Genomic DNA, 53521 nt, shown 5'->3' with positions numbered 1-53521 from the left:
AATCCGTTCGAACCATCCCAGGAGCGCCCCGCCCGGCCGCGGCGGGGCACCGATGGCGTACAATCGGCCATCGCCTTCGCCGCTCACCGGGACTGTCCGCCGTGTTCTTCCGCAACTGGCGCCGCCGCCGTCTGCTCGCCCGCCATCCGCTCGACCCGCAACTGTGGGCCGCGGTGTGTGCCGAGCTGCCGATCCTCGCCGGCCTCGACAACGCCGAGCGCCAACGCCTCGGCGAGCTGTGCCTGCTGTTCCTCCACGACAAGCACCTGAGTGCCCTGCCCGGCGTCGCGCTGGACGATGCCGCGCGCCTGCGCCTGGCCGCCCAGGCCTGCCTGCCGCTGCTGCACCTGCCCGATCTCGACTGGTACCAGGGCTTCCACCAGCTGCTGCTGTATCCCGACGACTTCGTCAGCCCGCAACGCCACCGCGACGAGGCGGGCATCGAGCACGTCTGGGACGACGAGCGCAGCGGCGAGGCCTGGCAGCAGGGCCCGGTAATCCTCGCCTGGCCGGGAGTGGCGGCCAGCGGCACGCTGGACGGCTACAACCTGGTGATCCACGAGCTGGCGCACAAGCTGGACATGCTCAACGGCGACGCCAACGGCCTGCCGCCGCTGCATGCCAACATGCGCCTGAGCGACTGGACCCAGGCCATGCAGACGGCCTTCGATGCCCTCAACGCCGAACTGGACCGCGACCCCGACGCCGCGACCGCCATCGATCCCTACGCCGCCGAAAGCCCCGGCGAGTTCTTCGCCGTCGCCAGCGAATACTTCTTCAGCGCCCCGGACCTGCTGCACGCCGCCTTTCCCGCGGTGTACGCGCAGCTGCAGGCGTTCTACCGCCAGGACCCGCTGACCCGCCTCGCCCCGCTGACCGCCGCCCTGCCGGCGGCCATGCACTGAGCGGCTGCGACAACGTGGCGCATCGGCACGAATGCGCCTATAATCCGCGCCAAATTTTGGCCCTGACCCTTTGGAGTCACCCATGAGCTACAGCAAGATCCCGGCTGGCAAAGACCTGCCGAACGATATCTACGTCGCCATCGAGATCCCGGCCAACCACGCGCCGATCAAGTACGAGATCGATCACGACAGCGACTGCCTGTTCGTCGACCGTTTCATGGCCACCCCGATGTTCTACCCGGCCAACTACGGCTTCATCCCGCACACCCTGGCCGACGACGGCGACCCCCTCGACGTGCTGGTCGTGACCCCCTACCCGGTGGCCCCCGGTTCGGTGATCCGCGCCCGTCCGGTCGGCGTGCTGAACATGAGCGACGAGGCCGGCGGCGACGCCAAGCTGGTGGCCGTACCGCACGACAAGCTGACCGTCCTGTACAAGGACGTGCAGGAATACACCGACCTGCCGGCCCTGCTGATCGAGCAGATCAAGCACTTCTTCGAGAACTACAAGGATCTCGAGAAGGGCAAGTGGGTCAAGGTCGAAGGCTGGGGCGGCGCCGAAGAAGCCCGCCAACTGATTCTCAAGGCGGTTGCGGCTTACCAGAAGTAAGCCGAACCCGCTACGGAAAGCCCGCCCACAAGGCGGGCTTTTTTATGCCCACAGGTTTCCGCCAGGATTTTCCTCAGCGAGCCTTTCCGCTAATGTGGCACGCCTCTTCGCAGGACCCGTCTGCCCATGCCCCTTCCCCAGCTGCCCGGCCTGTTCGCCCTGCTCGTCTTCCTGGCGCTGGCGTGCGGCATCCTCCTCGGCCTGCACCACCGCCAGCGCAGCAGGCGCCGACTGAGCAGCCTGGCCGCCGTGGCCGACGCCTTTGCCGCCGGCAACAACCTGGTGCGCGCCGAGATCGGCGGCGCTGACGCCATCGGCCAGCTGGCCCAGCACCTCAACCACATGATCGGCCAGCTCGAGGACGAGCGCCGCGCCCTGCGCGACAGCGAGCAGCAGCTGCGCAGCCTGATCAACGCCGCACCGGTGGGCATGCTGGTGATCGACCCGCAGGGACGCATCGACTCGGCCAACCCGGCCGCCGCGCAGATCTTCGACTGCCCGCCGCAACAGCTGTGCGCGCAGAGCGCCGACGACCTGCTGCTCGGCCAGGACGCCTGGGCCCGCCTGCTCGCCCAGCCCAACTGCAGCCTCGAGTTCGCCGCCCGCCGCGGCACCACCAGCTTCCCGCTGGAAGCCTCGTGCACGCCCTTCCTGCGCAGCGGCCAGGCGCTGCAGCTGCTGCTGGTGCGCGACATCAGCGACCGCAAGGCGGCCGAGAACCGCCTGCACTATCTCGCCCACTTCGATCCGCTGACCGGGATCGCCAACCGCACCCATCTGCTCGCCCGCCTCGAGCTCGGCCTGCAGTGCGGCGAGGCGCAGGCCCTGCTGTTCATCGACCTCGACCACTTCAAGCGGATCAACGACACCCTCGGCCACGAGATCGGCGACCAGCTGCTGCGCGGCGTGGCCGAGCGCCTGCGCAAGTACGTGCCGCCCGGCGCGCTGCTCGCCCGCCTCGGTGGCGACGAGTTCATCGTGCTGCTCTCCGCGGAGCTGGCCGGCCAGGCCGACGCCGTGGCCGAGCAGCTGCTGCTGGCCTTCCGCCAGCCGTTCCATGTGCGCCAGTACGAGCTGTTCACCACGCCGAGCATCGGCATCGCCCTGCATGCCGACGGCCAGACCAGCGCCTCCCAGCTGCTCAAGGCCGCCGACCTCGCCCTCTACCAGGCCAAGAGCCGCGGGCGCAACCGCCTCGCCCACTTCGATCACAGCCTGGCCGACGACGCCGAACAGCGCCGCCAGCTCGAGGCCGAGCTGCGCAGTGCCCTGGCCCGCGACGAATTCGAGTTGTACTACCAGCCGCAGATCGACCGTGACGGCGGGCAGCAGCGCACCTTCGAGGCCCTGCTGCGCTGGCACTCGCCGCGTCGCGGCCTGGTCGGCTCGGCGCAGTTCATGCCGGTGCTGGAGGAGACCGGGCTGATCCTCGATGCCACCCGCTGGGTGTTCCGCCAGGCCTGCCGCCAGCAGCGCCAGTGGCAGGCGGAGGGGCGCGACTGGGGCATCGCGGTCAACCTGTCGCCGCTGGATTTCCGCCAGAGCGACCTCGCCGGCACGCTGCTGGCGATCCTCGCCGAGGAACAGCCGCAGGCGCAGCGCCTGGAGCTGGAGATCACCGAAAGCACCCTGCTGGATGCCGACCAGCAGGTCCTCGACACCCTGCATGCGCTGAAGCAGGCCGGTCTGACCCTGTTCCTCGACGACTTCGGCACCGGCTACGCCTCGCTGGCCTACCTGCAGTTCTTCCCCTTCGACGGGGTGAAGATCGACCGCCAGTTCGTCGCCGGCCTGCCCGACTGCCGCGAGTCGGTGGCGCTGGTGCGCGGCATCCTGGTGATCGCCGAACAGCTGGGCATGCAGGTGGTCGCCGAGGGCGTGGAAAACCGGCGCCAGGCCGACTTCCTGCGCCGCAACGGCTGCCACCGCCTGCAGGGTTTCCTGTTCGGCCGCCCGCAGTCGGCCGCGGCCTGCGTCCAGAACAGCGAAGCATCCTCCAGCGCCAGCCTGGTGAACGCCTGAACACCCCTGCCAGGCATCGCGCACCGACGCGACCGGCAACAGCACCGCCGCCAGCTGCTAAGCTGGCGCACCAATTGAGTGCAGAGACCATTCCATGCCCTTCAGCGACCTGCTCCTGCTGCTGCTCGCCGGCTTCGCCGCCGGCGGCATGAACGCCCTGGCCGGCGGCGGCACCTTCTTCTCCTTCCCGGCGCTGCTGGCCACCGGCCTGCCGCCGGTCACCGCCAACGCCACCAACGCGGTGGCCCTGTGGCCGGCCAGCATCGCCGGCGCCTGGGCCGCACGCAGCTCGCTGCGCCCGCTCGGCCCCTACCTGCTGCCGCTGCTGGCGGCCGGTCTGGCCGGCGGCCTGGGCGGTGGCCTGCTGCTGCTGGCCGGTGGCGACGAGGTGTTCCGCGTGCTGATCCCCTGGCTGCTGCTGGCCGCCACCGCGCTGTTCGCCGCCAGCCCGTGGCTCAGCCGCCTGCTCGCCGCGCGCCGCCGCGAGGCGACGGCCGTACCGCCGCACGGCCCGCTGTCGCTCGGCGCCCACTCGCTGGTGTCGGTGTACGGCGGCTACTTCGGCGCCGGCATGGGCATCCTGCAGCTGGCCGCCTTCGCCATCGAGGGCCATGCCCTGGCGCGCGCCAATGCGCTGAAGAACCTGATTTCCGCGGTGATCTACAGCGTCGCCAGCCTCACCTTCATCATCGCCGGGCGGGTCAGCTGGAGCGAGCTGCTGATCCTGCTGGCCGGCGCCACCTTCGGCGGCTATGTCGGCGGCGCGCTCGGCCAGCGCCTGCCCGCGCGCTGGTTGCGCGTCCTGGTGATCGCCGTGGGCAGCGGCATGACCCTGTACTACTTCTGGGCGACCTACGGGCGCTGAGCCGCTTGCCCGGCGCGATCGCCTGAGCACGGCAGGCGCGGCGCCTGTCTCCCCTCTCCCGCCAGCGGGAGAGGGCGCATTCGGTGTCGGTCTGAACATGGCGCGATTGCCTTGGCTCGAGCCGCCCGCCGTTTGCCCGCCGGCCGCGGCTCTGCTAGTGTCGCGCCCGTTTTCCGCCGCCCGAGACTGCCGCCATGGCCCGCAAGAAAGCCACCCCCGATTTCGAACAGTCGCTGACCGAACTGCAGACGCTGGTCGAGCGCCTGGAAAGTGGTGAGCTGTCCCTCGAGGACTCGCTGGCCGCCTTCGAGCAAGGCATCCGCCTGACCCGCGAATGCCAGGGCGCGCTCAGCCAGGCCGAACAGAAGGTGCAGATCCTCCTCGGCCAGAGCGGCGAGACCGCGCCCTTCGACGCGGAGGGCGAGGCGCAATGAGTCTCCAGCAGTACCAGGCCCGCTGCCAGGCGCGTGTCGATGCCGCCCTCGACGCCCTGTTCGTCGCCCCGCAGCCAGAACTCGCCCGCCTCTACCAGGCGATGCGCTACAGCGTGATCAACGGCGGCAAGCGCGTGCGCCCGCTGCTCGCCTACGCCGCCTGCGAGGCCCTCGGCGGCGCGGCCGAGCAGGCCAACGGCGCCGCCTGCGCGGTGGAGCTGATCCACGCCTACTCGCTGGTCCACGACGACCTGCCGGCGATGGACGACGACGACCTGCGCCGCGGCCAGCCGACCACCCATATCGCCTTCGACGAGGCCTGCGCGATCCTCGCCGGCGACGCCCTGCAGGCGCTGGCCTTCGAGGTGCTGTGCGACGCCAGCCTGTCGCCGGTGGACGCCGACACCCGCCTGCGCATGCTCGCCAGCCTGGCCCACGCCGCCGGTCCGGCCGGCATGGCCGGTGGCCAGGCCATCGACCTCGGCTCGGTCGGCCACAGGCTCGACCAGGCCGCGCTGGAAACCATGCACCGCCACAAGACCGGCGCGCTGATCGAGGCCAGCGTGCGTCTCGGCGCCCTGGCCAGCGGCCACAGCGATGCCGCCAGCCTGCAGGCGCTGCAGGATTACGCCCGCGCCATCGGCCTGGCCTTCCAGGTGCAGGACGACATCCTCGACGTGGAAAGCGACACCGCCACCCTCGGCAAGACCCAGGGCAAGGACCAGGCCCACGACAAGCCGACCTACCCGGCCCTGCTCGGCCTCGATGCGGCCAAGACCTATGCCGGCGAGCTGCGCGACCAGGCGCTGGCCGCCCTCGCCCCCTTCGACTCGCGCGCCGACGCCCTGCGCGAGCTGGCCCGCTACATCGTCGCGCGCAGTCACTGAGCGGCAGCAGGCAGCCCCGTCTCCCGCTGGCGGGAGACGACTGCAGGGATGCAGGAGGTAGGGCGACGCAGCAGGCTCAAGCCGAGGATTGGGGTGAGGGTGGAAGCGTCACGGCTGCTCGCCCTCACCCCCGGCCCCTCTCCCGGAACCGGGAGAGGGGGGCAAGGCAGCACACCGCCCCTTGTCTCTCGACCTTCGCCCGGCTTGGGCAGGCCGCGCTGCTTCGGGTAAACTCCCGCATCTTTTGTCCGACTGCCGAACCCGTCCGATGCCCAAGACGCTGCACGAGTTTCCCCGCCAGCGGCCCGACACGCCCCTGCTCGACCGCATCGACAGCCCCGCCGCGCTGCGCACCCTCAGCGAAGGCGAGCTGGAGACCCTGGCCGACGAGCTGCGCCAGTACATGCTCTACACCGTGGCACGCACCGGTGGGCATTTCGGCGCCGGTCTCGGCGTGGTCGAACTGACCATCGCCCTGCACCACGTCTACGACACGCCCCGCGACCGTCTGGTGTGGGACGTCGGCCACCAGGCCTACCCGCACAAGATCCTCACCGGGCGCCGCGAGCGCATGGCCAGCCTGCGCCAGAAGGACGGCCTGGCCGCCTTCCCGCGCCGCGCGGAGAGCGAGTACGACACCTTCGGCGTCGGCCACTCGAGCACCTCGATCAGCGCCGCGCTGGGCATGGCGCTGGCCAACCGCCTGCAGGGCAACGAGCGGCGCACCGTGGCGGTGATCGGCGACGGCGCACTGACCGCCGGCATGGCCTTCGAGGCGCTCAACCACGCCTCGGAAACCAACGCCGACATGCTGGTGGTGCTCAACGACAACGACATGTCGATCTCCAAGAACGTCGGCGGCCTGTCCAACTACCTGGCCAAGATCCTCTCCAGCCGCACCTACGCCAGCATGCGCGAGGGCAGCAAGAAGATCCTCTCGCGCATCCCCGGCGCCTGGGAAATCGCCCGGCGCACCGAGGAACACGCCAAGGGCATGCTGGTGCCCGGCACCCTGTTCGAGGAGCTGGGCTGGAACTACATCGGCCCGATCGACGGCCACGACCTGCCGACCCTGGTCGCCACCCTGCGCAAGATGCGCGAGCTCAAGGGCCCGCAGTTCCTGCACATCGTCACCAAGAAGGGCAAGGGCTTCGCGCCGGCCGAGGCCGATCCGATCGGCTACCACGCCATCAGCAAGCTCGAGCCGGGCAGCGAACAGGCGCCCAAGAAGGCCGCAGGGCCGAAGTACTCGGCGGTATTCGGCCAGTGGCTGTGCGACATGGCCGCGCGCGATGAACGGCTGATCGGCATCACCCCGGCGATGAAGGAAGGCTCCGATCTGGTGGCCTTTGCCGAGCGCTTCCCGGAGCGCTACTTCGACGTCGCCATCGCCGAGCAGCACGCGGTGACCCTCGCCGCCGGCCTGGCCTGCGAGGGCGCCAAACCGGTGGTGGCGATCTATTCGACCTTCCTGCAGCGCGCCTACGACCAGCTGATCCACGACGTGGCGGTGCAGGACCTCGACGTCTTGTTCGCCATCGACCGCGCCGGCCTGGTCGGCGAGGACGGCCCGACCCACGCCGGCAGCTTCGACATCTCCTTCCTGCGCTGCATCCCCGGCATGCTGGTGATGACCCCGAGCGACGAGAACGAGCTGCGCCTGCTGCTCTCCACCGGCTACCACCACCGCGGCCCGGCGGCGGTGCGCTACCCGCGCGGCAGCGGCCCCAACGCAGCGATCGACCCGGCGCTGCAGACGGTGGAAATCGGCAAGGGTGTGGTGCGTCGCCAGGGCCAGCGGGTCGCCCTGCTGGTGTTCGGCGTGCAGCTGGCCGAAGCCCTGCAGGTCGCCGAGCGGCTCGACGCCACAGTGGTCGACATGCGCTTCGTCAAGCCGCTGGACGAGTCCCTGGTGCGCCAGCTGGCCAGCCACCACGAGCTGCTGGTGACCATCGAGGAGAACACCGTGATGGGCGGCGCCGGCTCGGCGGTCGGCGAATTCCTCGCCGCCGAGGCCATCGTCAAGCCGCTGCTGCACCTCGGCCTACCCGACTACTACGTCGAGCACGCCAAGCCGAGCGAGATGCTCGCCGAATGCGGCCTCGACGCCGCCGGCATCGAAGCCGCGGTGCGTCAGCGCCTGGCGCTGCTTGAGAAAGATTCAACTCAAGTCGTCTGAAAGCCGCTTGAGTTCCATGACGCCGCGCACTAAGGTGCGCGGCGTTTTACTTTTCGTCAGGGTGTGCCGGCATTGGCCGGCATTAAACGGGAAGCCGGTGCGTCTGCGGACAATCCCGGCGCTGCCCCCGCAACGGTAATCGACCGCGATCCCACGGATCGCCGCCCGCTCAACCGCCACTGTGCCTCGCGCATGGGAAGGCGAGCGCGGTGCGCGTCGACAGCCCGGAGACCGGCCCCGACGGATTCGACAGGTGTTGCGGAGGGCCGCACCGTCAGTCACGCCCCGCCGCGCGGGCGCGTCGCTGGTTCCTGCCCTCCTCGAAAGTCTGCCCATCACTTTTGAGGATTTCCTGATGAAGTTTTCCCGTCTGGCGCTGGCCGTCAGCGTTCTCCCTGCCAGCCTGCTGGCTGTCGAACAGCCCGGCAGCCTTGAAGAGCAACTCAAGGTACCGGCGCTGGTGATCACCTCCGGCCGTCAGGCCGAGCCTCGTGCACAAGCCACTACAGCCACTAGCGTATTCTCGCGCGCCGATATTGAGCGTCTGCAGCCGACCTCGGTGGTCGAACTGCTAAGGAGGGTGCCCGGCGTGCAAGTGACAGACAACGGCAGCGGCAGCCTGGCCAGCCTGTACATTCGCGGCACCAAGTCGGCACAGAGCCTGGTCCTGGTCGACGGCATGCGCATCGGCTCGGCCAGCTCCGGCGACAGCAACCTGCAGCACATCAACGTCGATCAGATCGAACGCATCGAGGTGCTGCGCGGCCCGCGCTCGGCGGTCTACGGCGCCGACGCCATCGGCGGCGTGGTGCAAATCTTCACCCGCCGCAGTGCCGGCGAAGGCCTCAAGCCCTTCGTACGCGCGAGCTACGGCAGCAACCACACCTGGCAGCGCAGCGCCGGCCTCTCCGGCGGCGACGGGCAGACCCGCTTCAGCCTGGCCGGCAGCCTCGACGAGACCGACGGCATCGATCGCACCGGCACCTCCTACGCCTCCGACCAGGACCACGACGCCTACCGCAACAAGGCCTTCAGCCTGAGCCTGAGCCACAGCTTCAACGACAGCATCGAGGCCGGCGTGAACGTGCTCGACCAGCGCGGCCGCACCGAATTCGACAACCCCTTCGGCCGCTTCGACATGACCACCTTCGAGTCGGTCGGCCAGGCTCCGTACAGCGACTTTACCGTCAGCAGCGTCTCCAGCTATCTGGACGCGCAGATCAACGACACATGGGGCAGCCGCCTGGAAGTAGGTCACAGCGAGAACCGCGAGGAAAGCCTGGACAAGCTCAGCGACGAGCGCGGCGTGTTCAACACCTACCGCGACTCGGTGAACTGGCTGAACACCCTGACCCTGAGCGACAGCCACAGCCTGCTGCTGGGTGCCGACTGGTACGAGGACCAGCTCAACAGCAACACCGCCTTCGAGGAGCAGCAGCGCTGGAACCAGGCCGCCTTCGTCCAGCACCGCTACGAGGGCGAGAGCTTCTCCACCGAACTGGGCCTGCGCCACGACAAGAACGAGCAGTTCGGCAGCGAGAACACCTGGAGCGGCGCCCTGACCCTGCCGCTGAACGCCGCCAACGACCTGATCTTGTCCTACAGCGAAGGCTTCCGCGCGCCGACCTTCAACGACCTCTACTACCCGGATTACAGCAACCCGAACCTCAAGCCCGAGCACTCGAAGAGCTACGAGCTGCAGTGGCGCAGCGAGCTGGCCGAGACCACCCGCCTGGAGGCCTCGCTGTATCGCACCGATATCGAGGACGCGATCGCCAGCGACCAGAACTTCATCCCGCAGAACATCGCCAAGGCGCGCATCCACGGCTTCGAGGCCGCACTGCAACAGGAGCTGTTCGGCTGGCAGGGCCAGCTGGGTGTCGCCTTCGTCGATCCGCGCGACCGCGACAGCGGCCACACCCTCAACCGCCGTGCGCGCCGCACCCTCAGCCTTGATCTGGACCGCACCTTCGGTGACTTCGCCGTGGGTGCCACTTGGCGGGCAGTCAGCAGCAGCTACGACGACCCGAACAACAAGTACGAACTGGCTGGCTACGGCCTGCTGGGCCTTCGCGGCAGCTGGCAGGCGACCCCCGAGCTGAAACTGGAGGCCAAGATCGACAACCTGATGGACAAGGATTACCAGCAAGCTCTGTACGAACACGAGGGCACACGCTATGCCTACCGACAGGCAGGCCGTACCGCGCTGCTAGGGTTCGTCTGGACGCCGAAAATTTAAGCGGCAGTCTGCCCTTGGAGAAGGCCCCTGTGGGGCCTTCTGTTTTTTCAGAGCAGTGGAAACCCACGACCAACACCAGCCCTAATTCGCCCGCCTGCTCGCAAAATCCTTATGTAGTTGCACGCAGTAGGCACTCAGCGCGCCCGCGCCAGCAATTCGCACAGCCTCGCCGTAGCGGCGAGCATCTGGAAACTAGGCCGCTCAATACCCTCGTCCGGCACCTCCCACACCTGGCCGCGGCGCACCGCGGTCAGCTGCGGCCAGGCCTGCCAGGCGCCGGCCTGGCCCGGTTCGCCGACCAGGATCACCGCCGGATCGCGGGCCAGCACCGACTCGACGCTGACCTGCGGCGCCGGCAGCGCGAGATCGCCGAACACGTTGCGCGCGCCGCACAGGCGCAAGGCGTCACTGATGATCTGCTGTCCGCCGAGGGTGTACATCGGCCGCTCCCAGACCTGATAGAACACCGTCAGCGGCTCGGCGCGCGCATGCCGTAGTGCCAGCTCGCGCACGCCCGCGCGCATCCGCGCGGCCAGCCGCTCGCCCTCCTCGGCATGGCCGACCGCGGCACCGATCACCGCCAGCTGGCCGGCCAGTTCGTTGAGGCTGTGCGGCTGCGCCTCGATCAGCGGAATGCCGAGACTCTGCAGCTGCACCTGCACCGCCGGGCCGACGCTGTCCGGCCAGAGCAGGATCAGGTCCGGTTGCAGGCTGAGCAGGCTTTCCATGCTGAGCTGGCCATGGCGGCCAAGGGAGGGCAGATGGGCCAGCGCCGGCGGCCGCGGGCCGCCGTCGAGCACGCCGACCAGACGCTCGGCGGCGCCCAGCTCGACCATGATCTCGCTGAGCGACGGCGCCAGCGCCACCACCCGCCGGGCGCCGTCCTGCCCGGCCTGCACCAGCGCGCTGGCGAGCAGCAGGACGGCGAACAGCAGGCGGCGCATCAGCGCAGCTGGCGCGGCAGTCGGTAGAGGATGGCGATCAGCACGCTGGCGAACACCAGCAGCAGCACCGGCACGCCGTGCAGGTCGGCCAGCCGGCCGAGCGCGGCGAACCAGGCCGGCAGCAGGGCGCCGAGCAGGCCGTAACGCTGCGCCAGCGCCAGTTCGGCCCAGGCGGCGCCTTCGTCCGCGCCGTTGAGGGCGCGGCCGCAGGCGATCAGCGCATGCTTGTAGCGGCGGAACAGCGGCAAGCCGACGAACATGCTCAGCAGCGCGGCGATGAACAGCGGCATGGCCAGGCTGTCCGCCAGCGGCGCGCGCTCGGGGCCGAAGGCGCCGAGCAGGGCCAGCGGCAGCAGCGCCACGGCCAGCAGTCCCCACCAGCGGCGGGCGAACAGCGGCCGCTGCACACTGGCCTGGCTCACTCCGTCTCGCCCTGATGCAGGCTGCCGAGCAGGTGGCCGAGCTTGCCGGCCTTGGTCGCCAGGTAGTGCTTGTTGTGCGGGTTGAGGCCGCTGTGCAGCGGCACGCGCTCGGCCAGGCGGATGCCGTAGGTCTCCAGCGCCTTGAGCTTGCGCGGGTTGTTGGTCATCAGCTTGAGGGCGCTGATGCCCAGGTGGTCGAGCATCGGCCGGCACATGGCGTAGTCGCGCTGGTCGGCGCCGAAGCCCAGGCGCTCGTTGGCCTCGACGGTGTCGGCGCCGGCGTCCTGCAGCTCGTAGGCGCGGATCTTGTTGAGCAGGCCGATGCCGCGGCCCTCCTGGCGCAGGTACAGCAGCACGCCGCGGCCCTCGGCGGCGATGGCCGCCAGCGCGGCCTCCAGCTGGGCGCCGCAGTCGCAGCGCAGGCTGAACAGGGCGTCGCCGGTCAGGCACTCGGAGTGCAGGCGGCCGAGCACCGGCTCGCCGTTGGCGACGTCGCCCAGAGTCAGGGCGACGTGCTCCTTGCCGGTGGCCTCATCGAGAAAGCCATGCATGGTGAACACGCCAAAGGGGGTTGGCAGCTTCGAGGCGGCGACAAAGACGACGGGCACCGGGACACTCCTGCGAGATGTAAGGCGTCGATTGTAACAGCAGCATCGCCGAGGAAGTCAGTCGGGATTGCCTTCCCCTGCCGTACCGACGCCCAGTTGCGCCAACGCGCCGGCCAGCAGCGGCGCCACGCTGACCGCGTTGCTCGGATGGACGATGCAGTCGCTGCTCCACACCTCGCGCACGCCGGCGGCGCGGATGATCTCCAGGGCATCGGCGGCGAACAGCGCATGGGTCACCGCCGCATCCACCGAGGCGGCGCCGGCGGCCAGCAGCAGCTCGGCGGCGCGCGCCAGGGTGCGCCCGGAGCTGGCCACGTCGTCGAGCAGCACCACCGCGCGGCCCTGCACCGCCAGCGCGGGCAGGGCGATATCGACCTGCCGGTCGCCGTGGCGCACCTTGCTGCACACGCCGAAGTCGAAGCCATGCCCGGCGGCGGCAGCCTCGATCCACTGCCGCGACTCAGCGTCCGGACCGATCAGCAGCGGGTTGGCGACCTTGCTGGCGATCAGCTCGGCGAGCAGCGGCGCGCCGGACAGGCTGACGGCGGCGCCGTGCGGAATCGCCTCGGCCAGCGTTTCGATGCGGTGCAGGTGCGGATCAACGGTGAGCACCGCATCGAAGCGCTCGGCGAGGAAGCGGCCGACCACCTGCTGGCTGACCACCTCGCCGGGATGGAAGGCGATGTCCTGGCGCATGTAGGCCAGGTACGGCGCCACCAGCAGCAGGCGACGGGCGCCGAGACGGCGCGCCTCGCCGGCCACCAGCAGCAGCTCGACCAGCTTCTCGTTGGGGCGGTCGAGGCTGCGGTACAGCACCAGGGTGTCGGCCAGCGCCTCGCCCGCCGCCAGCGGCAGGCGCAGGCGCAGCTCGTCGTCGGGGAAGCGGTGGCGCTCGATCTCCGCGCAGGGCAGGCCGGCCGTCGCGGCCAGACGCTCGGCGGCGGCGCGTTCGTCGGCGAAATACAGCAGCAGTGCGCTCATCGATGACCTTCCTCAGAACTCGACGTACAGGTGCGGCAGCTCGTCGGCGCTGCCCAGGGTGAAACCGCCGCTGCGCTGGCTGGCCTGGCGGGCGAACTCGAGATCGGCCGGATAGGCGGCGTACACGCGGTACAGCGGCGCCCCGGCCTCGACCCGCTCGCCGAGCTTGTACAGCAGGTCGACCCCGGCGCCCTGCACCTTGGGCGCGCCGGCCAGACGGGCGATGCGCGCCAGCAGCAGGTTGTCGATGGCCACCACCACGCCGGCCTGCGCGGCGTTCACCTCGAAGCTCAGCGGCGCCAGCGCCGGCGCGTTGTGGTCGAACGCCTTGTGGCCCTGGGCGGCGATGATCGCCTGCATCTTGGCCAGCGCGCGACCGGAGTCGAGGATGTCGCGGGCGATGGCGTAGCCGTCGCCGCCGCGCACGTCGGGGTCGAACTCGAGCATCCGCCCGGCCAGGCGCAGGGCCTTCTGGCGCAGGTCGTTGGGCGCCCGCGGATCGTTCTCCAGTACGCGCATCACGTCGCGCGCCTCCAGCACCGGACCGATGCCGCTGCCCACCGGCTGGCGACCGTCGGTGATCACCACGTCGATGGTCAGGCCCATGCGCCCGGCGACGAACTCGAACAGCTTGCGCAGGCGCTGCGCCTCGGGCATCGAACGCACCTTGGCGGTCGGCCCCACCGGAATGTCCAGCACCAGGTGGGTGGAACCGGCGGCGACCTTCTTGGAGAGGATCGAGGCGACCATCTGTCCCGGCGAGTCGATCGACAGCGGCCGTTCCACGGCGATCAGCACGTCGTCGGCCGGCGACAGCTCGCTGGTGCCGCCCCAGGCCAGGCAGGCGCGGTGCTCGCGGACGATCTCCTCGAGGCGCGCGAACGGCAGCTCGACGTTGGCCAGCACCTCCATGGTGTCGGCGGTGCCGGCCGGCGAGGTGATCGCTCGCGACGAGGTCTTCGGGCAGAGCATGCCGTGGGCGGCGACGATCGGCACCACCAGCATCGAGGTGCGGTTGCCGGGGATGCCGCCGATGCAGTGCTTGTCGACCACCGGGTGCTCGTGCCAGTCGAGGCGGCGGCCGACGCCGGTCATCGCATCGGTGAGGAAGTAAACCTCCTCGCGGTCCAGCTCGCCCTGGTTGGTGGCGACCACGAAGGCGGTCAGTTCGATCTTCGAATAGCGGTGCTCGGCGATGTCGCGGACGATGGCGCGAAAATCCTCGCGGTCGAGGCGTTCGCCGGCGATCTTGCGGTGCAGGGCGGGAATCGACGACGGCGGTTCGGCCTGGGAGATGGTCGCCGGATGGCCATTTTCCACGCCGAGCTGGGCGAAGGCGTCCTCGGACAGGCCCAGCTCGCCGCAGTCGACGATGGCGGGGTCGTCGACCACGTTGAGGCTGGCGAGGATGCGCCGGCCGTTGGCGCGCACCTCGACCTTGGACAGCGCCTGGAAGCCCTCGGCGCGGTACACGCCGCAGTCGCGGTTGAGGTAGGCGACGTTCTCGCGGTAGGTGTCGATGGCGACACGGTGCAGCTGCAGGGTCGCGGCACCGCAGCCGACGTCGGGGGCTGGCGAGGTCTTCTTCATGGGGCGCTTCCGGTTTGAGCAATCTGACGACTATGCCGCCGGGCAGGCGCCAGCGGCAAGCGGATCGACTCCCGCGGTCAGTGCTTGCCCTCCAGGCGCAGCACCCCCTGCTCCTCGCGCCAGCCGACGCGATTGAGGAAGCTCATGCCCAGCAGCACCTCGCCGGGCGAGCCGCCGGCGATGATCGCCGCCTCGACGCCGAGCAGTTCGAGGCTGCCGACCTTGACGCTATTGAGGGTCATCCTCCAGGCCGGCACCACGCCGCCGGCGGTGTTGACCTGCATCGGGATGCCGCGGGTCTTGTAGTCGAGGCCCAGACGGCTGGCCTGGGCCTCGTTCATCGCCACCGAGCTGGCGCCGGTATCGACCAGGAACTGCACGCCCTGGCGGTTGATCGAGCCGGCCACCCAGTAGTGGCCGCCCTGGCCGCGGGCGATGCTCAGCTGCTGGCGCTGCGGTTCGGCGTAGCCGGCGCCGCTGTACTCGCGCGACAGGCTGTATGGCTTGTCGACGCCATCGACGCGCAGCACCGCGCCGCGCGCATCGGCGCTGACCAGGGTGACCCCGGCCGGGCCGCTCTGGCCGACCTTGAGCAGCTGGCGCTGGCCGTCGACGGTGACCACCGCGGCACCGGGGAACAGGCCGACCACCTGCACCTGGGGCGCCGCGGCCAAGGGGGCGCTCAGCAGCACGCCGACACAGAAAGCGAGTAAGCAACGCATGACAAATCTCCTTTTTGTCCGCCCTCTCCCGCGCGGGAGCAGGGGCGTGGGAATTCGGGGTTCAGCCGAGCAGCCAGACCAACCCGTGCAGCAGGCCCCAGGCAGCGATGCCGGCGAGCAGGTCGTCGAGCATGATGCCGACGCCGCCGTGCACATGGCGGTCGACCCAGCTGATCGGCCAGGGCTTGAGGATGTCCAGCAGACGAAACAGCACGAAGCCGGCCAGCAGCCACTGCCAGCCCGGCGGCACCAGCCACAGGGTGATCCAGATGCCGATGATCTCGTCCCAGACGATGCCGCCGTGGTCGTGCACGCCCAGATCGCGGGCTACCTTGCCACACAGCCAGCAGCCGAACAGCGAACCGAGCAGCAGGATCAGGCCGTAGCCCCAGTGCGGCAGCAGCTGCAGCAGCGGCACGAACAGCAGGCCGACCAGGGTACCCCAGGTGCCCGGCGCCTTGCGCAGCGCACCGGAGCCGAAACCGAAGGCGATGAACTGCCAGGGATCGCGCCAGATCGAGTCAGGCGCGACGTCGGGACGCTCAGGCTTGGCCATCCGGGCCTCCGAAATGCTGGTAGCCGCCGGCGGCAGGGGTGATGTCGCGACCGTCGCGGTCGAGCACGCACACGCCACTGCCCGCCTCGACCCGACCGATGACATGGCACGGCAGACCGCCGGCCTGCAGCGTCGGCAGGGCGGCGGGCGGCAGGGTGAAGGCCAACACGTAGTCGTCGCCGCCGCTCAGCGCCAGCTGCAGGGCGCGCGCGCCGGCCGCCGCGCGCAGGGCGGATGCCAGTGGCACGCGCTCGGCGTCGATGACCACGCGCACCGCCGACTCCTCGGCGATGTGCCCGCAGTCGGCGAGCAGGCCGTCGGAGACGTCCAGCGCCGCGCTGGCCAGGCCGCGCAGGGCCTGACCGAGGGCCAGCTGCGGCTGCGGCGTCCAGTAGCGCGCCAGCAGTTCGGCATCGCCCGCACCGGCCGGATCACGCTCGCCAAGCACCAGCGGCAGGGCCGCCGCCGCCTCGCCGGTCGGCCCGCCGATGCACAGCAGATCGCCGGGGCGCGCACCCGAGCGCAACAGCGCCTGGCCGACCGGCAGGCGGCCGAACACGGTGACGTTGATGTTGAGGGGACCGCGGGTGGTGTCGCCGCCGATCAGCGCCAGCTGGCAGGCGCGCGCCATGACGTCGAGGCCGCGGGCAAAGTTCTCCAGCCAGGCCGGATCGGCACTCGGCAGGGTCAGCGCCAGGGTGAAGCCGACGGGCGTGGCGCCCATCGCCGCCAGATCGCTGGTCGCCGCGGCCAGCACGCGCTGGGCGAGCAGGAAGGGATCGTGGGCATGGGGAAAGTGCACCCCGGCGACCTGGGTGTCGGTGGACACCGCCAACTGTTCGCCGGGTGGCAGTTGCAGCAACGCGCAGTCGTCACCGATGCCGCGCGCCACGCCGGAAGCCGGCGCGGCGCAGGCCGCTGCGGCGAAGTAGCGGTGGATCAGCTCGAATTCGCCGAGGGCAGCCATCGGCAGGCGATCAGCTGCGCTTGCCGCGCACTTCGGCGCTGCGCAGCAGCGGCGCCAGCTTGTCGAGCACGCCGTTGACGAACTTGTGACCGTCGGTAGCGCCGTAGACCTTGGCCAGCTCGATGCCCTCGTTGATCACCACGCGGTAGGGCACGTCGACGCGGTTGAGCAGCTCGTAGGTGGACAGGCGCAGGATCGCCAGCTCCACCGGATCGAGCTCCTCCACCGGACGGTCGAGGCAGGGTGCGAAGGCCGCGTCCAGCTCCGACTTCAGGCGCGGCACGCCGTGGAGGATCTCGCGGAAGTAGGCGCCGTCGACATCGCTGAAGTCGTTGTCGACGCGGAACTGCGCTTCGATCTCGTTGATCGGCTGGCCGGCCAGCTGCCACGAATACAGGGCCTGCACCGCCAGGCTGCGCGCCTTCTGGCGCATGGCGATCTTGCCGCGCGAGGCCTTGGGGCCCGGGGTCTGGCTGTCGTGCTCGCTCACTTGGCCTCCAGCTGCGCCAGCAGGCTGACCATTTCCAGGGCGGACAGCGCGGCTTCGGCGCCCTTGTTGCCGGCCTTGGTGCCGGAGCGCTCGATGGCCTGCTCGATGGAGTCGACGGTCAGCACGCCGAAGGCGACCGGCACGCCGAACTGCAGCGACACCTGGGCCAGGCCCTTGGTGCATTCGCCGGCCACGTACTCGAAGTGCGGGGTGCCACCGCGGATCACCGCGCCGAGGGCGATGATGGCGTCGAACTCGCCGCGCTGGGCGACCTTCTGGGCGACCAGCGGGATCTCGAAGGCACCCGGCGCACGGATGATGGTCAGTTCGCTTTCGCTGACGCCGTGGCGCACCAGGGCGTCGATGGCGCCCTGCACCAGGCTTTCGACGACGAAGCTGTTGAAGCGGCCGACCACCAGGGCGTAACGGCCTTTGGGGGCGATGAAGGTACCTTCGATGGTCTTCAGGGTCATGACGGATTCCAGATAAAGAGCCGGGGCGCCAGTGCGCCCCGAGGTGTTATTCACAGATAGCGTTATTCGCAGGTGACGTATTCTACAACTTCCAGATCGAAGCCGGATATCGCGTTGAACCTGACCGGCGAGCTGAGCAGGCGCATCTTGCGCACGCCCAGGTCGCGGAGGATCTGCGAGCCGGCACCGACGGTGCTGTAGGTGGTCGGTTCGGCCGGCTTGCCGCCGCCGAGCTGCTCCTCGAGCAGGGCCAGCAGCTCGTTGCCGCTGATCGCATGGTTGAGCAGCAGGACCACGCCGCTGCCCTGCTCGGCGACCTTGATCATCGCCTCGCGCAGGCTCCAGCGGCCCGGGCGCTTGACGCTGAGCAGGTCGCGTAGCGGGTCCATGTTGTGCACGCGCACCAGGGTCGGCTCGTCGGCCTTGATCTCGCCCTTGATCAACGCCAGGTGCACCTGGCCCTCGACCTGGTCGCGGTAGGTGTACAGCTTGAACTGGCCCAGCTCGCTGTCCAGCTGGCGCTCGGAGATGCGCTCGACGGTGTGCTCGTGGACCAGCCGGTAGTGGATCAGGTCGGCGATGGTGCCGATCTTGATGCCGTGCTCGGCGGCGAACTCTTCCAGCTCCGGGCGGCGGGCCATGCTGCCGTCGTCGTTCATGATCTCGCAGATCACCCCGCTGGGCTGGAAGCCGGCCATGCGCGCCAGGTCGCAGGCCGCCTCGGTGTGGCCGGCGCGCGCCAGCACGCCGCCGGGCTGGGCCATCAGCGGGAAGATGTGGCCGGGGCTGACGATGTCCTCGGCCTTGGCTTCGCGGGCCGCGGCGGCCTGCACGGTGCGCGCGCGGTCGGCGGCGGAGATGCCGGTGGTCACCCCCTCGGCGGCCTCGATGGACACGGTGAACTTGGTGCCGAAGCCCGAGCCGTTGCGCTGCACCATCAGCGGCAGGCCGAGGCGCTCGCAGCGCGCGCGGTCCATCGGCATGCAGATCAGCCCGCGCGCATGCTTGGCCATGAAGTTGATGTCCTCGGCGCGCACGCACTCGGCGGCCATGATCAGGTCGCCTTCGTTCTCGCGATCCTCGTCATCCATGAGAATGACCATCTTGCCCTGGCTAATGTCCTCGACCAGCTCGGCGATATTGTTGAGCGCCACAGGCACCCCCTTTCAGAATTCGTGGGTAAAGCCCTTGCAGGGCGGTTCAGCCTTTCAGGTAACCGTGCTCGGCCAGGAAGCTTTCGCTGATGCCGGAAGCATGGGGCTCGGCGGCCTTGTCGCCGAGCAGCAGACGTTCCAGGTAGCGCGCCAGCAGGTCGACCTCGAGGTTGATCCGCCGGCCGCTGCGGTAGTCGGCCATGATGGTTTCCTGCAGGGTGTGCGGGACGATGGTCAGCTCGAAATCGGCGCCATCCACCGCGTTCACCGTCAGGCTGACGCCGTCGACGGTGATCGAGCCCTTGAGGGCGATGTACTTGGCCAGCTCGCGCGGTGCGCGCACGCGAAACTGGATGGCGCGGGCATTGTCGGCGCGCGAGACGATCTCGCCGACACCGTCGACGTGGCCGCTGACCAGATGGCCGCCGAGGCGGGTGGTCGGGGTCAGCGCCTTCTCCAGGTTGACCGGGCTGCCGACCTTGAGGTCGCCGAAGGCGGTGCGGGTCAGGGTCTCGCGGCTGACGTCGGCCCAGAAGCCGTCGCCGGGCAGTTCCACCGCGGTCAGGCAGGTGCCGTTGACGGCGATGCTGTCGCCGAGCTTGACGTCGCCCAGGTCGAGCTTGCCGGTGGCGACGTACACGCGCACGTCGCCACCCTTGGGGGTCATGGCGCGGATGCTGCCGATGGCTTCGATGATTCCGGTGAACATCAGGCCTCCCGCATCACGATGGGGGTCTTCACTTGCATGGTCGAACTCCTGTTTTGGCTAAAACAGGGCACGGACAGGAAGGGATCGCGCGGGCGCGGATGGGCCGCCCCGTGGCAGGAATCCCGCTCTCTATCATCCGGACTGTAACCGTCGGCTCCGGAATCGCACCGGATCTGCTGACCTTGCCGGCCCCATGCGGGAAGACAAGCGCTCGCGGGCTGGGCGCAGGCTGCGCCATCACCGCCGGTGAGGAATTGCACCCCGCCCTGAGAACGTCGCGGCCGCTGACGACCGCGCGGGACTTTGTACCATATTTTTGCCAGCGCGGCGCACCGCAGCCCGGCGCAGGGCGGATGGGTCAGGCCGGTACGGCGATGATCCGCCAGTCGTTGCCCACCGCGCGGATCTCGCGGATCGCCAGCTGCGGCGCCTCGCTCATCTGCTCGAGCGGCCAGTCGAGCAGCGGCCGGGCGCTGGAGCCGAGCAGCTGCGGGGCCATGAAGATCTGGTACTCGTCGACCAGGCCCTTGCGGGCGAAGGCGCCGGCCAGACGCGGACCGGCTTCCACCAGCACCTCGTTGGCGCCGCCGGCGGCCAGCCCGGCGAGCAGCAGGGGCAGATCGACATGGCCGTTGCCGCGCGGCAGGGCCTGCAGCTCGTGGCCGGCGGCCTGGTACTCGGCGGCGCGGCCGTCATCGTCGCAGCAGGCCACCAGCGCCGGGCCGGCCTGGAAGAAGGCCGCACTCAGCGGCACGCGCAGCTGGCCGTCGATCAGCACGCGCAGCGGCGGCCGGCCCGCGGCCAGAGCCGCCTGCTCGGCCGCCACGCCCAGCTCGTCGGGACGCACGGTGAGGCGCGCATTGTCGAACAGCACGGTATCGGCGCCGGTGATGATCACGCTGGAGCGCGCGCGCAGGCGCTGCACCGCCGCGCGCGCGGCCGGTCCGGTGATCCACTGGCTCTCGCCGCTGGCCATGGCGGTGCGCCCGTCCAGGCTCATCGCCAGCTTGACCCGCACATACGGCAGGCCCCGCTCCATGCGCTTGATGAAGCCGACATTCAGCTCGCGCGCCTCGCTTTCCAGCACGCCGCAGGCCACCGCGATGCCGGCCGCGCGCAGCAGGGCGAGGCCGCGCCCGGCCACCTGCGGATTGGGGTCCTGCATCGCCGCGACCACCCGGCCGACCCCGGCGCGGACCAGCGCCTCGGCGCACGGCGGGGTGCGCCCGTGATGGCTGCACGGTTCGAGGGTCACGTAGGCGGTGGCGCCGCGCGCGCGCGCGCCGGCCTGGCGCAGGGCATGCACCTCGGCGTGCGGCTCGCCGGCGCGCACGTGCCAGCCTTCGCCGACGATCTCGCCGTCGGCGACGATCACGCAGCCGACGCGCGGGTTGGGATGGGTGGAGAACAGGCCCTGGCGCGCCAGTTGCAGCGCACGGGCCATGTAGGCCGGATCAGCGGCCTGCAGGGAATCTTGCATGGGAAATCAGCCCTTGCCGGGTTCGCGGGACAGGCGCTCGATTTCCTCGCGGAACTGGTCGAGGTCCTGGAAGTGCCGGTACACCGAGGCGAAGCGGATGTAGGCCACCTCGTCGAGGCGGCGCAATTCGTCCATCACCATCTCGCCGACCACCCGCGACTTCACCTCGCGCTCGCCGGTGGCGCGCAGCTTGTGCTTGATGTGGGCGATGGCCTCCTCGAGACGCTCGACGCTGACCGGACGCTTTTCCAGCGCGCGCTGCATGCCGGCGCGCAGCTTGTCCTCGTCGAACGGCTGGCGCACGCCGTCGGACTTGATCAGCCGCGGCATCACCAGCTCGGCGGTCTCGAAGGTAGTGAAGCGCTCCTGGCAGGCCAGGCATTCGCGGCGCCGGCGCACCTGCTGGCCCTCGGCGACCAGACGCGAGTCGATGACCTTGGTGTCGTGGGCGCCGCAGAAGGGACAGTGCATGATGGCTCGGCCGGCAGAGGGAGAAAGTGGGCGGTCATGGTAACCCATGGCGCAGTCAAGACAAGCCGCCGGCAGCGGGTTATAAGGACGCCCGGACCAACGCACCGGAGCCGCCCATGCCCCATCCGCCCGCCGAACTGCTCGCCCCGCTGCACGCCCTGCTCGGCGATGCGCAGCTGAGCCCCGCCACGCTGCCGGGCAGCGATATCCGCCTGTGGCTGATCGACGCCGCCAACATGGACCGCGCCTTCAGCCCGGAGGAGACCCGGCGCATCCTCGAGGAGCCGCCGTACTGGTGCTTCTGCTGGGCCAGCGGCCTGGCGCTGGCCCGCTGGCTGGCCGAGCGCCCCGAGTGGGTGCGCGGCAAGCGGGTGCTCGACTTCGGTGCCGGCAGCGGCGTGGCGGCGATCGCCGCCGCCCGCGCCGGTGCGGTCGAGGTGGTGGCCTGCGATCTCGACCCGCAGGCCCTGGCCGCCTGCCGTGCCAACGCCGCACTGAACGGCGTCGCGCTGGGCTATTCGGCGGACTTCTTCGCCGAGGCGGATCGCTTCGACCTGATCCTGGTTGCCGACGTGCTCTACGACCGCGCCAACCTGCCGCTGCTCGACGCCTTCCTGTCCCGCGGCCGCGAGGCGCTGGTGGCCGACTCGCGGGTGCGCGACTTCCAGCATCCGCTGTACCGGCGCCTGGCCGTGCTGGAGGCCTGCACCTGGCCGGACCTGGCCGAGCCCGACGAATTCCGCACGGTCAGCCTGTACCACGCCCGACGGGGCTGAGCCTCCCAGCCCCTTGCGGGAGGCGCGACCTCGCGGCGATGCCTTTGCTCTTGTGGCGGAGCTGCGCCCCTTCATCTCCGTGCGGTCGGGCCTCCCAGCGCTCGCCCGCGGCACCACCTCGCAGGCGCATCCGGCCACTCCCGACAATACTGTCAGGCAGACATCCTGCCCGGGAACCTCGCCATGCCCAGCGACACCCTGCGCCTGTTCTTCGCCCTGCCCTGCCCGACCGAGCTGACCACGGCCATCTGCATCTGGCGCGACGGCCTGGCCATCGGCGGCAAGCCGGTGGCGGCGGACAACCTGCACCTGACCCTGGCCTTCCTCGGCCAGCAGCCGCGCGCCCGCCTGGAGGAGCTGCAGCTGCTCGCCGCCGGCATCGAGGCGCCGCCCTTCGAGCTGCACCTGGACCGTCTCGGCGGCGGCCGCCGCGGCCTGCTCTGGCTGGAGCCGAGCCGCGTGCCGGAGCCCCTGCCGGCGCTGGTCGGCGACCTGCAGCAGCGCCTGCTGGCCGCCGGCATCGGCCTCGACACTCGCCCGTTCCGCGCCCACCTGACCCTGGTCCGCCACGCCGGCGCCCGGCCGGCCGAGGCGGCGCCCGATTTCGCCTGGCCGGTCGACCGCTTCGCCCTCTACGCCTCGGAAACCACCGCCCGCGGCGTGCGCCACCGCGAGCTGGGCAGCTGGCCGCTGGTGCCGGGACTGCAGCCGCTGCGCCGACCGGGCACACCGCGCTGAGACCGCGTCCTGTCCAGCCAGAGCAGGACCGCACAGCACCACAGCCTCGGCCGGGGGCAAGCCGTACGCGCCCTTGCTTCCCGCCGCGCGCATCCCCACTTACCATGCAGGCCTTTTCATCCGCAGCGTCCATGCCGAGACTCCCGATGAGCGAAACCCCGTACATCTTCGACGTCAGCGACGCCAGCTTCGAGCAGCTGGTGATCGAAAACTCCTTCCACAAGCCGGTGCTGGTGGACTTCTGGGCCGAGTGGTGCGCGCCGTGCAAGGCGCTGATGCCGCTGCTGGCCAAGATCGCCGAGGGCTACCAAGGCGAACTGCTGCTGGCCAAGGTCAACTGTGACATCGAGCAGGGCGTAGTCGCCCGCTTCGGCATCCGCAGCCTGCCCACCGTGGTGCTGTTCAAGGACGGCCAGCCGGTCGACGGCTTTGCCGGCGCCCAGCCGGAGTCGGCGATCCGCGCCATGCTCGAACCCCACGTCGAGGAGCCGGCGCCGCCGCAGGCCGACCTGCTGGAGAGCGCCCGCGTCCAGTACGCCTCCGGGCAGATCGGCGCCGCGGAACAACTGCTCAAGCAGTTGCTCGGCGAGGACAACGGCAACGCCGCGGCGCTGATCCTCTATGCCCGCTGCCTGGCCGAGCGCGGCGCACTGGACGAGGCGCAGGCGGTGCTCGATGCGGTGCCAGGCGACGAACACAAGGCGGAGCTGGTCGGCGCGCGCGCGCAGCTGACCTTCCTGCGCCGGGTGGCCGACCTGCCGGAAGCCGCCGCGCTGAAAAGCCGCCTGGCCCTGGACGCCGGCGACGACGAAGCCGCCTACCAGCTGGCCATCCATCAGCTCGCCCGTCAGCAATACGAGACGGCCCTGAATGGCCTGCTGCGCCTGTTCCTGCGCAACCGCGGCTACGCCGACGACCTGCCGCGCAAGACCCTGGTACAGGTGTTCGACCTGCTCGGCAACCAGCATCCGCTGGTGATCACCTACCGGCGCCGGCTCTATCAGGCGTTGTACTGAGCCGCAAACGGAGCGCCTGCCTGCGACGGGGCGCCGAGCTGCACTGGCCAGAACGGTGGAGTTTTGTTACAACGTAACAAAATCTCCCCGCCGTAGCCGGAGTCCGCATGCGCGCACTGCTGTTTGTCCTGCCCTTCACCCTGCTGTCGCTGAGCGTACAGGCCGGCCAGCATGATCATGGCCACGCCGCGTCGCATGCCCATGCCCATGCCGAGTCGGCCAGCAGCCTCGGCAAGCACGCGCATGGCATCGGCGAGCTGGACGTGGCGCTCGACGGCAACCTCCTCGAGCTGGACTGGCGCAGCCCGGCGGCCAACCTGCTGGGCTTCGAGCATGCCCCGCGCAGCGCCGAGCAACGCGCCGTCGTCACGCTCGTGCAGGCGCAGCTGCGCGAGGCCACAACACTGTTCGGCATCCCCGCCGCCGCCGACTGCCGCCTCGCCGAACCCCAGCTGGACAGCCCGCTGTTCGCCGCCGCGCCGGGCGACGAGCACGAGCACGAGCACGAGCACGAGCACGAGCACGAGCAGCCTGCCGGCACGCACAACGAAGTGCATGCCCGCTACCGCTTCACCTGTCGTCAGCCGGCGGCACTCGAGGCGCTCGACCTCGGCGAGCTGTTCCGCCGCTTCCCCGCCACCGAAAAGCTGCAGGTGCAGCTGATCGGCCCGCAGGGCCAGCAGGGCCGCGAACTGAGTGCGGCGCATAGCCGCCTGCGCTTCTGAAACCCATGACCTCAGCGCTGATCGAACTCACCGACCTCGGCTTCGCCTGGCCCGGCCGTGCCGAGCTGCTGGACATCCCCAGCTTTCGCCTGGAACGCGGCGAACGCCTGTTTCTCAAGGGGCCCAGCGGCAGCGGCAAGACCACCCTGCTCGGCCTGCTCGGCGGTGTGCAGCTGCCCCAGCGCGGCAGCGTGCGCCTGCTCGGCAAGGAGCTGACCGCGCTGTCCGCCGGCGCCCGCGACCGCTTCCGCGTCGACCACAGTGGCTACATCTTCCAGCAGTTCAACCTGCTGCCGTTTCTCGGCGTGCGCGCCAACGTCGAGCTGCCCTGCCGCTTCTCGTCCCTGCGCGCCGAACGCGCGCGCCAGCGCCATGGCAGTGTGGCTGCGGCGGCCGCCAGCCTGCTCGAGCACCTCGGCCTCGGCGCCGAGCTGCATGCCCGGCGCGCCGACCAGCTGTCGATCGGCCAGCAGCAGCGCGTCGCCGCCGCCCGTGCGCTGATCGGCCAGCCGGAACTGGTGATCGCCGACGAACCGACCTCGGCGCTGGACGCCGATGCCCGCGAGGCCTTCCTCGCCCTGCTGTTTGCCGAGTGCCGGGCCGCCGGCGCCAGCCTGCTGTTCGTCAGCCACGACCAGAGCCTGGCGCCACTGTTCGACCGCCACCTGACGCTGGACCAGCTCAACCGCACCGCGCGCCGGGGAGACTGACCGCATGCACCTTCTGCGCCTGGCCTTAGCCAGCCTCGCCAACCGCCGCGCTACCGCCCTGCTCACCGTGCTGGCCATCGCCCTGTCCAGCTGCCTGCTGCTGGCCGTCGAGCGGGTGCGCAGCGAAACGCGCAGCAGCTTCGCCAGCACCATCAGTGGCACCGACCTGGTGGTCGGCGCGCGCTCCGGGGCGGTCAACCTGCTGCTCTACTCGGTGTTCCGCATCGGCAACGCCACCAACAACATCCGCTGGGACAGCTACCAGCAGATCGCGGCGATGCCGCGGGTGAAATGGGCCATCCCGCTGTCACTGGGCGACTCGCACCGTGGCTACCGGGTGCTCGGCACCAGCGCGGCCTACTTCGCACATTACCGCTACGGTGCCCAGCAGCCGCTGCGCCTGGCCGAAGGACGCGCGTTCGAGGACATGTTCGAGGTGGTGCTCGGCGCCGAGGTGGCCGATGCTCTCGGCTACCGGCTGGGCGAGGAGATCGTCCTCGCCCACGGCGTCAGCAAGATCAGCCTGACCCGGCACGACGACAAGCCATTCCGGGTGGCCGGCATCCTCGCCCGCACCAGCACCCCGGTGGACCGCACCCTGCACATCTCCCTGGCCGGCATGCAGGCGCTGCACGTCGACTGGCAGCACGGCATGCCGGCCCGCGGCGCGGCGCGCATCGATGCCGAGCAGGCGCGTCAGCTGGACCTGCAGCCGCAGGCGATCACCGCCGTGCTGCTCGGCCTGGACAGCCGTATCGCCACCTTCGCCGTGCAGCGGGCGATCAACGATCATCGCGGCGAGCCGCTGCTGGCGATCCTGCCCGGCGTCGCCCTGCAGGAGCTGTGGAGCCTGATGGGCACGGCCGAGCAGGCGCTGCTGCTGGTCTCCGCCTGCGTGGTGCTGGTCGGCCTGGTCGGCATGCTCACCGCGCTGCTCGCCAGCCTGGGCGAGCGGCGCCGCGAGATGGCCATCCTGCGCTCGGTGGGCGCCCGGCCCTGGCAGGTCGCCGGCCTGCTGCTCGCCGAGGCGCTGGCTCTGACCCTCGCCGGCCTGCTGTTCGGCCTCGTCCTGCTGTATCTGGCACTGGCTACCGGCCAGGGCTGGGTGCAGACCCACTACGGCCTTTACCTGCCACTGGCCTGGCCGAGCCGTCACGAATGGCTGCTGCTCGGTGCCACCCTCGGCGCCGCCCTGTTGCTCGGCCTGCTGCCGGCCTGGCGCGCCTACCGCCAGTCGCTGACCGACGGCCTGACCATCCGCCTGTGAATACCTTCCGGAGATCCCCGATGCTGCGCGCCCTGCTACTTGCCCTGGCCCTGCTGGCCACCCCGGTGCTGGCCGCCGAGCCGCGCATTCTTAGCTGGGAGGAAATGATTCCCGAGGGCGCGCCGCCACCACCGCCGCCGATCGCCTTCCACGACCTGTCCCGGCTGGCCGACGCCCTGGCGGCGGAAGGCGCTCCGGCCGCCACCCAGCAGTCGCCCGCCGCGCCGGTGGTCGAGGCACTGCATGGGCAGCGGGTGCGGATTCCCGGCTACGTGGTACCGCTGGACATGGACGAGGCCGGTCGGGTGCGCGAGTTTCTGCTGGTGCCGTACTACGGCGCCTGCATCCACGTCCCGCCGCCGCCCTCCAACCAGATCGTCCACGTGCACACCGCCACGCCGCTGCAGCTCGACGAGCTGTGGCAGCCGTTCTGGATCGCCGGCGAACTGCGCGTCGAGGCCAGCTCCAGCGAACTGGCCGAAGCCGGCTACCGGATGCAAGCCGAGCACATCCGTCCTTATGAATTGCCACACGGTTAAGAACCTCGCCGATATTCCTGCGCAGCACTGTTGAGCTGGATCAACGCACGAGCTCGCCGTCCCGCTAGCATAAGCACCAGTCGATACAGAACATTTGGATGGAGTTCTCCTATGATCCGCAAAACCCTCAGCGCTTCCCTGCTGGCCCTGGCCGTAGTTGCTCCCTTTGCCCAGGCTTTCGAAGCCGGCGACATCATCGTGCGTGCCGGTGCCATCACCGTTGATCCGCATGAAGACAGCAGCGCCCTGAAAGTTGACGGTGCAACTCTCGGCGGTCAGGCTACTCTGGACAGCGACACCCAGCTGGGCCTGAACTTCGCCTACATGCTGACCAATAACATCGGTATCGAACTGCTTGCAGCTACCCCGTTCAGCCATGAAGTGGGTGTGAAGGGCCTTGGCGGCCTGGACGGCAAGCTGGGTGACATCAAGCACCTGCCGCCGACTCTGAGCGTGGTCTACTACCCACTGGCCAGCCAGTCCGCCTTCCAGCCTTATGTCGGTCTCGGCCTCAACTACACCACCTTCTTCCAGGAAGATCTGGACAGTACCCGTACAGCTCAAGGCTTCAGCAATCTCGATCTGGACGACTCATTCGGCCTGGCGGCGCAGATCGGCGCCGACTATATGCTGACCGACAACATCATGCTCAACGCCCAAGTGCGTTGGATCGACATCGACACCGACGCCACCGTCGATGGCCCGACCGCACTGAGCGTCGGCAAAACCAAGGTCGACGTAGACGTCGACCCGATGGTCTACATGGTCGGCCTCGGCTACAAGTTCTGATCCCGTCACCCCAGCGGCGATAGAAACGACAAAAGGCACCTTCGGGTGCCTTTTGTCGTTTTTGTCGTTATCGAGGGTGCGCTTTGACTGCTTTCTTGAGCGGCCGCCCCCTGATGCCTGGCCTCAGCGCCCCAGCAGCCGCGCCAACCCATCGCGCAGCGGCGTCGGCTCGGGAAAGGCGAAGCGCGCCAGCAGGCGCCGGTTATCCGCCCGCGAGTGGCGGATATCGCCGGGGCGGGCAGCAGCATGGCTCACCGGCGGCAGGCCGCCGAGCAGCTCGCCGAGGGCGGTCAGCAGCTGATTGAGACTGGTGGCGCGATTGAGGCCGACATTCACCGCCCCCGCCTCCACCTGCGGCACCTCCAGCGCCTGCACCAGCAGCGCCACCAGATCAGCGACGTAGACGAAGTCGCGGGTCTGCTCGCCATCACCGAACACGCTGATCGGCAGGCCGGCCAGGGCGCGCTCGGTGAAGATGCTGATCACCCCCGAGTAGGGCGAGGACGGGTCCTGGCGCGGACCGAAGATGTTGAAGAAGCGAAAGATCGCCGGCGTGAGGCCGTGCTGGCGGCGATAGAAGTCGAGGTAGTACTCGCTGGCCAGCTTGTCGGCCGCGTAGGGGGTCAGCGGCGCCTTCGGCGTATCCTCGTCGATGGCCGTACCTTCGCCGTTCTGCCCGTACACCGCGGCGCTGGAGGCGAACACCACCCGCTGCACGCCCTGCTCGCGCATGGCTTCGCACAGGTTAAGGGTGCCGATGAAGTTGCTCTGGTGGGTCGCCACCGGATCGTCCACCGAGGCCTGCACCGAGGCCACCGCGGCCAGATGCGCCACCGCCGTGCAGCCGCGCAGCGCGGCCGCCAAGGTTGACACATCGGCGACATCCCCTTCGATCAACTCGAGAGCCGGGTTGCCCAGAGGCAGATTGGCGCGCTTGCCGGTGGACAGGTTGTCCAGCACACGCACCGCGTGGCCGCGCGCCAGCAGGGCGTCGACCAGGTGCGAGCCGATGAAGCCGGCGCCGCCGGTGACCAGAATCCGTGAGTCAGCCGCCATGACGGTAGTAACGCTCCAGCAAGGCCGGCAGGCCGGCGCGCCAGGCGCGCGGCTTGATGCCGAAGGTATTGAGGATCTTCCTGCACGCCAGCACCGCATGCTGCGGCTCTTCCGGGGCATCCGGACGCTCGGCATGAGCCTGCGGGGTGAAGTCCTGGGGCAGCTCCGGCCGGTAGCGACGCGCCTCGGCCAAGGTCGCCTGGCCCATGGCCAGACTGGTGGTCGCCTCGATGCCGCCGTAGTGGTAGGTGCCCCACAGCGGCGCGTTGCAGTCGAGCTGCTTGAGCACCGAGAGGATCACCCGCGCGGCGTCGTCCACCGGGGTCGGGTTGCCGCGCCGGTCGTCGGCGAGGAACAGCTCCTCGCCGCTCTCGGCCCACTTGAGCAGGCGACCCATGCGCCCTTCCGGGCTCTCGTCGAGCAGCCAGCCGAAGCGCAGCAGGATGTGCCGCGGGCAGATGGTGCGCACCTGCTGCTCGAAGCGCCACAGCGCCTGGCCACGCAGGCTCAGCGGACGCACGTCGTCCTTCTCGCTGTAGGCGGTGGCGCGGGCACCGTCGAACACCTTGTAGCTGGACGGCTGTAGCAGGATGATCTCGTGGTGCAGGCACAGCTCGGCCAGACGGTCGATGGCCCGCTCCTGGATGAACAGGCGCTCCGCCTCGACCTGCTCGGCCAGGAACCAGTCGTAGTAGTAGGCCAGGTTGACCAGCGCATCGGGGCGCTGCTCGTCCAGCAGGCAGGTCAGACTGGCGGGATCCCAGCCCTGCGGCGGCGGCACGGGAGCGAGGAACTCGACGTTCTCTTCCGCCCCCAGACGCAGCAGCGCCTGTCCAAGGGCATTACCGCCGCCCAGCAGCATCAGGCGCATGCGCATGGTGATGGACTACCTCGTTGTCAGAACGGGATATCGTCGTCGAAGCTGTCGTAGTCCGGTGCCGGCTGCTGGGCGGCCGGTTGCTGCTGCGGTGCCGGACGCGACTCGCGCGGGGCCTGCTGCTGCGGCTCGCGCGGCGGACGCGGCGCGCGCGGGGCATCGTCGCCGGCGTTGCCGCCGCGACCGCCGAGCAGCTGCATCTGGCCGCCCATGTCGACCACGATCTCGGTGGTGTAGCGGTCCTGGCCATCCTGACCCTGCCACTTGCGGGTCTGCAGGCGACCTTCGACGTACACCTGGGAACCCTTGCGCAGGTACTCGCCGGCGATCTCGGCGACCTTGCCGAAGAACACCACGCGGTGCCACTCGGTGCGCTCCTGCAGCTGGCCGGTCTGCTTGTCCTTCCAGCTGTCGCTGGTGGCCAGGGTGATGTTGGTCACCGCATTGCCGTTGGGCAGATAGCGGGTTTCCGGGTCGCCACCGACGTTACCCACCAGAATGACTTTGTTGACTCCACGAGCCATAGAATTCTCCTCGGCTTCAGCACGCCGGCGCCGGATTGACCAGGCGCTCGAGGGACGTGCGATCCAGTTGTTGGGTATCCACCTTGACGTATACGGCGGCCTCTTCGGCCACCACGAAGGCATCCGCCACTCCGGGCGTCGCCTTCAGGCGCGCGGCCAGTCCCGCCTCGCGCAGGGCCTCGGCAGACAGCGGCAGGCGCACGCTGGTCACATACGGCGGTTCGCGCATAGTAGCAGCAAACCCCAGCCACAGGGCACAGAGCAGCGCACAGCCGAGGAACACCGCCTCGACCCCGCCCTGCTGGAACAGCCAGCCGCCGAGCAGGCCGCCGAGGGCGGCGCCGAGGAACTGGCTGGTCGAATACACGCCCATCGCCGTGCCCTTGCCGCCGGCCGGCGCCATCTTGCTGATCAGCGACGGCAGCGAGGCCTCGAGCAGGTTGAAGGCGGTGAAGAACAGCAGGTTGCCGATCACCAGCGCGCGCAGGCCGCCGCCGAACTGCCAGAAGAACAGCTCGCAGAGCAGCAGCAGCGCTACCGCACCGAGCAGCACGCGCTTCATCTGGCGCTTCTTCTCGCCGTAGATGATGAACGGAATCATGCCGAAGAAGCCGACCAGCATGGCGGTCAGGTAGACCCACCAGTGCTCCTCCTTGGGCAAGCCGCCCTGCTCGACCAGCGCCAGCGGCAGGGCGACGAAGCTGGCCATCAGGATGGCGTGCAGCGCGGCGATGCCGAAGTCCAGGCGCAGCAGGTCGGGGTGGCGCAGGGTCGGCCACAGCGCCTGGCGCGCCACGCCGGACTCGCGATGGTGCAGCGCCTGCTGCGGCTTGGGCACCAGCAGGGCGATGATCAGGATGCCGAGCACGGCCATGCCGGCGGTGGCCCAGAACAGCCCGGACAGGCCGAAGGCGCGGGTCAGCAGCGGGCCGACCACCATGGCCACGGCGAACGACAGGCCGATGCTCATGCCGATCATCGCCATCGCCTTGGTGCGGTGCTGTTCGCGGGTCAGGTCGGAGAGCAGCGCCATCACCGCCGCCGAGATCGCTCCGGCGCCCTGCAGCACGCGGCCGGCGACCACCCCCCAGATCGAGTCGGCGGTGGCGGCCAGGGCCGCGCCGGCGGCGAAGATCAGCAGGCCGACGTAGATCACCGGCAGGCGGCCGATGCGGTCGGAGACGATGCCGAAGGGGATCTGCAGCAGCGCCTGGGTCAGGCCGTAGGCGCCGATGGCCAGGCCGATCAGCAGCGGCGTGGCGCCGGCCAGCTCCTGACCGTAGGTCGCCAGCACCGGCAGCACCATGAACATGCCGAGCATGCGGAAAGCGAACACGGCAGCCAGACCGGCAGCCGCACGCTGCTCGGTCGGACTCATGCGCTCGATGTGCGGATCGTGCATGGCTACATCTCGAAAAACGGGGGGCGCAATTCTAGCAGCACCACGCCCGCCGGCACAGGCGCGGCGCTTTGCCGCTCGGCCGAAGGCGGCCGTATACTCGTGGGTTTCCGCCCGCCATGCGAGGCCGCAGTGGACAAGATCCTGATTCGTGGGGCACGTACCCACAACCTGAAGAACATCGACCTGACCCTGCCGCGCGACAAGCTGATCGTGATCACCGGCCTGTCCGGCTCGGGCAAGTCGTCGCTGGCCTTCGACACCCTGTACGCCGAGGGCCAGCGCCGCTACGTGGAATCGCTGTCCGCCTACGCCCGCCAGTTCCTGTCGATGATGGAGAAGCCCGACGTCGACACCATCGAGGGCCTGTCGCCGGCGATATCCATCGAGCAGAAGTCCACCTCGCACAACCCGCGCTCCACGGTCGGCACCATCACCGAGATCTACGACTACCTGCGCCTGCTCTATGCCCGTGTCGGCACGCCGCGCTGCCCGGACCACGACGTGCCGCTGGAGGCGCAGACCGTCAGCCAGATGGTCGACCAGGTGCTGGCCCTGCCCGAAGGCAGCAAGCGCATGCTGCTGGCCCCAGTGATCCGCGAGCGCAAGGGCGAGCACCTGTCGGTGTTCGAGGAGCTGCGCGCCCAGGGCTTCGTGCGGGCGCGGGTCAACGGCAAGCTGCACGAGCTGGACGAGCTGCCCAAGCTCGACAAGCAGAAGAAGCATTCGATCGACGTCGTGGTGGACCGCTTCAAGGTGCGCGATGACCTGCAGCAGCGCCTGGCCGAGTCCTTCGAGACCGCCCTCAAGCTGGCCGACGGCATCGCCCTGGCCGCCCCCATGGAAGGCGAGGACGGCGAGGAGATCATCTTCTCGGCGCGCTTCGCCTGCCCGCACTGCGGCCACTCGATCAGCGAGCTGGAACCCAAGCTGTTCTCCTTCAACAACCCGGCCGGCGCCTGCCCGACCTGCGACGGCCTGGGCGTGAAGCAGTTCTTCGACCCGCGCCGGCTGGTCAACGGCGAGCTGACTCTCGCCGAGGGCGCGATCCGCGGCTGGGACCGGCGCAACGTCTACTACTTCCAGATGCTCGGCTCACTGGCCGCGCACTACGGTTTCAGCCTCGAAGTGCCGTTCGACGAGCTGTCGGTGGCGACGCAGAAGGTGCTGCTGCACGGCAGCTGCCGCGAGGAGGTGGAGTTCCGTTACCTCAACGACCGTGGCGACATCGTCAGGCGCGCCCACCCGTTCGAGGGCATCGTGCCCAACCTCGAGCGCCGCTACCGCGAGACCGAGTCGAACAGCGTGCGCGAGGAGCTGGCCAAGCTGCTCAGCACCCAGGCCTGCCCGGACTGCCGCGGCACCCGCCTGCGCCGCGAGGCACGCCACGTGTGGGTCGGCGACAAGACCCTGCCGGCGGTCAGCGCGCTGCCGGTGGGCGATGCCTGCGGCTATTTCGCCGAGCTGGCCCTCAGCGGGCGGCGCGGCGAGATCGCCGAGAAGATCCTCAAGGAGATCCGCGAGCGCCTGCAGTTCCTGGTCAACGTCGGCCTCGACTACCTGACCCTGGACCGCAGCGCCGACACCCTGTCCGGCGGCGAGGCGCAGCGCATCCGCCTGGCCAGCCAGATCGGCGCCGGCCTGGTCGGCGTGATGTACATCCTCGACGAGCCATCGATCGGCCTGCACCAGCGCGACAACGAGCGCCTGCTGGCCACCCTCACCCACCTGCGCAACCTCGGCAACACGGTGATCGTGGTCGAGCACGACGAGGACGCCATCCGGCTGGCCGACTACGTGGTCGACATCGGTCCCGGTGCCGGCGTGCACGGCGGGCGCATCGTCGCCGAGGGCACCCCGGCCGAGGTGATGGCCCATCCCGACTCGCTGACCGGCAAGTACCTGTCCGGGCGCGAGAAGATCCGCTACCCGGCCGCGCGCACCGCGGTCGACCGCGACAAGCTGCTCCGCCTCAAAGGCGCGCGCGGCAACAACCTGCGCAATGTCGATCTGGAAATCCCCGTCGGCCTGTTCACCTGCGTCACCGGGGTGTCCGGCTCGGGCAAGTCGACGCTGATCAACAACACCCTCTTCCCGCTGGCCGCTACCGCGCTGAACGGGGTCACCTCGCTGGAAGCCGCCGCCTACGAGTCGCTCGACGGCCTGCAGCACCTCGACAAGGTGGTCGACATCGACCAGAGTCCGATCGGCCGCACACCGCGCTCCAACCCGGCCACCTACACCGGACTGTTCACGCCGATCCGCGAGCTGTTCGCCGGCGTGCCGGAGTCGCGCTCGCGCGGCTACAACCCCGGGCGCTTCTCCTTCAACGTCAAGGGCGGCCGTTGCGAGGCCTGCCAGGGTGACGGCGTGATCAAGGTGGAGATGCACTTCCTGCCGGACATCTACGTGCCCTGCGACGTGTGCAAGGGCAAGCGCTACAACCGCGAGACCCTCGAGGTGAAGTACAAGGGCAAGAGCATCCACGAGGCGCTGGAGATGACCATCGAGGAGGCGCGCGAATTCTTCGACGCCGTGCCGGCGGTGGCGCGCAAGCTGCAGACGCTGATCGACGTCGGCCTCTCGTACATCAAGCTGGGACAGAGCGCCACCACCCTGTCCGGCGGCGAGGCGCAGCGGGTCAAGCTATCCCGCGAGCTGTCCAAGCGCGACACCGGCAAGACCCTGTACATCCTCGACGAGCCGACCACCGGTCTGCATTTCGCCGACATCCAGCAGCTGCTCGACGTGCTGCATCGCCTGCGCGACCACGGCAACACCGTGGTGGTGATCGAGCACAACCTGGACGTGATCAAGACCGCCGACTGGCTGGTCGACCTCGGTCCCGAGGGCGGCTCGCGCGGCGGGCAGATCATCGCCAGCGGCACGCCGGAGCAGGTCGCGGCCATGCCGCAGTCGCACACCGGGCATTTCCTCAAGCCGCTGCTGGAGCGCGACAGGGTCTAAATCCTTCGCCCATCCAGTCGCATGCGACAAGGCCGGGCCTTCATGCCCGGCCTTGTCGCATCCGTGCCCGGAATGCTCGGCAGCGATTCCCTGAGCAGAAAACGCAGGCAACAAAAAACCGGGCACTGGGCCCGGTTTCTTGTGAATCACCCGAACTTACTCGGCAGCTGCTTCCACAGCGCCGGCAACCGGACGATCAACCAGCTCGACGTACGCCATGGGCGCGTTGTCGCCAGCACGGAAACCGCACTTGAGGATGCGCAGGTAGCCGCCCGGACGGTTGGCGTAGCGCTTGCCCAGCTCGTTGAACAGCTTGCCGACCGCTTCCTTGGAACGGGTGCGGTCGAAAGCCAGACGACGGTTGGCGACGCTGTCTTCCTTGGCCAGGGTGATCAGCGGCTCGGCAACGCGACGCAGCTCTTTCGCCTTGGGCAGGGTGGTCTTGATCAGCTCGTGTTCGAACAGCGACACCGCCATGTTCTGGAACATGGCACTGCGGTGGGCGCTGGTGCGGCTCAGGTGACGGCCACTTTTACGATGACGCATGATTGAAATTCCTTACCAAACCTTGAGTTCGGTGATTAGGGACGATCAGGCAGTCGCCTTATCATCCTTTTTCAGACTTGCCGGCGGCCAATTGTCGAGGCGCATGCCGAGGGAAAGACCGCGGGAAGCCAGAACGTCCTTGATCTCGGTCAGGGACTTCTTGCCCAGGTTCGGCGTCTTGAGCAACTCCACTTCGGTGCGCTGGATCAGGTCACCGATGTAGTAGATGTTCTCTGCCTTCAGGCAGTTGGCCGAACGCACGGTCAGTTCCAGATCGTCGACGGGGCGCAGCAGGATCGGATCGATCTCGTCTTCCTGCTCTTCCACCACCGGTGCACTGTCACCCTTGAGGTCGACGAACGCGGCCAGCTGCTGCTGCAGGATGGTCGCGGCACGACGAATGGCCTCTTCGGGATCGAGGGTACCGTTGGTTTCCAGGTCAAGCACCAGCTTGTCCAGGTTGGTGCGCTGCTCGACACGGGCGCTTTCCACCACGTAGGCGAGACGACGCACCGGGCTGAACGAGGCGTCGAGCTGGAGGCGGCCGATCGAACGGCTTTCATCCTCGTCGCTCTGACGGGCGTCGGCGGGCTCGTAGCCACGGCCGCGCGCCACTTTCAGACGCATGTTCAGGGCGCCGTTGTCCGCCAGGTGGGCGATCACGTGATCACCGTTGACGATCTCGACATCGTGATCCAGCTGAATATCGGCAGCGGTCACCACACCCGCGCCCTTCTTCGCCAGGGTCAGCGTCACTTCATCACGACCGTGCAGCTTGATGGCCAGGCCTTTCAGGTTGAGCAGGATCTCGATGACATCTTCCTGCACACCCTCGATGGCGCTGTACTCGTGGAGTACGCCATCGATTTCAGCCTCAACCACTGCACAGCCGGGCATGGAGGACAACAGGATGCGACGCAGCGCGTTGCCCAGTGTGTGACCAAAGCCGCGCTCGAGAGGCTCGAGCGTGATCTTGGCGCGGGTCGGGCTGACCACCTGAACGTCGATATGACGGGGGGTCAGAAACTCATTTACCGAACTCTGCATGGATGCACCTATTTTCTAGCTCTTACTTCGAGTAGAGCTCGACAATCAGGTTTTCGTTGATGTCAGCGGACAGATCGCCGCGAGCCGGCACGCTCTTGAACACGCCGGACTTCTTCTCGGCATCAACTTCCACCCACTCAACGCGGCCACGCTGGGCGCACAGCTCGAGAGCCTGGGCGATACGCAGCTGGTTCTTGGCCTTCTCGCGGACAGCGACTACGTCGCCGGCCTTGACTTGGTAAGACGGGATGTTGACGGTCTGACCGTTGACGGTGATGGCCTTGTGCGAAACCAGCTGACGGGATTCGGCGCGGGTAGCACCGTAGCCCATGCGGTATACGACGTTGTCCAGGCGGCACTCGAGCAGTTGCAGCAGGTTCTCGCCGGTCGAACCCTTGCGACGGGTTGCTTCCTTGTAGTAACCGCTGAACTGACGCTCCAGCACACCGTAGATGCGGCGGACTTTCTGCTTTTCACGCAGCTGGGTGCCGTACTCGGACAGGCGACCACGACGCTGGCCGTGGATACCGGGAGCCGCTTCGATATTGCACTTCGACTCGAGGGCGCGAGCGCCGCTCTTGAGGAAAAGGTCAGTGCCTTCGCGACGGGACAGTTTGCATTTGGGACCAATGTAACGAGCCATTCTTCACTGTCTCCTTTTACACGCGACGCTTCTTCGGCGGACGGCACCCGTTATGCGGGATGGGCGTCACGTCGGTGATGCTGGCAATCTTGTAGCCGCAGGCGTTCAGAGCACGCACAGCGGATTCACGGCCCGGACCCGGACCCTTGACGTTGACGTCGAGGTTCTTCAGGCCGTACTCCAGAGCGGCCTGACCGGCGCGCTCGGCTGCAACCTGGGCAGCGAACGGAGTGCTCTTGCGCGAGCCGCGGAAACCGGAACCACCCGAGGTCGCCCAGGACAGAGCGTTGCCCTGACGGTCGGTGATGGTCACGATGGTGTTGTTGAAAGACGCGTGAATGTGGGCGATGCCATCAACCACTGTCTTTTTGATTTTCTTGCGAGGACGAGCAGCAGGTTTTGCCATGACTAGATTCCTGTCGATGCGCGGATGCGATTACTTGCGGATCGGCTTGCGCGGACCCTTGCGGGTACGGGCGTTGGTCTTGGTGCGCTGACCACGAACCGGCAGGCCGCGACGGTGACGCAGGCCGCGGTAGCAGCCGAGGTCCATCAGGCGCTTGATGTTCATGTTGATTTCGCGGCGCAGGTCACCTTCAGTGGTGAACTTGGCGACTTCGCCACGCAGCTGCTCGATCTGCTCGTCCGAGAGATCCTTGATTTTCGCCGCCGGGTTGACCCCGGTGGCCGCACAGATGTTCTGCGCGGTAGTGCGACCAACACCATAGATGTAGGTCAGCGAGATAACAGTGTGTTTGTTATCCGGAATGTTGACGCCTGCAATACGGGCCATTCAGAAAAACTCCAATTGACAGCTATCCGCGCCCCGGAAGCCAAGAAAAGGGCGCGAATGTTAACGCTGTAAAAACAAATAATCAACCCGGCAGCGCACTAGCTACCGGGTTGGTTCGCAGATCACACTCAGCCTTGGCGCTGCTTGTGGCGCGGCTCTGCGCTGCAGATCACACGGACGACGCCTTCACGGCGAACGATCTTGCAATTGCGGCACAGCTTCTTGACCGATGCACGAACTTTCATCACCAACTCCTCGAACCTTACGGGTGGATCAGCGGAGCATTCCGCTGCCATAGCCCTTCAGGTTGGCTTTCTTCATCAGGGAATCGTACTGGTGCGAAACGAGGTGCGATTGTACTTGGGACATGAAGTCCATAACAACCACCACGACGATCAGCAACGAGGTCCCGCCAAGATAGAACGGCACATTGGCCGCCACCACCAGGAACTGGGGCAGCAGGCAGACGGCCGTCATGTACAGAGCACCGAACATGGTCAAGCGGGTCAGCACACCATCGATGTAGCGCGCGGACTGCTCGCCGGGACGGATACCCGGAATGAAGGCACCGGACTTCTTCAGGTTTTCCGCCACGTCCTTCGGATTGAACATCAGTGCTGTGTAGAAGAAGCAGAAGAAAATCACCCCTGCACCAAACAGCAGAATGTTCAAAGGCTGACCGGGAGCGATGGCTTGCGCGATGTCCTGCATCCAGCCCATGCCTTCACTCTGACCGAACCAGGCGCCCAGGGAGGCCGGGAACAGCAGGATGCTGCTGGCGAAGATCGCCGGGATGACCCCGGCCATGTTCACCTTCAGCGGCAGGTGGCTGGTCTGCGCAGCGAAGACCTTGCGGCCCTGCTGACGCTTGGCGTAGTGCACCGCGATGCGACGCTGACCACGCTCGATGAACACCACGAAACCGATGATCGCTACCGCCAGCAGACCGATGGCGATCAGGGCGAAGATGTTGATATCACCCTGGCGGGCAGACTCGAAAGACTGCCCGATCGCCGACGGCAGACCAGCAACGATACCGGCAAAGATCAGCATCGAGATGCCATTGCCGACGCCGCGCTCGGTGATCTGCTCGCCCAGCCACATCATGAACATCGCCCCCGCCACGAAGGTGGTGACGGCCACGAAGTGGAAGCCGAAATCGGTGCTGAAGGCCACACCCTGACTGGCCAGACCAACGGACATACCGATGGCCTGAACCAGTGCCAGGACAACAGTACCGTAGCGGGTGTATTGGCTGATCTTGCGACGACCAGCCTCACCTTCCTTCTTCAACTGCTCCAGCTGCGGACTGACCGCCGTCATCAGCTGCATGATGATCGATGCCGAGATGTACGGCATGATCCCCAGTGCAAAGATGCTCATGCGCTCGAGCGCGCCGCCGGAAAACATGTTGAACAGGCTAAGAATGGTCCCCTCGTTCTGCCGGAACAGTTCGGCCAGCCGGTCAGGGTTGATCCCGGGCACTGGGATGTGCGCGCCGATCCGATAGACGATGATCGCCATGAACAGGAAACGCAAACGAGCCCAGAGCTCGGACAGCCCGCCATTGCTGAGCGCGGAGAGAGCACCTTGCTTAGCCATTTAGTCCTCGATTTTGCCGCCAGCTGCTTCGATAGCCGCACGCGCACCCTTGGTGACGGCGATACCTTTCAGAGTGACCGCACCGACAACCTCGCCGGACAGCATGACTTTCACGCGCTGTACGTGCTGGTTGATCAGGTTGGCATCCTTGAGCGCCTGCACGGTGACGACACCACCTGCCACCTTGGCCAGCTCGGAGGTGCGGATTTCCGCACGATCCATGGCCTTCAGCGAGGTGAAGCCGAACTTCGGCAGACGACGGTGCAGGGGCTGCTGGCCGCCCTCGAAGCCGGGAGCAATCTTGCCACCGGAACGGGAGGTCTGACCCTTGTGGCCGCGGCCACCGGTCTTGCCGAGGCCGCTACCGATACCACGGCCCGGACGCAGCTTTTCGCGACGGGCACCCGGCGCGGAACGCAGATCGTTCAGTTGCATGGATTAACCCTCCACACGCAGCAGGTAGTAGGCCTTGTTGATCATCCCGCGATTCTCGGGAGTATCAATGACTTCTACTGTGTGGTTGATGCGACGCAGGCCGAGACCCTTGACGCACGCCTTGTGATTGGCCAGACGACCGTTCACGCTCTTGATCAGAGTGACCTTGATCTTGGCATTCGACATGATCAGAGAATCTCCTCGACACGCTTGCCACGCTTGGCTGCCACGGAGTCCGGGGACTGCATGTTCTTCAGACCCTTGAAGGTGGCGTGTACCACGTTCACCGGGTTGGTCGAACCGTAGCACTTGGCCAGGACGTTCTGCACACCAGCCACTTCCAGCACGGCACGCATGGCGCCGCCGGCGATGACACCCGTACCTTCCGAAGCCGGCTGCATGTACACCTTGGAGGCGCCATGGGCAGACTTGATCTGGTACTGCAGGGTGGTGCCGTTCAGATCGACCTGGATCATGTTGCGGCGTGCAGCTTCCATCGCCTTCTGGATGGCGGCCGGCACTTCGCGGGACTTGCCGCGACCGAAGCCGACACGACCCTTGCCATCGCCCACCACGGTCAGCGCGGTGAAGGTGAAGATACGACCACCTTTCACGGTCTTGGCAACGCGGTTAACCTGGATCAGCTTCTCGATGTAGCCTTCGTCGCGCTTCTGCTCGTTATTAGCCATAACTTAGAACTCCAGCCCGCCTTCACGAGCAGCGTCGGCCAGTGCCTTGACACGGCCGTGGTACTTGAAGCCAGAACGGTCAAATGCCACCTGGGTGACACCGGCGGCTTTCGCGCGCTCGGCGACCAGCAGGCCAACCTTCTTGGCAGCTTCGACGTTGCCGCTGGCAGCGCCACGCAGCTCTGCGTCCAGAGTCGATGCGCTGGCCAGGACCTTGCCGCCGTCGGCCGAAATGACCTGGGCGTACATGTGCTGAGAAGAGCGGTACACGCAAAGGCGTACGGCCTCCAGCTCGCGCATCTTCAGGCGTGCCTGGCGAGCGCGACGCAGACGGATTACTTTCTTGTCGCTCATTTGCTATGCCCTACTTCTTCTTGGCTTCTTTACGACGGACAACTTCGTCGGCGTAACGCACACCCTTACCTTTGTAAGGTTCCGGACGACGGAAGTCGCGGATTTCGGCAGCCACCTGACCAACCACCTGCTTGTCGATGCCCTTGATCAGGATATCGGTCTGGCTCGGGGTCTCGGCGGTGACGCCTTCCGGCAGTTCGTACTCGACCGGATGCGAGAAGCCGAGGGCCAGCGACAGAATCTGACCTTTGGCCTGAGCACGGTAGCCGACGCCAACCAGCTGCAGCTTGCGCTGGAAGCCTTCGCTGACACCTACCACCATGTTGTTCACCAGGGCACGGGTGGTACCGGCCATGGCGCGGGTCTGCTGATCGCCATTGCGTGCAGCAAAGCGCAGCTCACCAGCTTCCTGAATCACTTCCACCGAAGGATGCACCTTCAGTTCCAGAGCGCCCTTGGCACCCTTCACCGAAAGCTGCTGGCCGGTCAACTGAACTTCGACACCGGCGGGCAGCTTGACGGGGTTCTTAGCAACGCGAGACATGCTGATCCCCCCTTAGAATACGGTGCAGAGCACTTCGCCGCCGACACCGGCAGCGCGAGCAGCACGATCCGTCATCACACCCTTGTTGGTGGAGACGATGGAAACGCCGAGGCCGCCGCGAACTTTCGGCAGCTGCTCAACAGCCTTGTACTGGCGCAGGCCGGGACGGCTCACACGCTTGAGCTCTTCGATGACCGGCTTGCCTTCGAAATACTTCAGCTCGATGGACAGCTGCTGCTTGACGTCGCCGCTGACCTGGAAATCCGCAATGTAGCCTTCGTCCTTGAGGACTTTGGCGACTGCTGCCTTCAGCTTGGAAGACGGCATGCTAACCACGGTCTTCTCAGCCATCTGGGCATTACGGATACGAGTTAGCATGTCCGCTAACGGGTCCTGCATACTCATGGGCTTGATGCTCCTGAAACAAAAAAAAGCCTTTCGGCCGTATTTGCCCGCAACCCGGGCACGAATGCCAGGCTCAGGCGAGCCAGACATTCTAGAGAATGATCAAAAACGAATCAAGCCCCAGAGGGGCTTGATTCGTCTTGCGAGGCTCCCGGGCAAGCCCGGGAGCGACGCCTTACCAGCTGGCCTTGACCAGACCCGGCACGTCACCACGCATCGCCGCTTCGCGCAGCTTGTTACGGCTCAGGCCGAACTTGCGGTAGTAGCCGTGCGGACGACCGGTGATGCGGCAGCGGTTGCGCAGGCGGCTCGGCGAGGCATCGCGCGGCTGCTTTTGCAGGGCTACCAGGGCTTCCCAGCGCTGCTCCGGAGTGGAGTTCGGGCTGGCAATGACAGCTTTCAGCTCGGCACGCTTCTTGGCGTACTTCGCGACCGTTTGCTGACGCTTCAGCTCACGGTTCTTCATGCTAGTTTTGGCCATGTTCCTACTCCAATCAGTTGCGGAACGGGAATTTGAAGGCGCGCAGCAGGGCACGACCTTCATCATCGCTACGGGCGGTGGTGGTCAGGGTGATGTCCATACCACGCAGCGCATCGATCTTGTCGTAATCGATTTCCGGGAAGATGATCTGCTCTTTCACGCCCATGCTGTAGTTGCCACGACCATCGAAGGACTTGGCATTCAGGCCGCGGAAGTCACGCACGCGCGGCAGGGAGATGGTGATCAGACGATCCAGGAACTCGTACATGCGATCGCCACGCAGAGTCACCTTGATACCGATCGGCCAGCCCTCACGGACCTTGAAACCGGCAATGGACTTGCGAGCATAGGTGACCACCGGCTTCTGGCCGGCGATCTTCTCCATGTCGCCCAGCGCGTGCTCGATGACTTTCTTGTCACCGATCGCTTCGCCGAGGCCCATGTTCAGGGTGATTTTGGTGATGCGCGGAATTTCCATCACGTTGGCAAGCTGGAGTTCTTCCTTCAGCTTGGGAGCGAGTTCGTTCCGGTAAATATCTTTCAATCGTGCCATGGTGTTTTACCTATGATTCTCAAGCGCCAACCGGCTTCTGGGTGGACTTGAAGACACGAATTTTCTTGCCGTCTTCGACCTTGAAGCCAACGCGATCAGCCTTGTTGGTTTCAGCATTGAAGATCGCAACGTTGGAAACGTGCAGCGGCGCTTCTTTCTCGACGATACCGCCTTGAACGCCCGACATCGGATTCGGCTTGGTGTGGCGCTTGACCAGGTTGATCCCACCGATGACCAGACGGTCTTCGGCGAGCACCTTCAGCACCTTGCCACGCTTGCCCTTGTCCTTGCCGGCGATGACGATGACTTCGTCGTCACGACGAATCTTTTGCATGACGGCTACTCCTTAGAGTACTTCGGGGGCCAGGGAGACGATCTTCATGAACTTCTCGGTACGAAGTTCGCGAGTCACCGGGCCAAAGATACGGGTGCCGATGGGCTCCTGCTTGTTGTTCAGCAGGACCGCAGCATTGCCGTCGAAGCGGATGATCGAGCCATCCGGACGGCGCACGCCGTGACGGGTGCGGACTACGACCGCACTCATCACCTGGCCTTTTTTCACCTTGCCGCGCGGAATCGCTTCCTTCACGGTCACCTTGATGATGTCGCCAATACCGGCGTAACGACGGTGCGAACCACCAAGGACCTTGATGCACATTACGCGACGGGCACCGCTGTTATCGGCGACGTCGAGCATGGATTGAGTCTGAATCATATCTTTCTCCGACCCTTAGTCCTTAGACTTCCACGGCACGTTCGACGATTTCGACCAGAGCCCAGGCCTTGGTCTTGGCCAGCGGACGAGTCTCGCGAATGGTGACGAGGTCACCCATGCGGCACTGGTTGTTTTCGTCGTGGGCGTGCAGCTTGGTCGAACGCTTCACGTATTTACCGTAGATCGGGTGCTTTACGCGACGCTCGATCAGGACGGTGATGGTCTTGTCCATTTTGTCGCTGACGACTTTGCCGGTCAGCGTACGGACGGTCTTCTGAGCTTCAGCCATGATCACTTACCTGCCTGCTGGTTGAGCACAGTTTTCACGCGAGCGATGTCGCGCTTAACTTGCGAGAGCAGGTGGGACTGCCCCAACTGGCCAGTTGCCTTCTGCATGCGCAGATTGAACTGGTCGCGCAGCAGGCCGAGCAGTTGCTCGTTCAGCTGCTCCGCGGATTTTTCACGAAGTTCATTCGCTTTCATCACATCACCGTCCGCTTAACAAAGGTGGTCTCGAGCGGCAGCTTTGCAGCCGCCAGGGCGAAAGCCTCGCGAGCCAGCTCTTCGGATACACCCTCGATCTCGTACAGGACCTTGCCCGGCTGGATCAGGGCTACCCAGTACTCGACGCCGCCCTTACCCTTACCCATACGAACTTCGAGGGGCTTCTTGGTAACCGGCTTGTCGGGGAACACGCGGATCCAGATCTTGCCGCCACGCTTGACGTGACGGGTGAGTGCGCGACGAGCGGACTCGATCTGACGTGCGGTGAGGCGACCACGGCTAACAGACTTCAGCGCGTACTCGCCGAAGCTGACCTTGCTACCGCGCTGAGCCAGACCACGGTTGTGGCCGGTCATCTGCTTGCGGAATTTTGTACGCTTGGGTTGCAGCATGTTGCGTACTCCTCTTACTTAGCAGCTTTTTTGCGAGGCGCAGGCGCTTGCGGCTTGAGCTCTTCGTGCTGGCCACCGATGACCTCGCCCTTGAAGATCCAAACCTTCACACCGATCACACCGTAGGTGGTGTGCGCTTCGTAGGTGGCGTAGTCGATGTCGGCACGCAGGGTGTGCAGGGGCACACGACCTTCGCGATACCACTCGGTACGGGCAATCTCAGCCCCGCCCAGACGACCACTCACCTGGATCTTGATGCCCTTGGCACCAATACGCATGGCGTTCTGCACGGCGCGCTTCATGGCGCGACGGAACATGACGCGACGCTCCAGCTGCTGAGCTACGCTCTGCGCAACCAGCATACCGTCGAGTTCCGGCTTGCGGATCTCTTCGATGTTGATGTGCACCGGCACACCCATTTGCTTGGTCAGTTCCTGACGCAGCTTCTCAACATCCTCACCCTTCTTGCCGATCACGATGCCGGGACGAGCGGTGTGGATGGTGATGCGAGCGGTCTGAGCCGGACGAGCGATGTCGATACGGCTCACGGAAGCGCTTTTTAATTTGTCTTGGAGGTACTCACGAACCTTCAGGTCGGCAAACAGATAATCAGCGTAAGTGCGCTTATCTGCGTACCAGACGGAGGTGTGCTCCTTGACGATTCCCAGGCGAATGCCAGTGGGATGTACTTTCTGACCCATCTGATCGACTCCGTTACTTGTCCGCAACCTTGACAGTGATATGGCAAGACCGCTTGACGATGCGATCAGCACGGCCTTTGGCACGCGGCATGATGCGCTTCAGCGAACGCCCTTCGTTGACGAAAACGGTGGAAACCTTCAGGTCATCCACGTCTGCGCCTTCGTTGTGCTCGGCGTTGGCCACGGCCGACTCAAGCACTTTCTTGATGATGGCACCGGCTTTCTTGTTGCTGAAAGCCAGCAGATTGAGCGCCTCACCAACCTTTTTGCCACGGATCTGGTCAGCGACCAGGCGGGCTTTCTGGGCGGAGATGCGAGCGCCCGACAACTTAGCGGCTACTTCCATTTCCTACCCCTTAACGCTTGGCTTTCTTGTCAGCCACGTGCCCGCGATAGGTGCGGGTAGCGGCGAACTCGCCCAGTTTGTGGCCGACCATGTCTTCGTTCACGAGAACCGGGACATGTTGACGACCGTTATGCACGGCGATGGTCAGACCGACCATCTGCGGCAGAATCATCGAACGACGCGACCAGGTCTTGATCGGCTTACGGTCGTTCTTTTCCACCGCCACTTCGATCTTCTTAATCAGGTGAAGATCGATGAACGGACCTTTTTTCAGAGAACGCGGCACTGTCGTATCCCTCTAGTTACTTGCGGCGACGGACAATCATGTTGTCGGTGCGCTTGTTGGAGCGGGTCTTCGCGCCCTTGGTCGGGAAGCCCCACGGCGACACCGGATGACGGCCACCAGAGGTACGACCTTCACCACCACCATGCGGGTGGTCGACCGGGTTCATCGCGGAACCACGCACGGTCGGACGAATGCCCTTCCAGCGCTTGGCACCGGCCTTACCCAGCGAACGCAGGCTGTGCTCGGAGTTCGAGACTTCGCCCAGGGTCGCACGGCACTCGGCCAGGACCTTGCGCATCTCACCGGAGCGCAGACGCAGAGTCACGTAGACGCCTTCGCGAGCAACCAGCTGAGCGGATGCACCAGCGGAACGCGCGATCTGAGCACCCTTGCCCGGCTTCAGCTCGATACCGTGAACGGTCGAACCAACCGGAATGTTGCGCAGCGGCAGGCTGTTGCCAACCTTGATCGGTGCGTGGGCACCGGAGACCAGCTGATCGCCAGCACTCACGCCCTTCGGCGCGATGATGTAGCGACGCTCGCCGTCTGCGAACAGCAGCAGGGCAATGTGGGCAGTGCGGTTCGGGTCATATTCGATACGCTCAACGGTGGCAGGAATGCCATCCTTGTTGCGACGGAAATCGACCAGACGATAGTGCTGCTTGTGACCACCGCCGATGTGGCGAGTGGTGATGCGGCCGTTGTTGTTACGACCACCGGTCTTGCTTTTCTTCTCGACCAGCGGAGCGAACGGAGCGCCCTTGTGCAGGTCGGAATTGACCACCTTGACCACGAAACGACGGCCAGCGGAAGTCGGCTTGCATTTAACGATTGCCATGATGCACTCCTACCTTACTCAGCGCCGCTGGCGAAATCGAGATCCTGGCCCGGCTGGAGGGCGATGTACGCCTTTTTCCAGTCGTTGCGCTTGCCGAAACCGCGGGCAGTGCGCTTGGTCTTGCCCTTGACGTTCAGGGTGCTTACACGCTCCACCTTGACGCTGAACAGGGATTCGACGGCCTTCTTGATTTCCAGCTTGGTTGCATCAGTGGCAACCTTGAAAACGAACTGACCCTTGCCATCGGCAAGAGTGGTGGCCTTCTCGGAGACGTGCGGGCCAAGCAGCACTTTAAATACGCGTTCCTGGTTCATCCCAGCAGCTCCTCGAATTTCTTCACGGCGGACACGGTGACCAGCACCTTGTCGTAGGCGATCAGGCTGACCGGGTCGGAACCCTGCACGTCACGAACGTCGACGTGCGGCAGGTTGCGCGCTGCCAGGTACAGGTTCTCATCGACACCGTCGGTCACGATCAGCACGTCGCTCAGGCCCAGGCCATCCAGCTTGCCAACCAAGCTCTTGGTCTTCGGGGCATCAACGGCAAAATCTTCAACAACAATCAGACGGTCCTGACGCACCAGCTCGCTCAGGATCGAGCGCATGGCCGCGCGGTACATCTTCTTGTTGAGCTTCTGCGAGTGGTCTTGCGGCTTGGCGGCGAAGGTCACGCCACCCGAGCGCCAGATGGGGCTGCGGATGGTGCCGGCACGGGCACGGCCCGAACCCTTCTGGCGCCACGGCTTCTTGCCACCGCCACGCACTTCGGAGCGGGTCTTCTGCGCGCGGGTGCCCTGACGACCACCTGCCATGTAGGCAACGACAGCCTGGTGCACCAGGGTCTCGTTGAACTCATCACCAAAGGTACGCTCGGAGACTTCGATCGCCTGCGCACCGTTCACATTCAGTTGCATCTCTCGAATCTCCCTTAAGCCTTGGCTGCCGGACGCACGATCACGTCACCGCCAGTGGCACCCGGGACTGCGCCCTTGACCAACAGCAGATTGCGCTCGGCATCGACACGAACAACTTCCAGGGACTGAACGGTCACGCGCTCGGCGCCCATATGACCGGACATCTTCTTGCCCTTGAACACTCGACCAGGAGTCTGGCACTGGCCGATGGAACCCGGAGCACGGTGAGATACGGAGTTGCCGTGGGTGTTGTCCTGGCCGCGGAAGTTCCAGCGCTTGATGGTACCGGCGTAGCCTTTACCCTTGGACTGACCGGTCACATCGACCATCTGTCCGGCTTGGAACTGCTCAACGGTGAGCTGATCGCCAGCCTGGAACTCTTCGCCTTCGAGGCGGAATTCCATGACGGTGCGACCGGCAGCAACACTGGCCTTGGCGAAGTGACCGGCTTGCGCCTTGGTCACACGGGAAGCGCGACGCTCGCCAACAGTTACCTGTACGGCGCGATAGCCATCGCTCTCTTCATTCTTGAACTGGGTGACGCGATTCGGCTCGACTTCGATGACCGTAACCGGAATAGAGACACCATCTTCGGTGAAAATGCGGGTCATGCCGCACTTGCGACCGACTACACCAATAGTCATGTCTTGAACCTCATGAGTGTACGGGGCTTTCACCCGCTATGGCCGCCCATTTCAGAGCGTTACACGACCGAAATCCGGGAATGGATTTCAGCCGAGGCTGATTTGTACTTCGACACCGGCAGCAAGGTCGAGCTTCATCAGCGCGTCGACGGTCTTGTCGGTCGGCTGAACGATGTCGAGCACGCGCTTGTGAGTACGAATTTCGTACTGATCACGCGCATCCTTGTTGACGTGCGGAGAAACCAGCACGGTGAACCGCTCTTTGCGGGTCGGCAGAGGAATCGGACCACGGACCTGAGCACCAGTACGTTTCGCGGTTTCCACGATTTCCTGGGTTGATTGATCGATCAGGCGGTGGTCAAAAGCCTTCAACCGAATACGGATTTGTTGATTTTGCATTTTGACCTCAGACTCTAGCTATTCCCACCAGACGGACTACGCCCGGTAAAAGGAGGCGCAATTGTACGGACGCCCCTCCGGGGTGTCAACCAATGGGCGGAAACGAGAAAGCCCCCGCAAAGCGGGGGCTCCTCTGTCACCAGACTTCGATTACTCGAAGATCTTGGCAACCACGCCGGCGCCGACGGTACGGCCGCCTTCGCGGATCGCGAAGCGCAGGCCGTCTTCCATGGCGATCGGAGCGATCAGGGTGACAACCATCTTGATGTTGTCGCCCGGCATTACCATTTCAACGCCTTCCGGCAGCTCGCAGTTGCCGGTCACGTCGGTGGTACGGAAGTAGAACTGCGGGCGGTAGCCCTTGAAGAACGGGGTGTGACGACCGCCTTCTTCCTTGGACAGCACGTACACTTCAGCTTCGAACTTGGTGTGCGGCTTGATGGTGCCCGGCTTGGCCAGAACCTGGCCACGCTCGACGTCCTCACGCTTGATGCCGCGCAGCAGGATGCCCACGTTCTCGCCGGCACGACCTTCGTCGAGCAGCTTGCGGAACATTTCCACGCCGGTGCAGGTGGTCTTGGAGGTCGGACGGATGCCGACGATTTCCACTTCTTCCTGGACCTTGACGATGCCGCGCTCGATACGACCGGTCACCACGGTGCCACGACCGGAGATCGAGAACACGTCTTCGATCGGCATCAGGAACGGCTGGTCAACGGCACGAACCGGCTCCGGGATGTAGGAGTCGAGGGTTTCAACCAGCTTGCGCACGGCGGAAACACCCATTTCGTTGTCGTCCTGACCGTTCAGGGCCATCAGCGCCGAACCGGTAACGATCGGAGTGTCGTCGCCCGGGAAGTCGTAGGTGTTCAGCAGATCACGAACTTCCATCTCGACCAGTTCCAGCAGCTCGGCGTCGTCCACCATGTCGGCCTTGTTCAGGAACACGACGATGTAGGGAACACCCACCTGACGGGACAGCAGGATGTGCTCGCGGGTCTGCGGCATCGGGCCGTCGGCAGCCGAGCACACCAGGATCGCGCCGTCCATCTGCGCAGCACCGGTGATCATGTTCTTCACGTAGTCAGCGTGACCAGGGCAGTCAACGTGAGCGTAGTGACGAATGGCGGAATCGTATTCAACGTGAGAGGTGTTGATGGTGATACCGCGAGCTTTTTCTTCCGGAGCGTTGTCGATCTGGGCGAAGTCACGAGCGGAACCACCCCAGGTCTCAGCGCAGACCTTGGTCAGAGCAGCAGTCAGAGTGGTCTTGCCATGGTCGACGTGACCGATGGTGCCAACGTTGACGTGCGGTTTGTTACGTTCAAATTTCTCTTTAGCCATCGAGACACTCTCCCGTCGAGGAACTGGACAAATTGCCCACATAGAACAAAGGCAGATATTTTCATATCTGCCTTTGTTTAGTTGGAGCTCATGAGCGGATTTGAACCGCTGACCTCACCCTTACCAAGGGTGTGCTCTACCAGCTGAGCTACATGAGCGAAACGCTGTGCACGAACAACATAACTGGAGCGGGTAGCGGGAATCGAACCCGCATCATCAGCTTGGAAGGCTGAGGTTCTACCACTGAACTATACCCGCGGAGCTTGTGGCTCACGCTTAAATCTGGTGGAGGGGGAAGGATTCGAACCTTCGAAGTCGATGACGTCAGATTTACAGTCTGATCCCTTTGGCCGCTCGGGAACCCCTCCAAACGGTGCGGCATTCTGAATGCTTGCCACACTCATGTCAAGAACAATTAACAGCCTCTTGACTACTTTCCGATGCCTGCCTAGCAGTGCGTCTCAAGTGGTGCGCAGTATAGGCAGTCATTCCGCACTACGCAACCCCCCACACGAGATAAGTTGATGTTTTAGATCGAGAAAGTCGGCAGACAGGCGAGCCAGCATGGCGTCATCGAGCAAGCGCTGGCTTTTCTTGGCCACGCGAACCCAGTACTCCTGATAAATCCGCGGCAATTCACGCACCTGCGGCTCGTAACCCGCCGCGCGCAGCTTCTCAGCGACACTCACCGCGGAGTCCAGGCGCGGAAAGACCCCCAGCAGGATGCCGTCGGCCAGCTCGCCTTCGGTGATCAGGTAGCTGTCGATGCCTCTCGCCTGCAGTTCGCGCAACTGTCGCAGCGAGGCCTGCCTTGACGCCAGCGGCGGGATATACACCCAGTGATCGGCACCGTATGAGGCCTCGCTGGTGACCACACGCACGCCCACGTCCAGACTCAGCAGCCGCTGTTCGAGCTGGCGGGCGGGCTCGAGCGCGTCAAACCCGCCCAGCACCAGACAGTGGGCGGCACCGTCTGCGACGACGGATGCCTGATTCTGTGGCCTTGAGTTCTGCGCCTCAGCCATCAGCGTCAACCCCGGCACGGTCTGCACAGGAGCCCGCTCAGCCTGCCCAGCCAGCAGCGGCAGCTCACTGGAACCACTCGGCGCCAATCGGTGCTGCCAGACAAATAGTCCGACATTCATCAACAACAGAAACAGAAACAACCAACGCATCCGCTCAACCCCGCTCAATCGGGCAGGCCAGCGCCAGACCCACGAAGACCAGGTCGGCGACATTCCTTGCCCCCGGCCACACATCGACTACCAGGGCTGCATCACCCCCGGTAAGGAAAACATCGAAGTCCGCCCCCAGAAGGCTTGCCGCCTGCGCACATTGCAGACCGACAAACCCCCTGAGCATCTGCAGACAGCCCCGCTCCACGGCCTGGGCGGAAGTGCGTCCCGGCGACAAATCAGCCAGCGCCTGATCCGCCTCGGCATCGTCATAACGAATGCGCCGCGTATGCGTACGCAGCTGGGCGCGCATCAGCGGCAAACCAGGACAGATGTACCCCCCCAGGTGCTCGCCGCCGGCATTGACGAAATCCGCAGTGATTGCCGTGCCAAGGTCGATGATCATGCAGGCCTTGCCGGCCAGCCGATACCCGCCTAGGACAGCCAACCAGCGATCAAGCCCTAGCCGCCGATAGTCCTCGTAGCCATTGCGCACCCCGGAGCAGAATGGCGCAGCAGTCGCCTGCCGCACTTCCACGGGGTGACGCCTCGTCAACTTCTCCAGCAACCGACTGGTCTCTTCGTCGCTTCTGACACTGACGATCCGGCACCAGCGCAAATGCAGCCCAGGCAGCCCATCCAGCTGCCCCACCAGATCGACATCCGACCCAGCAGAGCCGACATGCCGCGGCGCCTGACCTTCGCCTGGCAATATCCGCCACTTGATCAGGGTGTTGCCGCAATCCAGCTCAAGAATCATGCTGCAGCCTCAGGCTCAGTTCGCCGCCACTGTAAACCTGCTCACCACCCTCGCCAGCCAGCCGCAAGCCGCCATCAATGGTCACACCCAATACCGTGCCACCAATCTCGTGCACGCCGCTGATCAGCCGAACCTCACGTCCCTGCCACGCATGACTGGCTTCCCACTCCCCGTGAAAGGCGGCGAAGCCCTGCTCGCAATGGACGCGCAACACCTGCTCAAGCTCAACCGCCAGTGCAGCGGCCAGCTCGCTGCGCTCCACCTGCCGGCCCGTTTCCAGACACACGGAGGTCCAGTCCTGATCGATACCACTCCCCGCCCGCATGTTGGCATTGATCCCGACGCCAATCACTACCTGGCACACGTCTGCGGGATCACCACTCAATTCGAGCAGTATGCCGGCGATTTTTTTCCCCTCCACCAGCAGATCATTCGGCCATTTCAGGCCAACACCGGCCACGCCCAGCTGGCGCAGGGTGCGTAACACAGCCACCCCCACCACCAGGCTAAGCGCCTGCAACTGTGTAGCCGAGCGTTCGATTCTGATGACCTGGGAGAAATACAGATTTTCTCCATACGGACTGACCCAGTGGCGCCCGCGTCGTCCGCGACCGGCAGTCTGCGCTTCAGCCAGGACCACGAACGGAGGCTCATGACAGGTTAGATAGCGAAGCGCCAGAGCATTGGTCGAATCGACCCGATCCTCGACCCAGACTCGCCGGCCAGGCAGGCGCGCCCTGATAGCCTCCGCCGACAACAGGCTTAATGGCTGTTCAAGCCGGTAGCCCTTGCCCCGCACCCGGTGCAAGCGGACCTCGGAATCGATTTGCAGCTGCTGCAGCTGCTTCCAGACCGCACTGCGACTGATACCCAGCCGCTGCCCCAACTCCTCCCCGGAGTGGAAACGACCGTCCGCCAGTAGACGTAATAATTGCAAGCTAGAGACCTCGAATCGGCACGCCACGAAATCATATACGGCAGGAACGGCATCCGGCAAAGAATCCACCAAAAGCCGAAACCCCGACCAGCGTTAGCTGATCGGGGTTTCTGTATAGGTGCTTGACGATGACCTACTCTCACATGGAGAAGCTCCACACTACCATCGGCGATGCGTCGTTTCACTGCTGAGTTCGGGATGGGATCAGGTGGTTCCAACGCTCTATGGTCGTCAAGCAATTTGTTGGGGAATCGTTTTTAGTCGCTTCCCCTAATTGGGTATGTGATATCGGTGTATTTTCGGTAATTTCACGTGCTCTTGCAAGCTTTCGGCCTGTCACACGCAAACAACAAATTGTTTGGGTGTTATATGGTCAAGCCTCAC

At 66.2% G+C, this 53521-nt stretch carries 67 protein-coding genes, 3 tRNA genes, 1 rRNA gene and 2 riboswitches; of the genes, 17 read left to right on the top strand and 54 right to left on the bottom strand.

Going from position 1 to position 53521, the window contains the following annotated elements; all coding sequences use genetic code 11:
• The first annotated feature begins 101 nt into the window (after positions 1–101).
• The 8 genes from BM297_RS15645 to BM297_RS15610 all read left to right on the top strand — a co-directional run bounded on the left by BM297_RS15645 (position 102) and on the right by BM297_RS15610 (position 10141).
• The gene (locus tag BM297_RS15645; protein WP_092433144.1) at positions 102–905 is read left to right on the top strand and encodes a M90 family metallopeptidase; all 804 of its coding nucleotides are present in this window, start codon (positions 102–104) and stop codon (positions 903–905) included.
• 82 nt (positions 906–987) lie between these two features.
• Complete coding sequence (gene ppa / locus BM297_RS15640; RefSeq protein ID WP_092433143.1) at positions 988–1515, top strand: inorganic diphosphatase; 528 nt, start codon at positions 988–990, stop codon at positions 1513–1515.
• A gap of 126 nt (positions 1516–1641) precedes the next feature.
• Positions 1642–3537, top strand: a complete 1896-nt coding sequence (locus BM297_RS15635) for a putative bifunctional diguanylate cyclase/phosphodiesterase (protein ID WP_092433141.1) — start codon at positions 1642–1644, stop codon at positions 3535–3537.
• Positions 3538–3631: 94 nt separating this feature from the next.
• The gene (locus tag BM297_RS15630; protein WP_092433139.1) at positions 3632–4402 is read left to right on the top strand and encodes a sulfite exporter TauE/SafE family protein; all 771 of its coding nucleotides are present in this window, start codon (positions 3632–3634) and stop codon (positions 4400–4402) included.
• A gap of 194 nt (positions 4403–4596) precedes the next feature.
• Positions 4597–4836, top strand: coding sequence for an exodeoxyribonuclease VII small subunit (locus BM297_RS15625; protein ID WP_092433136.1), 240 nt, complete (start codon positions 4597–4599; stop codon positions 4834–4836).
• Positions 4833–5723, top strand: coding sequence for a (2E,6E)-farnesyl diphosphate synthase (gene ispA / locus BM297_RS15620; RefSeq protein WP_092433133.1), 891 nt, complete (start codon positions 4833–4835; stop codon positions 5721–5723). Before BM297_RS15625 ends, ispA begins: the two co-directional genes overlap by 4 nt.
• Before the next feature lie 268 nt (positions 5724–5991).
• Positions 5992–7902, top strand: a complete 1911-nt coding sequence (gene dxs, locus BM297_RS15615) for a 1-deoxy-D-xylulose-5-phosphate synthase (protein WP_092433130.1) — start codon at positions 5992–5994, stop codon at positions 7900–7902.
• Positions 7903–7944: 42 nt separating this feature from the next.
• A riboswitch (cobalamin riboswitch) is annotated at positions 7945–8156 on the top strand.
• Positions 8157–8257: 101 nt separating this feature from the next.
• Positions 8258–10141, top strand: coding sequence for a TonB-dependent receptor domain-containing protein (locus BM297_RS15610; protein ID WP_092433128.1), 1884 nt, complete (start codon positions 8258–8260; stop codon positions 10139–10141).
• Between the two features lie 134 nt (positions 10142–10275).
• On the opposite strand, the gene BM297_RS15605 is transcribed toward BM297_RS15610, so the two are convergent.
• The 14 genes from BM297_RS15605 to nrdR form a co-directional block, all read right to left on the bottom strand.
• On the bottom strand, positions 10276–11085 hold the full coding sequence (locus tag BM297_RS15605; RefSeq protein WP_092433125.1) for a cobalamin-binding protein: 810 nt from the start codon (positions 11083–11085) through the stop codon (positions 10276–10278).
• The gene (locus BM297_RS15600; RefSeq protein WP_092433121.1) at positions 11085–11507 is read right to left on the bottom strand and encodes an MFS transporter; all 423 of its coding nucleotides are present in this window, start codon (positions 11505–11507) and stop codon (positions 11085–11087) included. The genes BM297_RS15605 and BM297_RS15600 overlap by 1 nt, the downstream gene beginning before the upstream one ends.
• Complete coding sequence (gene ribA / locus BM297_RS15595; protein ID WP_092433118.1) at positions 11504–12115, bottom strand: GTP cyclohydrolase II; 612 nt, start codon at positions 12113–12115, stop codon at positions 11504–11506. The genes BM297_RS15600 and ribA overlap by 4 nt, the downstream gene beginning before the upstream one ends.
• 57 nt (positions 12116–12172) lie before the next feature.
• On the bottom strand, positions 12173–13096 hold the full coding sequence (locus BM297_RS15590; RefSeq protein WP_092433116.1) for a ribose-phosphate diphosphokinase: 924 nt from the start codon (positions 13094–13096) through the stop codon (positions 12173–12175).
• Between the two features lie 12 nt (positions 13097–13108).
• Entirely contained in the window at positions 13109–14686 is a 1578-nt protein-coding gene (locus BM297_RS15585; protein ID WP_092433114.1) for a thymidine phosphorylase family protein, read from the bottom strand.
• A 77-nt stretch (positions 14687–14763) separates the two neighbouring features.
• Positions 14764–15408, bottom strand: a complete 645-nt coding sequence (locus tag BM297_RS15580) for a retropepsin-like aspartic protease family protein (RefSeq protein ID WP_092433113.1) — start codon at positions 15406–15408, stop codon at positions 14764–14766.
• A gap of 61 nt (positions 15409–15469) precedes the next feature.
• Positions 15470–15964 (bottom strand): phosphatidylglycerophosphatase A family protein, encoded by a 495-nt coding sequence (locus tag BM297_RS15575; RefSeq protein ID WP_092433112.1) that lies wholly within the window; start codon positions 15962–15964, stop codon positions 15470–15472.
• Positions 15951–16931 carry a thiamine-phosphate kinase gene (gene thiL, locus BM297_RS15570; protein ID WP_092433110.1) on the bottom strand — a complete coding sequence of 327 codons (981 nt, stop codon included), beginning with the start codon at positions 16929–16931 and terminating at the stop codon, positions 15951–15953. Before thiL ends, BM297_RS15575 begins: the two co-directional genes overlap by 14 nt.
• A 10-nt stretch (positions 16932–16941) precedes the next feature.
• Positions 16942–17421 carry a transcription antitermination factor NusB gene (gene nusB, locus BM297_RS15565; RefSeq protein WP_394328022.1) on the bottom strand — a complete coding sequence of 160 codons (480 nt, stop codon included), beginning with the start codon at positions 17419–17421 and terminating at the stop codon, positions 16942–16944.
• Positions 17418–17894, bottom strand: coding sequence for a 6,7-dimethyl-8-ribityllumazine synthase (ribH, locus tag BM297_RS15560; protein ID WP_090306466.1), 477 nt, complete (start codon positions 17892–17894; stop codon positions 17418–17420). Before ribH ends, nusB begins: the two co-directional genes overlap by 4 nt.
• A gap of 62 nt (positions 17895–17956) precedes the next feature.
• Positions 17957–19048: a bifunctional 3,4-dihydroxy-2-butanone-4-phosphate synthase/GTP cyclohydrolase II gene (ribBA, locus tag BM297_RS15555; protein WP_092433108.1), complete on the bottom strand. Its 1092-nt coding sequence runs from the start codon at positions 19046–19048 to the stop codon at positions 17957–17959.
• Between the two features lie 46 nt (positions 19049–19094).
• Positions 19095–19757 (bottom strand): riboflavin synthase, encoded by a 663-nt coding sequence (locus tag BM297_RS15550; RefSeq protein ID WP_092433107.1) that lies wholly within the window; start codon positions 19755–19757, stop codon positions 19095–19097.
• 120 nt (positions 19758–19877) lie between these two features.
• Positions 19878–20035: riboswitch (FMN riboswitch) on the bottom strand.
• An 80-nt stretch (positions 20036–20115) separates the two neighbouring features.
• A complete protein-coding gene (gene ribD, locus BM297_RS15545) occupies positions 20116–21225 on the bottom strand; it encodes a bifunctional diaminohydroxyphosphoribosylaminopyrimidine deaminase/5-amino-6-(5-phosphoribosylamino)uracil reductase RibD (protein ID WP_092433279.1) in 1110 nt (369 codons plus the stop codon).
• Positions 21226–21243: 18 nt separating this feature from the next.
• On the bottom strand, positions 21244–21708 hold the full coding sequence (gene nrdR, locus BM297_RS15540) for a transcriptional regulator NrdR (RefSeq protein ID WP_090306461.1): 465 nt from the start codon (positions 21706–21708) through the stop codon (positions 21244–21246).
• A gap of 116 nt (positions 21709–21824) precedes the next feature.
• Between nrdR and BM297_RS15535 the strand changes: the two genes are divergently transcribed.
• The 8 genes from BM297_RS15535 (at position 21825) to BM297_RS15500 (ending at position 28268) form a co-directional block, all read left to right on the top strand.
• Positions 21825–22484, top strand: coding sequence for a class I SAM-dependent methyltransferase (locus tag BM297_RS15535; protein WP_092433106.1), 660 nt, complete (start codon positions 21825–21827; stop codon positions 22482–22484).
• A 183-nt stretch (positions 22485–22667) separates the two neighbouring features.
• Positions 22668–23222: an RNA 2',3'-cyclic phosphodiesterase gene (thpR, locus tag BM297_RS15530; RefSeq protein WP_092433104.1), complete on the top strand. Its 555-nt coding sequence runs from the start codon at positions 22668–22670 to the stop codon at positions 23220–23222.
• A 146-nt stretch (positions 23223–23368) separates the two neighbouring features.
• The gene (gene trxA / locus BM297_RS15525) at positions 23369–24238 is read left to right on the top strand and encodes a thioredoxin (protein WP_092433103.1); all 870 of its coding nucleotides are present in this window, start codon (positions 23369–23371) and stop codon (positions 24236–24238) included.
• 107 nt (positions 24239–24345) lie between these two features.
• On the top strand, positions 24346–24963 hold the full coding sequence (locus BM297_RS15520) for a DUF2796 domain-containing protein (RefSeq protein WP_092433100.1): 618 nt from the start codon (positions 24346–24348) through the stop codon (positions 24961–24963).
• Between the two features lie 5 nt (positions 24964–24968).
• The gene (locus tag BM297_RS15515) at positions 24969–25673 is read left to right on the top strand and encodes an ATP-binding cassette domain-containing protein (protein ID WP_092433098.1); all 705 of its coding nucleotides are present in this window, start codon (positions 24969–24971) and stop codon (positions 25671–25673) included.
• 4 nt (positions 25674–25677) lie between these two features.
• Positions 25678–26940, top strand: a complete 1263-nt coding sequence (locus BM297_RS15510) for an ABC transporter permease (RefSeq protein WP_092433095.1) — start codon at positions 25678–25680, stop codon at positions 26938–26940.
• A gap of 20 nt (positions 26941–26960) precedes the next feature.
• Positions 26961–27479, top strand: a complete 519-nt coding sequence (locus BM297_RS15505; RefSeq protein WP_175526669.1) for a DUF3299 domain-containing protein — start codon at positions 26961–26963, stop codon at positions 27477–27479.
• Between the two features lie 111 nt (positions 27480–27590).
• A complete protein-coding gene (locus tag BM297_RS15500; RefSeq protein ID WP_175526668.1) occupies positions 27591–28268 on the top strand; it encodes an OmpW/AlkL family protein in 678 nt (225 codons plus the stop codon).
• A gap of 123 nt (positions 28269–28391) precedes the next feature.
• Here BM297_RS15500 and BM297_RS15495 read toward each other — a convergent pair whose 3' ends face one another.
• Genes BM297_RS15495 through BM297_RS15480 form a run of 4 tightly spaced genes read right to left on the bottom strand, consistent with a single transcriptional unit; the run spans position 28392 to position 32127 of the window.
• Positions 28392–29324: an NAD-dependent epimerase/dehydratase family protein gene (locus tag BM297_RS15495; protein WP_092433092.1), complete on the bottom strand. Its 933-nt coding sequence runs from the start codon at positions 29322–29324 to the stop codon at positions 28392–28394.
• A complete protein-coding gene (locus tag BM297_RS15490) occupies positions 29314–30201 on the bottom strand; it encodes a sugar nucleotide-binding protein (RefSeq protein WP_092433088.1) in 888 nt (295 codons plus the stop codon). Before BM297_RS15490 ends, BM297_RS15495 begins: the two co-directional genes overlap by 11 nt.
• Before the next feature lie 20 nt (positions 30202–30221).
• Positions 30222–30725 (bottom strand): single-stranded DNA-binding protein, encoded by a 504-nt coding sequence (ssb, locus tag BM297_RS15485; protein ID WP_090306428.1) that lies wholly within the window; start codon positions 30723–30725, stop codon positions 30222–30224.
• Positions 30726–30741: 16 nt separating this feature from the next.
• Complete coding sequence (locus BM297_RS15480) at positions 30742–32127, bottom strand: MFS transporter (RefSeq protein ID WP_092433086.1); 1386 nt, start codon at positions 32125–32127, stop codon at positions 30742–30744.
• Between the two features lie 129 nt (positions 32128–32256).
• Here BM297_RS15480 and uvrA point away from each other — a divergent pair, with 129 nt between their 5' ends.
• A complete protein-coding gene (uvrA, locus tag BM297_RS15475; protein WP_092433082.1) occupies positions 32257–35091 on the top strand; it encodes an excinuclease ABC subunit UvrA in 2835 nt (944 codons plus the stop codon).
• Positions 35092–35247: 156 nt separating this feature from the next.
• Here uvrA and rplQ read toward each other — a convergent pair whose 3' ends face one another.
• The 36 genes from rplQ to rrf form a co-directional block, all read right to left on the bottom strand.
• Positions 35248–35637 carry a 50S ribosomal protein L17 gene (rplQ, locus tag BM297_RS15470; protein WP_090306419.1) on the bottom strand — a complete coding sequence of 130 codons (390 nt, stop codon included), beginning with the start codon at positions 35635–35637 and terminating at the stop codon, positions 35248–35250.
• Between the two features lie 45 nt (positions 35638–35682).
• Positions 35683–36684 carry a DNA-directed RNA polymerase subunit alpha gene (locus BM297_RS15465; RefSeq protein ID WP_090306416.1) on the bottom strand — a complete coding sequence of 334 codons (1002 nt, stop codon included), beginning with the start codon at positions 36682–36684 and terminating at the stop codon, positions 35683–35685.
• Positions 36685–36706: 22 nt separating this feature from the next.
• Positions 36707–37327 (bottom strand): 30S ribosomal protein S4, encoded by a 621-nt coding sequence (gene rpsD / locus BM297_RS15460; RefSeq protein WP_090306413.1) that lies wholly within the window; start codon positions 37325–37327, stop codon positions 36707–36709.
• Between the two features lie 16 nt (positions 37328–37343).
• Positions 37344–37733 carry a 30S ribosomal protein S11 gene (gene rpsK / locus BM297_RS15455; RefSeq protein WP_039806105.1) on the bottom strand — a complete coding sequence of 130 codons (390 nt, stop codon included), beginning with the start codon at positions 37731–37733 and terminating at the stop codon, positions 37344–37346.
• 30 nt (positions 37734–37763) lie between these two features.
• Positions 37764–38120, bottom strand: coding sequence for a 30S ribosomal protein S13 (gene rpsM / locus BM297_RS15450; protein WP_090306410.1), 357 nt, complete (start codon positions 38118–38120; stop codon positions 37764–37766).
• Positions 38121–38248: 128 nt separating this feature from the next.
• Positions 38249–38365, bottom strand: coding sequence for a 50S ribosomal protein L36 (rpmJ, locus tag BM297_RS15445; RefSeq protein WP_014854209.1), 117 nt, complete (start codon positions 38363–38365; stop codon positions 38249–38251).
• 28 nt (positions 38366–38393) lie between these two features.
• The gene (secY, locus tag BM297_RS15440; RefSeq protein WP_092433079.1) at positions 38394–39722 is read right to left on the bottom strand and encodes a preprotein translocase subunit SecY; all 1329 of its coding nucleotides are present in this window, start codon (positions 39720–39722) and stop codon (positions 38394–38396) included.
• Positions 39723–40157 (bottom strand): 50S ribosomal protein L15, encoded by a 435-nt coding sequence (gene rplO / locus BM297_RS15435; protein WP_090306404.1) that lies wholly within the window; start codon positions 40155–40157, stop codon positions 39723–39725. It abuts the gene before it with no gap.
• 3 nt (positions 40158–40160) lie between these two features.
• Positions 40161–40343, bottom strand: coding sequence for a 50S ribosomal protein L30 (rpmD, locus tag BM297_RS15430; RefSeq protein WP_090306401.1), 183 nt, complete (start codon positions 40341–40343; stop codon positions 40161–40163).
• 2 nt (positions 40344–40345) lie between these two features.
• Positions 40346–40846 carry a 30S ribosomal protein S5 gene (rpsE, locus tag BM297_RS15425; RefSeq protein ID WP_090306398.1) on the bottom strand — a complete coding sequence of 167 codons (501 nt, stop codon included), beginning with the start codon at positions 40844–40846 and terminating at the stop codon, positions 40346–40348.
• 3 nt (positions 40847–40849) lie between these two features.
• A complete protein-coding gene (gene rplR, locus BM297_RS15420) occupies positions 40850–41200 on the bottom strand; it encodes a 50S ribosomal protein L18 (protein ID WP_092433077.1) in 351 nt (116 codons plus the stop codon).
• A 10-nt stretch (positions 41201–41210) separates the two neighbouring features.
• Complete coding sequence (gene rplF / locus BM297_RS15415) at positions 41211–41744, bottom strand: 50S ribosomal protein L6 (protein WP_092433075.1); 534 nt, start codon at positions 41742–41744, stop codon at positions 41211–41213.
• 12 nt (positions 41745–41756) lie between these two features.
• Positions 41757–42149 (bottom strand): 30S ribosomal protein S8, encoded by a 393-nt coding sequence (rpsH, locus tag BM297_RS15410; protein ID WP_090306389.1) that lies wholly within the window; start codon positions 42147–42149, stop codon positions 41757–41759.
• Between the two features lie 175 nt (positions 42150–42324).
• Entirely contained in the window at positions 42325–42630 is a 306-nt protein-coding gene (gene rpsN, locus BM297_RS15405) for a 30S ribosomal protein S14 (RefSeq protein ID WP_092433072.1), read from the bottom strand.
• 13 nt (positions 42631–42643) lie between these two features.
• Positions 42644–43183, bottom strand: coding sequence for a 50S ribosomal protein L5 (gene rplE, locus BM297_RS15400; protein ID WP_092433071.1), 540 nt, complete (start codon positions 43181–43183; stop codon positions 42644–42646).
• A gap of 19 nt (positions 43184–43202) precedes the next feature.
• The gene (gene rplX, locus BM297_RS15395) at positions 43203–43517 is read right to left on the bottom strand and encodes a 50S ribosomal protein L24 (RefSeq protein ID WP_092433070.1); all 315 of its coding nucleotides are present in this window, start codon (positions 43515–43517) and stop codon (positions 43203–43205) included.
• 12 nt (positions 43518–43529) lie between these two features.
• On the bottom strand, positions 43530–43898 hold the full coding sequence (rplN, locus tag BM297_RS15390) for a 50S ribosomal protein L14 (RefSeq protein WP_090306378.1): 369 nt from the start codon (positions 43896–43898) through the stop codon (positions 43530–43532).
• A 22-nt stretch (positions 43899–43920) separates the two neighbouring features.
• Positions 43921–44187 carry a 30S ribosomal protein S17 gene (rpsQ, locus tag BM297_RS15385; protein WP_092433068.1) on the bottom strand — a complete coding sequence of 89 codons (267 nt, stop codon included), beginning with the start codon at positions 44185–44187 and terminating at the stop codon, positions 43921–43923.
• Between the two features lie 2 nt (positions 44188–44189).
• A complete protein-coding gene (gene rpmC, locus BM297_RS15380; protein ID WP_031596249.1) occupies positions 44190–44381 on the bottom strand; it encodes a 50S ribosomal protein L29 in 192 nt (63 codons plus the stop codon).
• On the bottom strand, positions 44381–44794 hold the full coding sequence (gene rplP, locus BM297_RS15375) for a 50S ribosomal protein L16 (protein WP_090306373.1): 414 nt from the start codon (positions 44792–44794) through the stop codon (positions 44381–44383). The genes rpmC and rplP overlap by 1 nt, the downstream gene beginning before the upstream one ends.
• Before the next feature lie 14 nt (positions 44795–44808).
• On the bottom strand, positions 44809–45495 hold the full coding sequence (gene rpsC / locus BM297_RS15370; RefSeq protein ID WP_092433066.1) for a 30S ribosomal protein S3: 687 nt from the start codon (positions 45493–45495) through the stop codon (positions 44809–44811).
• 13 nt (positions 45496–45508) lie between these two features.
• On the bottom strand, positions 45509–45841 hold the full coding sequence (gene rplV, locus BM297_RS15365) for a 50S ribosomal protein L22 (protein ID WP_090306366.1): 333 nt from the start codon (positions 45839–45841) through the stop codon (positions 45509–45511).
• Between the two features lie 10 nt (positions 45842–45851).
• Positions 45852–46127 carry a 30S ribosomal protein S19 gene (gene rpsS / locus BM297_RS15360; protein WP_090213031.1) on the bottom strand — a complete coding sequence of 92 codons (276 nt, stop codon included), beginning with the start codon at positions 46125–46127 and terminating at the stop codon, positions 45852–45854.
• Between the two features lie 16 nt (positions 46128–46143).
• The gene (rplB, locus tag BM297_RS15355) at positions 46144–46965 is read right to left on the bottom strand and encodes a 50S ribosomal protein L2 (RefSeq protein ID WP_092433062.1); all 822 of its coding nucleotides are present in this window, start codon (positions 46963–46965) and stop codon (positions 46144–46146) included.
• Between the two features lie 14 nt (positions 46966–46979).
• On the bottom strand, positions 46980–47279 hold the full coding sequence (gene rplW / locus BM297_RS15350; protein WP_090306360.1) for a 50S ribosomal protein L23: 300 nt from the start codon (positions 47277–47279) through the stop codon (positions 46980–46982).
• Positions 47276–47878, bottom strand: a complete 603-nt coding sequence (gene rplD / locus BM297_RS15345) for a 50S ribosomal protein L4 (RefSeq protein WP_092433060.1) — start codon at positions 47876–47878, stop codon at positions 47276–47278. Before rplD ends, rplW begins: the two co-directional genes overlap by 4 nt.
• Before the next feature lie 14 nt (positions 47879–47892).
• The gene (gene rplC, locus BM297_RS15340) at positions 47893–48522 is read right to left on the bottom strand and encodes a 50S ribosomal protein L3 (RefSeq protein ID WP_090306354.1); all 630 of its coding nucleotides are present in this window, start codon (positions 48520–48522) and stop codon (positions 47893–47895) included.
• 87 nt (positions 48523–48609) lie between these two features.
• Complete coding sequence (gene rpsJ, locus BM297_RS15335; protein ID WP_003186070.1) at positions 48610–48921, bottom strand: 30S ribosomal protein S10; 312 nt, start codon at positions 48919–48921, stop codon at positions 48610–48612.
• A 150-nt stretch (positions 48922–49071) separates the two neighbouring features.
• A complete protein-coding gene (tuf, locus tag BM297_RS15330) occupies positions 49072–50265 on the bottom strand; it encodes an elongation factor Tu (protein WP_092433058.1) in 1194 nt (397 codons plus the stop codon).
• Positions 50266–50347: 82 nt separating this feature from the next.
• A tRNA-Thr gene (locus BM297_RS15325) sits at positions 50348–50423 on the bottom strand.
• A gap of 26 nt (positions 50424–50449) precedes the next feature.
• Positions 50450–50523: transfer RNA gene (locus BM297_RS15320), tRNA-Gly, on the bottom strand.
• 25 nt (positions 50524–50548) lie between these two features.
• A tRNA-Tyr gene (locus tag BM297_RS15315) sits at positions 50549–50633 on the bottom strand.
• Positions 50634–50750: 117 nt separating this feature from the next.
• Positions 50751–51440 carry an SPOR domain-containing protein gene (locus BM297_RS15310; RefSeq protein WP_092433056.1) on the bottom strand — a complete coding sequence of 230 codons (690 nt, stop codon included), beginning with the start codon at positions 51438–51440 and terminating at the stop codon, positions 50751–50753.
• A 4-nt stretch (positions 51441–51444) separates the two neighbouring features.
• A complete protein-coding gene (locus BM297_RS15305) occupies positions 51445–52200 on the bottom strand; it encodes a type III pantothenate kinase (protein WP_092433054.1) in 756 nt (251 codons plus the stop codon).
• A complete protein-coding gene (gene birA / locus BM297_RS15300; protein WP_092433269.1) occupies positions 52190–53137 on the bottom strand; it encodes a bifunctional biotin--[acetyl-CoA-carboxylase] ligase/biotin operon repressor BirA in 948 nt (315 codons plus the stop codon). The genes BM297_RS15305 and birA overlap by 11 nt, the downstream gene beginning before the upstream one ends.
• A gap of 120 nt (positions 53138–53257) precedes the next feature.
• Positions 53258–53373 (bottom strand): 5S ribosomal RNA (gene rrf, locus BM297_RS15295).
• Positions 53374–53521: the final 148 nt, after the last annotated feature.

The organism is Geopseudomonas sagittaria (genome assembly GCF_900115715.1).
In the GTDB taxonomy this organism is placed as follows: Bacteria; Pseudomonadota; Gammaproteobacteria; order Pseudomonadales; family Pseudomonadaceae; genus Geopseudomonas; species Geopseudomonas sagittaria.
This window is presented reverse-complemented; position numbering and strand designations above follow the sequence as displayed.

Coding starts and splice junctions, on each gene's coding strand:
- ppa (WP_092433143.1), top strand. CDS start 988: ATGAGCTACAGCAAGATCCCGGCTGGCAAAGACCTGCCGAACGATATC.
- BM297_RS15635 (WP_092433141.1), top strand. CDS start 1,642: ATGCCCCTTCCCCAGCTGCCCGGCCTGTTCGCCCTGCTCGTCTTCCTG.
- BM297_RS15630 (WP_092433139.1), top strand. CDS start 3,632: ATGCCCTTCAGCGACCTGCTCCTGCTGCTGCTCGCCGGCTTCGCCGCC.
- BM297_RS15625 (WP_092433136.1), top strand. CDS start 4,597: ATGGCCCGCAAGAAAGCCACCCCCGATTTCGAACAGTCGCTGACCGAA.
- ispA (WP_092433133.1), top strand. CDS start 4,833: ATGAGTCTCCAGCAGTACCAGGCCCGCTGCCAGGCGCGTGTCGATGCC.
- dxs (WP_092433130.1), top strand. CDS start 5,992: ATGCCCAAGACGCTGCACGAGTTTCCCCGCCAGCGGCCCGACACGCCC.
- BM297_RS15610 (WP_092433128.1), top strand. CDS start 8,258: ATGAAGTTTTCCCGTCTGGCGCTGGCCGTCAGCGTTCTCCCTGCCAGC.
- BM297_RS15605 (WP_092433125.1), bottom strand. CDS start 11,085: ATGCGCCGCCTGCTGTTCGCCGTCCTGCTGCTCGCCAGCGCGCTGGTG.
- BM297_RS15590 (WP_092433116.1), bottom strand. CDS start 13,096: ATGAGCGCACTGCTGCTGTATTTCGCCGACGAACGCGCCGCCGCCGAG.
- BM297_RS15585 (WP_092433114.1), bottom strand. CDS start 14,686: ATGAAGAAGACCTCGCCAGCCCCCGACGTCGGCTGCGGTGCCGCGACC.
- BM297_RS15580 (WP_092433113.1), bottom strand. CDS start 15,408: ATGCGTTGCTTACTCGCTTTCTGTGTCGGCGTGCTGCTGAGCGCCCCC.
- BM297_RS15575 (WP_092433112.1), bottom strand. CDS start 15,964: ATGGCCAAGCCTGAGCGTCCCGACGTCGCGCCTGACTCGATCTGGCGC.
- thiL (WP_092433110.1), bottom strand. CDS start 16,931: ATGGCTGCCCTCGGCGAATTCGAGCTGATCCACCGCTACTTCGCCGCA.
- ribH (WP_090306466.1), bottom strand. CDS start 17,894: ATGACCCTGAAGACCATCGAAGGTACCTTCATCGCCCCCAAAGGCCGT.
- BM297_RS15550 (WP_092433107.1), bottom strand. CDS start 19,757: ATGTTCACCGGAATCATCGAAGCCATCGGCAGCATCCGCGCCATGACC.
- nrdR (WP_090306461.1), bottom strand. CDS start 21,708: ATGCACTGTCCCTTCTGCGGCGCCCACGACACCAAGGTCATCGACTCG.
- BM297_RS15535 (WP_092433106.1), top strand. CDS start 21,825: ATGCCCCATCCGCCCGCCGAACTGCTCGCCCCGCTGCACGCCCTGCTC.
- thpR (WP_092433104.1), top strand. CDS start 22,668: ATGCCCAGCGACACCCTGCGCCTGTTCTTCGCCCTGCCCTGCCCGACC.
- trxA (WP_092433103.1), top strand. CDS start 23,369: ATGAGCGAAACCCCGTACATCTTCGACGTCAGCGACGCCAGCTTCGAG.
- BM297_RS15520 (WP_092433100.1), top strand. CDS start 24,346: ATGCGCGCACTGCTGTTTGTCCTGCCCTTCACCCTGCTGTCGCTGAGC.
- BM297_RS15515 (WP_092433098.1), top strand. CDS start 24,969: ATGACCTCAGCGCTGATCGAACTCACCGACCTCGGCTTCGCCTGGCCC.
- BM297_RS15510 (WP_092433095.1), top strand. CDS start 25,678: ATGCACCTTCTGCGCCTGGCCTTAGCCAGCCTCGCCAACCGCCGCGCT.
- BM297_RS15505 (WP_175526669.1), top strand. CDS start 26,961: ATGCTGCGCGCCCTGCTACTTGCCCTGGCCCTGCTGGCCACCCCGGTG.
- BM297_RS15500 (WP_175526668.1), top strand. CDS start 27,591: ATGATCCGCAAAACCCTCAGCGCTTCCCTGCTGGCCCTGGCCGTAGTT.
- BM297_RS15495 (WP_092433092.1), bottom strand. CDS start 29,324: ATGGCGGCTGACTCACGGATTCTGGTCACCGGCGGCGCCGGCTTCATC.
- BM297_RS15490 (WP_092433088.1), bottom strand. CDS start 30,201: ATGCGCATGCGCCTGATGCTGCTGGGCGGCGGTAATGCCCTTGGACAG.
- ssb (WP_090306428.1), bottom strand. CDS start 30,725: ATGGCTCGTGGAGTCAACAAAGTCATTCTGGTGGGTAACGTCGGTGGC.
- BM297_RS15480 (WP_092433086.1), bottom strand. CDS start 32,127: ATGCACGATCCGCACATCGAGCGCATGAGTCCGACCGAGCAGCGTGCG.
- rplQ (WP_090306419.1), bottom strand. CDS start 35,637: ATGCGTCATCGTAAAAGTGGCCGTCACCTGAGCCGCACCAGCGCCCAC.
- BM297_RS15465 (WP_090306416.1), bottom strand. CDS start 36,684: ATGCAGAGTTCGGTAAATGAGTTTCTGACCCCCCGTCATATCGACGTT.
- rpsD (WP_090306413.1), bottom strand. CDS start 37,327: ATGGCTCGTTACATTGGTCCCAAATGCAAACTGTCCCGTCGCGAAGGC.
- rpsK (WP_039806105.1), bottom strand. CDS start 37,733: ATGGCAAAACCTGCTGCTCGTCCTCGCAAGAAAATCAAAAAGACAGTG.
- rpsM (WP_090306410.1), bottom strand. CDS start 38,120: ATGGCCCGTATTGCAGGCGTCAACATTCCGGATAACAAACACACTGTT.
- rpmJ (WP_014854209.1), bottom strand. CDS start 38,365: ATGAAAGTTCGTGCATCGGTCAAGAAGCTGTGCCGCAATTGCAAGATC.
- secY (WP_092433079.1), bottom strand. CDS start 39,722: ATGGCTAAGCAAGGTGCTCTCTCCGCGCTCAGCAATGGCGGGCTGTCC.
- rplO (WP_090306404.1), bottom strand. CDS start 40,157: ATGCAACTGAACGATCTGCGTTCCGCGCCGGGTGCCCGTCGCGAAAAG.
- rpmD (WP_090306401.1), bottom strand. CDS start 40,343: ATGTCGAATGCCAAGATCAAGGTCACTCTGATCAAGAGCGTGAACGGT.
- rpsE (WP_090306398.1), bottom strand. CDS start 40,846: ATGGCTAATAACGAGCAGAAGCGCGACGAAGGCTACATCGAGAAGCTG.
- rplR (WP_092433077.1), bottom strand. CDS start 41,200: ATGAGCGACAAGAAAGTAATCCGTCTGCGTCGCGCTCGCCAGGCACGC.
- rplF (WP_092433075.1), bottom strand. CDS start 41,744: ATGTCTCGCGTTGCTAAGAACCCCGTCAAGCTGCCCGCCGGTGTCGAA.
- rpsH (WP_090306389.1), bottom strand. CDS start 42,149: ATGAGTATGCAGGACCCGTTAGCGGACATGCTAACTCGTATCCGTAAT.
- rpsN (WP_092433072.1), bottom strand. CDS start 42,630: ATGGCCAAAACTAGCATGAAGAACCGTGAGCTGAAGCGTCAGCAAACG.
- rplE (WP_092433071.1), bottom strand. CDS start 43,183: ATGGCACGATTGAAAGATATTTACCGGAACGAACTCGCTCCCAAGCTG.
- rplX (WP_092433070.1), bottom strand. CDS start 43,517: ATGCAAAAGATTCGTCGTGACGACGAAGTCATCGTCATCGCCGGCAAG.
- rplN (WP_090306378.1), bottom strand. CDS start 43,898: ATGATTCAGACTCAATCCATGCTCGACGTCGCCGATAACAGCGGTGCC.
- rpsQ (WP_092433068.1), bottom strand. CDS start 44,187: ATGGCTGAAGCTCAGAAGACCGTCCGTACGCTGACCGGCAAAGTCGTC.
- rpmC (WP_031596249.1), bottom strand. CDS start 44,381: ATGAAAGCGAATGAACTTCGTGAAAAATCCGCGGAGCAGCTGAACGAG.
- rplP (WP_090306373.1), bottom strand. CDS start 44,794: ATGCTGCAACCCAAGCGTACAAAATTCCGCAAGCAGATGACCGGCCAC.
- rpsC (WP_092433066.1), bottom strand. CDS start 45,495: ATGGGTCAGAAAGTACATCCCACTGGCATTCGCCTGGGAATCGTCAAG.
- rplV (WP_090306366.1), bottom strand. CDS start 45,841: ATGGAAGTAGCCGCTAAGTTGTCGGGCGCTCGCATCTCCGCCCAGAAA.
- rplB (WP_092433062.1), bottom strand. CDS start 46,965: ATGGCAATCGTTAAATGCAAGCCGACTTCCGCTGGCCGTCGTTTCGTG.
- rplW (WP_090306360.1), bottom strand. CDS start 47,279: ATGAACCAGGAACGCGTATTTAAAGTGCTGCTTGGCCCGCACGTCTCC.
- rplD (WP_092433060.1), bottom strand. CDS start 47,878: ATGCAACTGAATGTGAACGGTGCGCAGGCGATCGAAGTCTCCGAGCGT.
- rplC (WP_090306354.1), bottom strand. CDS start 48,522: ATGACTATTGGTGTAGTCGGTCGCAAGTGCGGCATGACCCGCATTTTC.
- rpsJ (WP_003186070.1), bottom strand. CDS start 48,921: ATGCAAAATCAACAAATCCGTATTCGGTTGAAGGCTTTTGACCACCGC.
- tuf (WP_092433058.1), bottom strand. CDS start 50,265: ATGGCTAAAGAGAAATTTGAACGTAACAAACCGCACGTCAACGTTGGC.
- BM297_RS15310 (WP_092433056.1), bottom strand. CDS start 51,440: ATGCGTTGGTTGTTTCTGTTTCTGTTGTTGATGAATGTCGGACTATTT.
- BM297_RS15305 (WP_092433054.1), bottom strand. CDS start 52,200: ATGATTCTTGAGCTGGATTGCGGCAACACCCTGATCAAGTGGCGGATA.